Here is a 54,724-nt window from a genome sequence, read left to right as displayed (position 1 = left end):
CAAGGGCGACATCTCGTTTGCTGATGCGGTAGGACACGCGCAGAAGCGGTAGATGGCCGAGGGCGTACCGCTCCTCAAACGCCAAATGCCTGGCGGCAAACTGTCAACGCCGGGAGGAACCATCCTCGCCCTGGACACGTTTTGCAACGAGCATCGTCCAAAAATGGAGCTTCGAGTTGGCGGCTCGCTTGTTGAACATTGTCGGCGCCGCCACCAGCGCCGGCGCCTATTCGCCGGGGCAGGAACAAGGCCCCGCGGCCTTTCGCCGGCACAGGCTCGCAGAGGCACTCGCGAACCGAGGCAGAACCGTCATGGATCACGGCGATGTTGCCTCGTTCCGATGGCGGCCGGATCCCTCGCGGCCGCAGGCCATGAACCTGGAGGCCGTGCGCGACGCCTGTGACGTGGTCGCAAGCCATGTGGCGACGGCGATCGCCGCGCAGGAGGACGTGCTTGTCCTGGGCGGCGATTGTACCGTGGAGCTGGGAACGGTCGCCGGAGCCAACGCCGCCGGCGCGCGGATTGGACTCCTCTACATGGACTTCGACGCCGACCTCAACACACCTGATACGAGCGACGGCGCCCTGGACTGGACCGGTGTCGCTCACCTGCTCGATATTCCCGGATGCGAGCCTTCGCTCGCCAGGCTTGGCCCGACCCATCCGATGCTCGTGCCTCGGCAGCTCCTCTATTTCGGCGTCGAGAACATCACTGCGCCCGAAGCCATCACGATGAGGGATTATGCGATTGAGGCGATATCGCGCGAGGAAGCCCTGGGCGATATCGAGGCGGCTTTGGCGCGCGCGACCGAATGGGCGGCGCGCTTTGACTGCGTGCTTATTCATTTCGATGTCGATGTACTCTCCTTCATCGATTTTCCGATCGCTGAGAATGTGCGCCGTTGCGACGGTCTCAAACTGGAGCAGGCCGCCTTCGTGCTGAAGCGGTTGACCGCCCTGCCGCAATGGCGCGGCTTGACCATCACGGAAGTTAATCCGGCCCATGCGCCAGACGAGTCCGCCGCGTTCGCACGCCTGAACGATGCGCTTGCGGACGCTCTTGGCTAATTCGAGATGATCCCACATTCGCCGGCCAATTGGCTGGCTTGCTTCACCCAAGCGGCGAACCCCGAAGGTCCGCGACCGCGCTGTCCCCAGCCTTACGGTGGCCGGCGGCAAGAATAATGCTCGAATAGCCGTGTGCGGCACATTCCGGCACGGGCACGAGCCTGATCGTCAACTCCGCTTCGGGAAAATAGTCGCGCAGCATGTCTTCCATGTCGGTGCCGTCGAGAAACGGGCTCGGAAACGCCTTCGCGCCCACGAAGTAGCCTTGCGTCTGTCCGAGAGCGGCGATGAGAAGCGTTCCGCCGGGCCGCACCAGCCCGACGATCCGCCGCATATAGGTTTGCCAGTCGCCGAGATCGGCCGTCGCCGAATCGGCGCAGTAGGCGCTCAGCACGGTGGCGTAGCGGGCTTCTACATTTCCCAGCGGCCGGTCGTTGCGGATATCGACTTCCAGCAGCCGCGTTATCCCAGCGCGCGTGAGCTGCTCGCGATCAAGAATATCCGCGTGCGTGGGATCCGCGACACCCTCGCATTGGAGCGTGTAGCTGACGAAGGGCTGCCAGTCGTGCGCGCCTTCGTCCTTCCTGATCCAGCCGGCGATCTCGTCGAGATTGCAGCGCAGAAAGTCGCCGAGATGGATCTCGGAAGCGCGACTGGCCAGCGGGAAGACATGATGGAGCGTCGGACCAACGCCAAAAACCAGCGCCGGTTCATCCGCCGGCATCCGTCGCGCAGCTTCGGTGAAAAAGGCGATCGTATGGTGCTCGTCGGCATCGATGGCGCCGTAGTAGCCGGCGAGGTAGTCCGCAGGCGACCATTCCTTCTCGAACGACGCATACCCGCCATCTTCAGCCCTTTGCAGCAGAATGCGGGTCGACCAGCCAAGACCGTATTCGTAGGCTGCGGCACCGATATTGGCGCCCGCGAGGAAAACCAGCGCCTCTTCGCCGGAGACCAGGTCGCTGGCAAAGGCCAGTCCGAAGGCGCCGATATAATAGGGCGATTCCTTCGCCAGTTCGAAGGCGACATAGCCAGCCGCGCTCAGGAGCTGGCGAGTGCCGGCGCGCCTGGTCCGACCCAGATCATAGGCCAGCTTGGACAGCAGGCTGGTGCTGGTCCCCGTGGCCTCCAGTAGACGCCAGTTGGCCGTCAGGCTGGACGACAGCCCGTAGCCCCAAAGGACGTATGACACCCCAAGGAGGACAACGGCCGTCTGGAACCCTGTTCCGGAAAAGACCCCGGACGCCACCAGCAGCACACCCGACACCGTGGAGGCGGTATCGAGTGCATAGGTCGAAACCGCATTGGCAACCAGGGTAGCCGACCACCTCTTCAATTGCGTGACCGGGCGAATTGCCCCCAAACTGTCCCTGGCGAGCATGGAATGATCCCTCACTTGTGAACATCGGCATTTGCAAGCGTTGTTCGGCTAGCTTGTGACCTGCGTGCGCGCGGCCGCGCCGACCGCGTCTATCGATATTGGTATCCTGCATCCGCAGCGGCCGAGGGGCTTGGGCGCGAGAAGCGCATCGGCACGCTCCGGCGGTGGCCGAACCAAACCCGCATCGCGACGGCCGCGGCTATGGTGGCAAGTTGCATCACAACCGAAACCTCGTCGCCGGTCTGCGCACCGGCCAGCCATTCCCAGGCGACCGCCAGGAAGGTGCCGTGCACGGCGTTGAAGAGGCCGCACACGGCATTGAGATGCCAGCCCAGCCACCAGCGCGGATGCGGCTCCGCCCGCATCCAGGCGAAACGGAGCATCGCGCCGCCATAGACCAGCCCGATCCAGGAGAAGATGACTGTCAACAACGTGCCGGAAGCGATTCCGGAAATCAGCACGATCATGCCGAGTACGAGGATCGCAAACGCCAGCGCCTTGAAATGCCAGCCACGGAACCGGTCGACATCGTCTTTCCAGCGGATCGCCGTCCAGCCCAGCATGGCGACGGTGATCAGGCAAAGGTCGAGATAGACGAACTGGACGACAAAGGCGGGATCGAACGCATCGGGCCCGAGCAGCAGGAGCGGGCCGACCGAGAGGGCGACCAGCATAAGCATGCTGAAGAACGCCCTGCCCCAGGCACGGTGACGCTTGCTGCCTTTGACCGACAGCAATGTCACCCAGTAGAAAAGGATCGCTGCCGAGCCAATGGCCACATGGGCAAGCACGGGAATATTGTAGGACATGGCGCGGACCGCTTGCTTGGTTTACAAGCGTAAAGTACCACTTAGGTTTACATATGTAAATCCATGAAGAATCAAAGGCGATGAAGAAGCACATCAGCGAAGAGACCCGCATCGCCATCCTCGATGCGGCATGGGAATTGATCGCCGAAGGCGGCAAGGTGGACGCCAGCCAGTCGACGATCGCGGCAAAGGCCGGGGTCAGCCGTCAGACCGTCTATCTCGCTTTTGGCGGGCGTGCCGGCCTGCTCGTCGCCATGTTGCGCAACCGGGACCGGCATTCCGGGCAGGTCAAAAGCCTTCACGAAATCGCCAATGGCGACGGAGACAGATGGGAGGATTTTCTGTCATTCGTGGAGCACTGGCTCGACTATCTTCCCCTGATCTACCCGGTCGGCATTCAACTGGATGCCGCCGCGCTGAATGACGAAGAGGCTGCGGCGGCCTGGGACGACCGCATGAAAAGGACCCTTCTGCATGGAATGAAGCATATTCTGGCCAGGCTTCAGCGTGCCGGCCGCATTGCGCCCGGCTGGACGGTGGACATGGCTGCCGAAACGGTCTGGAGCTTGGTCCACCCCGCAAACTGGCGGCTTCTGGTTATCGAATGTGGCTGGAGCCCCGACGAATTTCGCCGCACCCGCATCGAGATCATCCGCCGCACGCTGCAGTCCGGAAGCTGAAGCGCTCATTGCGCCGAGTTGCAAGGAGTTGCGAGGCTCGCGCCCTCCTTCTGCCGTTCGCCGTCGGCTTTCCGCTTTGGGCAGTCCTCGTAATTGTGGTCGCGCCCGCCGCAATAGGAGCAGCATTTTGCCGGCGTTTCGGGCTGCAGCATCGAGGCCATTCCCAAGAATGCGCCAGGGGTCTTCTGGTTGCAGCAGTCGATTCATAGACAGCTTCATTCGCGGATGGGAAAGTGTTAGACAGCGTTCGCTTCATCTATTCCCGCTTCGTCTAATGGTAGGACAGCGCCCTTTGAAGGCGTGAATCGTGGTTCGAGCCCATGAGCGGGAACCAGCGGCGCGGCTGGTGCCATTACGGGACCGGCGCGACGATGCCGGTGTTCTCGGCCTGCTACCGCCATCGGCCAGATTCAACGTCAGGTTTCAAAAACGCAACCACTCATTTACTTCGGCGCGGTACCAGACGGCGGGGAATCGCCGGAGGTCGAATGTCGGAACGTGCATTGCGCTTTGAGTGTGTCATGGAGCCAAATGGCAGATGGGTGGTGTGGGACAAAAAGCTCGACCTGCCGGCCCAGTTTTCAGCGCTGGCGCTGATCGGTCTGTGTCGCCATGAGGCCATTTCGCTCTGCGACCTCTTGAATGAGACCGATACTGCCGATGTACGGCAAAACCGGGCTTCGTGATCGCCCCATCAAACGGCGCCAGCCCCGAACAGCCACCGCTCCGTAGCCGGCACAGCCGGGATTTGCCTTGACAAACAACAGTGCTATATTAGCTGACTAATTGATTCACAGTCGGCGAGCCGGCATGGCCAAGAAGAAATCGAAACTGGAACTGTCTGGTATTTCCGCCGTCTCTCCGGCGGAAGCCTACGAGGCGGCCTACTTCGCCCGAAAGTGCGGCCTGACCCGGGACGAAGCGCTGAAGATCATGCGCGAAGCCCAGCGCTCGGCGGAGACGACGGTGTCTTCCAGCGCCAAGCGACAGAATTAGCCCGATATCCAAGGCCCCTCTCAATACCCGCCCACGATCGGCAGGATCTCGCCGGTGATGTAGCTGGAGCATTGCGGCGAGGCCAAGAACACATAGGCCGGGGCGATTTCCTCCGGCTGGGCCGGGCGTTTCATCGGCGTCTTGGCGCCGAATTTCGAGACGTCCTCGGCCTCCTTTTCCGACGGGTTGAGCGGTGTCCATACCGGCCCCGGCGCTACCGCGTTGACGCGGATGCCCTTGGCGATGAGGTTGCCCGACAGCGCCCGCGTGAAAGCGTGGATGCCGCCCTTGGTCATCGAATAGTCGATCAGCGCCTTGGAACCGTCGATGCCGGTGACCGAACCGGTATTGATGATGGCCGAGCCCGGCCGCATGTGCGGCACCGCTTCCTGCGCCATGTGGAAATAGCCGTAGAGGTTGGTCTTCAGCGTCGTGTCGAAATGCTCTTCGGTGAGGTCGGCGAAATCGGCCGAATGCACCTGGAAAGCGGCATTGTTCACCAGCACGTCGAGCCGGCCCAGTTGCTTGACCGTCTGCTCCACCGCCCGGCGACAGAAGACGCGGCTGGCGACGTCGCCGCGCAGCGCGAGGCAGCGCCGGCCCTCGGCTTCGACCGCCTGTTTGGTCACTTCCGCGTCGCGGTCCTCGCTGAGATAGGCGATGGCGACATCTGCGCCCTCACGGGCGAACAGCACGGCGACGGCGCGTCCGATGCCGGAATCGCCACCGGTGATCAGCGCCACCTGGCCGTCGAGTTTCTTCGAGCCGAGCCAGAACGGCGCGTCATAGAGCGGCGGCGGCTCGATCCTCCATTCCTCGCCAGGTTTCGGATGATGCTGCCCGGGAAATGGCGGCTCGGGGTAAATTCGCGCCCCCGCCTGCATGGCGCCATCCGGTTTGGGTTTCACCTTGGCGCGGTCGTCAGCGTCGACTTTGCGTTGCACGCGGCGCTGCTTCTCGCTTGCCTTCGAGGTTTCGGTTTTCGCCTTGGTCGGCACGGTTGCCTCCTTTGCTTCGAGGGGACAACGCCCGTCGGGCAAAAAGGTTTTTCGTCGTTCTGCGAAAAATGGCCTGCCTCGTTCTGCCGGCTTCCGAGACCGGTCGGCATAATCGCCTCGGAGTACGTTCATCAGCATTGCACTTATATTAGCATAAGCGCATATTTGGTCAGCCGGTGAACTACCCAAGCCGGTTAGGCTCGGCGCCAGTCCCCCCCTCGATCCCCCCGACGCCGAGCCGCTGTGGATCAGAGGCCCAGGAGGCGAACCATGCCCATGTATCTCTCACGCTTCAGCTATACGCCCGAGACCTGGGCGCGGATGATCGAAAATCCCGAGGATCGACGCGAGGCGGCCCGTACCTACATAGAGTCGGCGGGCGGGAAGCTGCACGGGTTCTGGTACGCCTTCGGAGAGCACGATGGCTGGAATCTGTGGGAGGCGCCAGACAATGTTTCGATGGCATCTGTCGTGCTTGCCATTGGTGCGGGAGGGGCACTCAGTTCGTACGAGACCACCGTTCTCCTGAGCGTCGAAGAGACGATGCAGGCCCTTGGCAAGGCGAAGTCGATCCGGTACCGCCCGCCCGGAAAGTCCTGACGAACTCCTGGTAGACGGACGTTCGCCCACCCACCTATCTTAGGCCAAAGAAACTCAGTATCGCCAATACGATCACTACAGCACCGACCAACCAGATAATATTGTTCATGACGCGCTCCTCCTTAAGTCACGCCGTCAAAGACGGGGACTGCAAGAACAGAACATAAGCCGCAACTAAAAGTTCCATGATTGTGCTCGCGGTCGACAGGGAAGCGAAGAAAGCCGCCTGCCGGAACCGCCGGGAACTCTGCAAAGTCGCGCCTGGAGGCATCCGGCTGCAAATGTTACGCTCGCCGCTCAACCGGCAAGATCGCTTGCGCGCTCGCTCGCGCCACGATCGCCTCCAGCGGCTCCGGCCGGTGCAGCAAATACCCCTGGCCGAAGGCGACCCCCATCTCCTGGAGGATTTCCAGCGCATCCTGCCGTTCGACCTTTTCCGCCACCACGGAGCAGCCGAGGCTTTTAGCGATAGCTGATATGGCCGAGACGATTTCGCGATCGAAGCGGCTTTGCGCGATGTGTTCGATGAAGGAGCCGTCGATCTTGATCTGGTCGACGGGAAAGCGCCTGAGATATTCGAACGAGCTCATCCCAGCCCCGAAATCATCGAGGCTGACGCGGCAGTGCCGCGCGCGCGCCTTGCGCACGAACTCTTCGGCGGCGCCGAAATTGGTGACGGCGGCCGTCTCGGTGATCTCGAAGCCGATGCCGAAATGCGGCGCACCGGCCGCATCGATGGCGGCGTCGACAAAATCCCAAAGCTGCGGGTCGCTCAGCGTCTGCGCCGACAGGTTGAAGCCGAGCGTGAGCGCCCTGGACTTCAGTGCCGGACCATGCAGCGAGAGCGCCGTCCTGATGATCCAGCGATCAAGCCTTGAGGCGATGCCGAACCGCTCCGCCGCCGGGATGAACTCGCCCGGCGGAATCAATTCTCCGCTGCGCCCGACGAGCCTCGCCAGGACTTCGACATGGCGGCTCTCTTGCCAGGGCTTTCCGAGCCGGTGGATTTCCTGTCCGAACAGTTTCAGCCTGCCGTCTTCCATGGCATCGACGGTGTCGGCCGCCAGCCGCGCCGCGTTGAGGCCGCCGGAACCAGATGCGCCCTCGGTGGAAAACATCGCAAAGCGATCGCGCCCTGCAGCCTTGGCCGCGTAGCAGGCATCGTCGGCGCAGGCGAGCGCGTCGGCCACGGTGGTGTTGCGGTCTCCGACAAAGGCGATGCCGATGCTGGCGGCGAGCCTGCGCGACGTCGCCGTCGAGCCGAGGTCGGTGTTGCGGACCGCCGCGAGAACGGCGCCGGCGAGCCGCTCGGCTTGCTGAGCATCGCAATCGGGCACCAGCAGCGCGAACTCGTCGCCGCCGAGCCGCGCCGCATGCGCTGACGGCGGCAGGCAACCCAGAATACCCTCGGCGACGCTCTTCAGCGCGAGGTCGCCGGCGGCGTGACCGGCGAAATCGTTGAGCGCCTTGAAGTAGTCGAGATCGATGTAGAAGACCGCGAGCGGAAACTGCCGTGCCGTTGCGATGTCGTCGGCCAGCAGGCGGTCGAAGGCGACGCGGTTCAAAAGATCGGTCAGGGGGTCGTGGTGGGCCGCATGGGCCAGTTCCTGCTCGCGCCGCTTCGCCTCGGTGATGTCGCGCACTGTGCCCAGGATCTGGCCTGACGATTGCACGTCGGGGATGAAGCGCACCAGGGATTCGATATGCCGGATCTCACCATCGCGCCGGATGATGCGATATTGCACGGCGACGACGTCGCTTGTCTGCAGCGGCGCCATGTGGGCCCGCTCGGCGTCGTCCTTGTCGTCGGGATGCAGATAGCTGTACCAGAGGTCGCGCGGCACCTCGTCGGTATCCGAGACAAACCCGAAGATCTCCCTGGTACGGGCATCCCAGTAGCTTTTGCGCGCCGCCAGATCGTAATGCCAGATGCCGGTACCGCTCGCCGCCAGAGCCAGGCGAAAGCGCGCATTGACCTGCTCGAGCTCGTGCTCCGCTTGCTTCTGCTTGGTGATGTCGGTCTGCACACCCATCAGCCGAAGAGGTTTGCCGGTCTCGTCGCGCTCGACGATGCCGCCGCGATCGAGAACCCAGACCCAGTGGCCGTCCTTGTGCTTCAGCCTGAGCTCGGTCTCGATGGTATCGGTCTGGCCGGCGAGATGGCGTTCGCCGCTGGCCACCGCCTGCTCGCGATCGTCGGGATGCGTCAGCCGCAGCCAGAGATCGCTTGTCATGGCAAGCTCACCCTCGCCATAGCCGAGCATTTGCGACCACATTGGCGAGTAGAAACAGTCACCGCTCCGCAAATCCCAGTCCCAGACGCCGAGATGCGCGCGCTCGAGCGCCAGCGCCCAGAACGCTCCATTGCGGTCCTTCTTGTCGGCCATGCCCGGGTTTCGCCCTCCGATCGGAGCCACTGTGCAGCAAAATCAGAGAAGAAACCGTTACCGGCGCGCGCTCTCCCCCCTTGAGCGGGAGATGGCCGGCAGGCCAGAGGGGGTCGCCGCGCGTAGAGCGCCAGCCTCTTCAGGCCGGTTTTCCCTGATGCGGCCCCGCCGGGAGGCGCTGTAGTTCGCTGCCATAGGCAAGCGGTTCAAATTGCCAACAATCATGATTTGGATTTCCGCCAATAGCGACAAGCTCGCTCTGCGGTTAGAGTGGTCGTAGAGGACGGCGAGGACGACACAATGCTCAACGTGGCAGACTATGGCGGCAAGGAAGCCGATGTCGTCCGGGCGCTGGAGGAAGACATCATCTTCGGCAGGCTGGAACCCGGCGCCCGGCTGGTCGAGGACGTCCTGCTCGCCCGCTTCCCGGTGTCGCGCCACACCATCCGCCAGGCGCTCTACCAGCTCGAAAAACTCGGCATCGTCACCCGCGAGCGCAACAAGGGCGCGATGGTGCGGCGGCTGTCGCCGGACGAGGTGCGCCAGATCTACGAAGTGCGCGAGCTCCTGCAGCGCCAGGCGGCGCTGATGATCCCGTTGCCGGCAAGCGACGCATTGATCGCCGAGCTGATGGAGATCCACCGGGTCTACAGCGCCCATGTCGACGCGCACTATCTGCGCGGCATCCATGAGGCCAATGACCGCTTCCACCTGACCATGTTGTCGGCCTGCGGCAACGACTATCTGGTGTCGTCGATCGACCACTACATGCGCCTCAGCCTGCCGGTGCGGGCCAATTCGCTGGCCGACCGCGAAGAGCTCGAAGTCTCGCGCCAGCACCACTGGTTCATGATCGAGGCGATGAAGCGCAGGGATAATTGGGTACTGGCTCAGCTTTGTGTCGACCACCTGCAGCCGAGCAAGATGTTTTACCTGCAGGAGATCAAGAAGACGGGTGACGGGGATTAGCGATCTCCCCCCTTGAGGGGGTTGAGGAGCGGTCCGCGTAGCGGACGGAAAGCCAATTGCTTGGCTTTCCGAGCGACGAAAGCCGGCAGGCCAGAGGGGGTCGCCGCGCACAGGGCGCTAACCTCTTCTGTCACCGATGGGGCCTCGCGCCCGGACGTGGCGCCCCCTCCGTCGCCTTCGGCGACATCTCCCCCTCAAGGGGGAAGAGGGCGCGCCACGCTCAGTCCCGGTCACCCTCCCCGGGCTCCGCCGGCGCCAGCCACCGCGCATAGACTTCGCCGACGATGCCGCGGCGGAAGATGAGCACGCAGACCATGAAGATCAGGCCGGTGGCGATGGTCACCGGAAAGCCCGAAGTGGCAAGCGTGTTTTCCAGGCCGACGACGAGGCCAGCGCCGACGACCGGCCCGACCATGGTGCCAATGCCGCCGAGCAGGTTCATCAGGATCACCTCGCCCGACATCTGCCAGGTCACGTCGGTGAGCGTGGCGAACTGGAAGACGATTGCCTTGACCGCACCGGCAAGCCCCGCCAGCGCCGCCGACATGACGAAGGCCGCGAGCTTGTACCGGCCGACCGAATAGCCCAGCGAAATGGCGCGGTTCTCGTTCTCGCGGATCGAGCGCAGGATCATGCCGAAGGGCGAGTTGACGATCCGCCAGATGGCGAACACGCCGATCAGGAAGATGGCGAGTACGACATAGTACATGTTCATCGTGACATTGAGGTCGACGATGCCGAAGAGGCTGCCGCGCGGCACGCCCTGGATCCCGTCCTCGCCTTCGGTGAAGGGCGCCTGGACGCAGAAGAAATAAAACATCTGCGCCAGCGCCAGCGTGATCATGGCGAAGTATATGCCTTGCCGGCGGATGGCGAGGAAACCCATGACCAGGCCGAGCACCGCCGCGCCGCCCATGCCGAGCAGAATACCTGCCTCGGGCGGCCAGCCCCATGTCTTGACGGCGTAGGCGCAGAAATAGGCAGCACCGCCGAAGAAGGTTGCGTGGCCGAAGGAAAGCAGACCGGTGTAGCCGAGCAGCAGGTTGAAGGCGCAGGCGAACAGCGCAAAGCACAGCATCTTCATGACGAAGATCGGATAGATGAAGAACGGCGCGGCGATGAGCGCCACTATGCCCAGCGCCACCAACCCCCATTCCAGCCGCACGGAGGCAGCGTTGCGCCGTTCGCGAAGGGTCAGCTCGCTCATCTCAGGCATCCCTTCCGAACAGGCCGGCCGGGCGCAGCAGAAGCACGATCGCCATGATGACGAAGACGACGAGGTTCGACGCCTCGGGATAGAACACCTTGGTCAGGCCCTCGGCGAGGCCGAGCATGTAGCCTGTGACGATGGCCCCTAGGATCGAGCCCATGCCGCCGATCACGACGACGGCGAAGACGACGATGATGAGATCCGAGCCCATCAGCGGGCTGACCTGGTAGACCGGTGCTGCCAGAATGCCGGCCAGCCCCGCAAGTGCCGCGCCCAGCCCGTAGGTGAGCGTCAAGAGCAGCGGCACGTTGACGCCGAACGCCTGGACCAGTTCGGGATTCTCGGTCGCGGCGCGCAAATAGGAGCCAAGCCTGGTCTTCTCGATCAACAGCCACGTGCCGATGCAGACGATCAGCGAAGCCAGCACCACCCAGCCGCGATAATTGGGCAGGAACATGAAGCCGAGATTGGTGCCGCCGGCGAGCAGCGGCGGCACCGCATAGGGATTCCCCGACACACCGTAGTAGAAGCGGAACACGCCTTCGATGACCAGCGCCATGCCGAAGGTGAAGAGCAGGCCGTAGAGCGGATCGAGCCGATAGAGTCGCGACAGCGCCGCGCGCTCGACCACCATGCCGAAGAGGCCGACGGCGAGCGGTACCAGGACGAGCGCCGGCCAATAGCCGATGCCGAGATGGACGAGCAGCAGGTAGCCGATGAAGGCGCCAAGCATGTAGAGCGCCCCATGGGCGAAATTGATGATGCGCAGCAGGCCGAAGATGACGGCCAACCCGAGGCTCAGCATGGCGTAGAAGGAGCCGTTGATCAGCCCGACCAGCAACTGTCCGAGCAAGGCTTGGATGGGGATGCCGAAGATCATCGTCATGGCGCCATCATACTCCCAGCACCTCGTGCAGCAGCGTGGTGTGCGCGTCGAGTTCGCCGACCGGGAACCCCTCCAGCACCTTGCCGTGCTCCATCAAATAGAAGCGGTCGGCAATGCGGGCGGCGAAACGGAAATTCTGCTCGACGAGCAGGATCGTCATGCCGCGCCGCTTCAATGTCGCCAGCAATTCGCCGATGCGCTGCACGATGACCGGCGCGAGGCCCTCGGTCGGCTCGTCGAGAAGCAGCATCTGCACCCCCGTCCTGAGGATGCGGGCGATCGCCAGCATCTGCTGTTCGCCGCCGGACAGCCGCGTGCCCGGGCTGTTGCGACGCTCCTTCAGATTGGGGAAGAGGTCGAAGATCTCCTCCACGCTCATGCCACCTTTGGCCACGACCGGCGGCAGGATCAGGTTCTCGTCGACGCTCAGCGTCGCGAAGATGCCGCGCTCCTCGGGAACGAAGCCGATGCCTTGACGGGCGACGCGGTGCAGCGGCAGGCCGATCAGGTCGCTGCCGTTGAAGACGACGCTGCCGCTGCGCTTGCGGACCAGCCCCATGATGGCGCGCAAGGTGGTGGTCTTGCCGACGCCGTTGCGGCCAAGCAAGGTAACAGTCTCGCCGCGAAAGACATCGAGGTTGACGCCGTGCAGCGCATGGCCCTCGCCATACCAGGCGTGCAGATCGCGCACCGCAAGCAGCGGCTCACTCATGCTCCGTCCCCATATAGGCGACCCTGACGCGCTCGTCCTGGCTGACGGTGGCATAGTCGCCGGCGGCAAGCACCTGGCCGCGCTGCATGACGGTGATCCAGTCGCAGAGATCGGCGACGACGGTCAGATTGTGCTCGACCATCAGCACCGCCCGGTCGCGGGCCAGCCCGCGGATGATCCCGGAGATCGTGCCGACATCCTCGTGCCCCATGCCGGCCATCGGCTCGTCGAGCAAAAGCACTTTCGGGTCGAGCGCCAGCGTGGTGGCGATCTCCAACACGCGCTTCCTGCCATAGGAGAGATCGCCGGCAAGCCGGTGTGCCGCATCGTCGAGGCCGACGATGCCGAGAAGCTCCCGCGCCCGCGGCGTCAGTTCGTCGAGCGCCGCCAGCGAGCGCCAGAACTGGAAGCCCAGCCCGCCCGGCCGCTGCAGCGCGACACGCACATTGTCGAGCACGCTCAGATGCGGAAAGATCGCCGATATCTGGAACGAGCGCACCAGGCCCATCCGCGCCACCCTTGCCGGCGAGGTCCGGGTGATGTCGGTGCCCAGCAGTTCGATCCTGCCGCTGGTCGGCTGCAGGAATTTGGTCAAAAGGTTGAAGATCGTCGTCTTGCCGGCGCCGTTCGGTCCGATGAGTGCGTGGATCCTGCCGTGATGAACGTCGAGATCGACATTGCTGACCGCGACAAAACCGGCGAAATCGCGCCTGAGGCCGCGGGCGGAAAGCACCACCCGCGCCGAATTCTGGTCGCCGTCCGGCCGGACGGCCGCGGCGGCTGCCGTCGTCACTTGGTGACGAGCGGGCAGCCGCTATCCTCGGCCTTCATGAAGGCCTGGTCGCCCGGAATGGTCGCGAGATAGGTGTAGTAGTCCCAATCCTTCTTGCTCTCCTCGGGTTTCTTGACCTGATAGAGATACATGTCGTGCACCATCGAGCCGTCGGCCTGCACCTTGCCGTTGGCGGTGAAGACGTCGTTGACCGGCATCTCATGCAATTGCTTGGCGACCGCCTCGGTCTCGTCCGTGCCGGCCTTGTCGATGGCCTTGAGATACTGCGTCACCGCCGAATAGGTACCGGCCTGGATCATATTCGGCATGCGGTTGGTACGCTTGAAGAAGCGGTCGGCGAAATCGCGGCTCTTGTCGTCGCGGTCCCAGTAATAGCCTTCGGTCAGCACCACGCCCTGGGCTGCCTGCAGGCCAAGCCCATGCACCTCGGCCAGCGTGAACAGAAGAGCCGCGAGCCGCTGTCCGCCGGCGACAATGCCGAACTCGGCCGCCTGCTTGATCGAGTTGGAGGTGTCGAGACCGGCATTGGCGAGGCCGACGATCTTGGCGCCGGAGGATTGCGCCTGCAGCAGGAAGGACGAATAGTCGGTGGAGCCGAGCGGATAGCGCACCTCGCCAAGCACTTTGCCGCCGCGATCCTTGACCAGCTTGGCGGTCTGCTCCTCTAGCGAATAGCCGAAGGCGTAGTCGACGGTGATGAAGTACCAGGCGTCGCCGCCTTGCTGCACCAGCGCACCGCCAGTGCCGACCGCCTGGGAATGGGTGTCGTAGGCCCAGTGGAAACCATAGGGCGAGCACTGCTTGCCGGTAAGGTCGGTCGAAGCCGCGCCGGTGACGATGTCGATCTTCTTCTTTTCTTTGGAAAGTCCCTGCACGGCGAGCGCCACCGAGGATGTCGTCAGTTCCATGATCGAGTCGACCTGCTCGGTGTCGTACCACTGGCGCGCTATGTTGGACGCGATATCCGGCTTGTTCTGATGGTCGGCGCTGATGACCTCGATCGGCGCGCCCTGAACCTTGCCGCCAAAATCCTCGACGGCCATCTTGGCTGCCTCCACCGACCATTTGCCACCGAAATCGGCATAAACGCCCGACTGGTCGTTGAGGATGCCGATCTTGACCTTGCCGTCGGAAATTTCGCCTGCCGCCGCAGGCATCGCGGTCGCCGCAAGCAGCGCGACCGAGACGAGATAGGATGCTTTCACAAGTGGTTCCTCCCTTGCGGCCAACGCGGGAAGCGCGACAGCCTGACGATGGTTCAACTTAACCGTCCGATTTCTTGAGAATACGGGCAGCGTCCCGCTCGCCATTCCTCCATCTTGCGGGACCACGCCGCTGCGTGCGTGGGGTGCACGGGCAGCGACCCTAGCATCCGACCCAAGAGCCGAGAATGCTATTTTCGTAGCATGCCGCGCCTCGCCCCGGCCTGGCGGCCAGGTTTACTTCTTCCCCTGCGGGTAGATCGTCTCGCCGCGTTTCAGCATCTCGACGAAGGTCTCGATCTTCTTCCTGCGCCCGGCTTCCGTCTTCATATTGTGGGTGCGGAAGGCGAGCGCGAAGCGGTTCTGCGCGCTGAGCCTGGCCAGCATTTCCCTCGCCTTCGGTTCGGCGTCGATCGCCGCCTGGAGATCATCGGGGATCTGCATGTCCTTGCTTCTGTAGGCACGGTCCCAGCGGCCGTCGGCCTTGGCCGCCTCGACCTGTTTCAGCCCATGGCCGGTCATCCGCCCCTCCTCGATCAGCCGGGCGACATTGTCGATGTTGATCTGGCTCCAGATGCTTTTCCTGCCGCGCGGCGTGTAGCGCTGCAGATAGCTTTTCTCATCGAGCCCCTTGCGCACGGCATCGATCCAGCCAAAGCACAGCACCACGTCGATCGCCTGCTTCGGCGTGATCGACGCCAGCCCCGAATCCACCTTGTGGATCTTGATCCAGACTTCGGTTTCCGTATCGTGGTGCTTGGCGAGCCAGGCATGGAAACTCCCGGCATCCCTGAATTCGTGCACCTTGTCTGGATCGACCTTGACTGGCGCCATTAGAAGGCCTGCCGTCTTCTAGGTATCATCGGTTCCTTCCTCGCTGCCCCTCCCTCATCTGGTGAAGCAGCAACCGAGACCCGTTGCAAGGTGGGAGACGAAGAAGCTGCCGGCGGCTTCACCCCTCCGGAATCGTGAACACCACATCGGCGCGGCCGTAGCCGCCGTCGGCGACTTCCTCGATCAGCACCATCGTGTAGGGGCGCACGCCTTCGCCGAACATCTCGACGAACAGGGCTGTGGTCTTGTGGACGAGGTCCTCCTTCTGTCCGGTGGACAGCGCGCGCTCAGGCACTTTGAAGTTTGCAAACGGCATGATGTCAATTCCCTGTGGCTGTTGGAGAAAAAGTCAGATCGTGCCGCCATTGGCGCGCAGCACCTGGCCGTTGATCCAGCCGCTGTCCGGCCCGGCGAGGAAGGACACGACAGCGGCGATATCGGCGGGCTGGCCGAGTCGTCCCAGCGGGATCATCTTGGTGATCGTCTCGACCAGCGCCTCGGATTTGCCGCCGAGGAACAGCTCGGTCGCCACCGGCCCCGGCGCCACGACATTGACGGTGATGCCACGCGGCCCAAGCTCCTTGGCCAGTACATGCGTTATCGCCTCGACGCCGGCCTTGGTCGCGGCATAGACACCATAGGTCGGCTGGTAGAGCCCAACCACGCTGGACGAGAAGCTGACGATGCGGCCGCCGTCGCGCAGCCTTCTTGCGCCCTCGCGCATGCCGCGGAAGACACCGCCGAGGTTAACCGCGACCTGCTGCTCGAAATCTGCGTCTTCGGCCTTAGCGATCGGCGACAGCTTCATGATGCCGGCATTGTTGACCAGCACATCGAGACCGCCAAAGGCCTGCTCGGCTGCGTCGAACAAATCCGCCACGCCCTTGGGATCGCCGACATCGGCCTGCGCGGCGATCGCCGTGCCGCCCGCCGCCTCGATCTCGCGCACCACGCTTTTGGCTGCGTCAGCGCCCCTGGCGTAATTGACGACGACCGAAAAGCCATCGCGTGCCAGCCTTCTGGCGATTTCGGCGCCGATACCCTTCGAGGCGCCGGTCACCAGCGCCACCTTTCCATTCTGCTTGGCCATCTCAGCTCTCCAATTCTTGTGGAGCCAAGATAGGCGATAAATCCTGCGGGATAATCGCTCAGGACTTGCCAACACCATTCGGATATGGCGAACAATTGGCATGGACAGTCTCGACCGGATGCGTCTCCTTGCCCGCGTGATCGAGCGCGGCAGCTTCACCGCGGCCGCCGCCGACCTTGGCCTGTCGCGATCGACCGCCACCGAGGCGATCAAGGAGCTGGAGACGCGGCTGGGGGTCAGGCTGCTCGAACGCACCACGCGTCACGTCACCCCGACGCTCGACGGCCAGGCCTACTATCAGCGCTGCCTCGCCATCCTCGCTGATGTCGAGGATGCCGAGGCCGGCTTTCAGTCGTCGCAGCCGCAGGGCCTTTTGAGGATCGACGTGCACGGCTTCATGGCCCGCCATTTCATCCTGCCGCGGCTCTCCGAATTCCTCGATCGCTACCCCAGGATCGACCTGCATATCGGCGATGGCGACCGGCTCGTCGACCTGGTGCGCGAAGGCGTCGACTGCGTGCTGCGTTCCGGCGAACAGGCCGACAGCGGCATGATCGCGCGGCGGGTGGCGACGCTGCGCGAAGTCACCTGCGCCAGCCCGGCCTATCTGGAAAAGCACGGCATGCCGGCAACTCCCGACGATCTCGACGGCCATCTCATGATCGGCTTCCGCTCGTCGCGGACGGGCGAGGTCATGCCGCTCGAATTCACCGTTGGCAGCGAATTGCGCCATGTCACGCTGCCCAGCCGGGTGACGGTCAACGGCTCGGATACGATGGCTGAACTGGCACGCCTCGGCTTCGGCCTGGTGCAGGCGCCGCACTACCGTTTTGCCCAGGATTTCGCACGCGGCACACTGGTCGAGGTGCTGTCGGATTTTCCGCCGGCGCCGACGCCGCTGTCGGCGCTCTACCCGCAGAACCGCCAACTCGCGCCGCGCGTGCGGGTGTTCATCGACTGGGTGATCGGGATCTTTGGCGAGGACGGGAGATGACGGCGTTAGTGAATGCCGCCTTACGCAGGGCCGCGTTCCCTCGCGCGCCCCTCTGCCCTGCCGGGCATCTCCCCCACGTGGGGGAGATTGGATGTCGCGTCGGCCTTCGCCAATCTCCAAAAGTCGCAGAGAGAGCGCCACCGGCGAAGCTGCCAATCTCCCCCCTCGTGGGGGAGATGTCCGGCAGGACAGAGGGGGGCGCTGTCCCGCGGCGTTTCCTCGCTACTGCAAATGCGGCTTCTTCAAGAAACTGTTGCGGTCGGCGGATTTCACGCGCAGCCAGGTTTCACGCCCATCGCGCACCACCCGCAACGGGATCTCCGCGCCGGCCGGATTCTGCCACAGTTTGCGATAGAAATCGGCCAGACCGTCGACCTCACCGTCGCGCACATCCGAGATGATGTCGCCCTGGCGCAGGCCGGCTTGCGCCGCTGGCCCGCCTTCGGCGACGCTCATCACCACGACCTCGCCATTGCTCTCGGCGGAGAAGGCACCGAGCCAGGGACGCGGCGGCTTTGCGACCTGGCCGCGCGTCAGGAGATCGTCGAGAATGGGCGGCAGGAGGTTGATCGGCACGACCATGTTGATATCGGCGATCTCGCCATTGCGGCTCATCTGCAGCAGCAGCGAGCCGATGCCGAGCAGGCTGCCATCCTGTCCGATGAGGGCGGCACCGCCCCAGGACGGATGCGCCGGCGCAGTGAAGATCGCCTCGTCCAGCAGATATTCCCAATAGCCGGCGAATTCCTGCTTGGTGACGATATGCGCCTTGACAGAGCGGCCGACGCCGTCGGCGAGCACGACGGGATCGCCGACGCCGGCCTTGGCCGCGTCGCCGAGAGCCACCGCCGGCAGGCCGAGCGGGGCCAGCGCCTGCACCAGGCCGAAGCCGGTTTCCTGGTCGTAGGCGAGCGCATGCGCCGGCACCACACGACCGTCATGGCTGGTCAGCCAGACCTCTTCCGCCTCGGTGATCAGATAGCCGATGGTGAGCACCAGCCCGTCGTCGCGGATGACCACGCCGCTGCCTTCCCGGCTGGTGCCCAGCGCATTGGCGGTGAAGGCATCGTCCGGAATTGAGGCCCGAACTGTCACGATGGAGCGCAAGATGGTCTCGATAGGCATGCTTTTGTCCCGGCAATAGTCGTGAGGGCCGGCAGGGCCCGGTATCCTCTATAGGTATGGCGCAGGTCGCGAGGCGCAAGAGCCCGGAAACAGAGCAATCGCTTCAGGGTTGCGCTGCCCCTCATCTGCCCGCCGTCCATCTCCCTGTGAACGGCTTCAACAATAGTTCAACGCAAGTTGAACTTTCTGCTTTCCGCGCTATCTGTAGTTGGATGTAGACCAACCCTGCCCCATCCAACCTCCCATCGCGGCAAGCTGCCCTCCCAAGACCCTCTCGCCAAAAAACACAAGGCCCCCCGAGATGACCGAATACACACCGCCGAAAGTATGGACCTGGAACAAAGCGAATGGCGGTGCCTTCGCCAGCATCAACCGGCCGATCGCCGGCCCGACACATGACAAGGAACTGCCGGTCGGCAAGCATCCGTTGCAGCTCTATTCCCTGGCGACGCCCAACGGCGTCAAGGTGACGATCATGCTGGAAGAGCTTCTGGCGCTCGGCCACGGCGGCGCCGAATACGACGCCTGGCTGATCCGCATCAATGACGGCGACCAGTTCGGCAGCGGCTTCGTCGACGTCAATCCCAACTCCAAGATCCCGGCGCTCATGGACCGCAGCGGCAAGCAGCCGATCCGCGTCTTCGAATCCGGCTCGATCCTGGTCTATCTCGCCGAGAAATTCGGCGAATTCCTGCCGACCGAGCAGCCGGCGCGCGCCGAAACCTTGTCATGGCTGTTTTGGCAGATGGGCTCGGCCCCCTATCTCGGCGGCGGCTTCGGCCATTTCTATGCCTATGCCCCGGAAAAGATTGAATATGCCATCGACCGCTTCGCCATGGAGACCAAACGCCAGCTTGATGTGCTCGACCGGCGCCTGGCCGAGACCGAATATCTGGCCGGTGCCGACTACACCATTGCCGACATGGCGGTATGGCCCTGGTATGGTGGCCTGGCGCTCGGCCGCATGTACAACGACTCCGGCGAGTTCCTGTCGGTGCAGGAATACAAAAACGTTCAGCGCTGGGCCAAAGCCATCGACGCGCGGCCGGCCGTGCAGCGCGGCCGCATGGTCAACCGCGCCTTCGGCGAGCCCGCCATGCAACTGCACGAGCGCCACGACGCCAGCGATTTCGAGACCAGGACGCAGGACAAGCTCGCGGCGGAGTGAGCTAGCGGATGACGCGCCGATCTCCCGCTCGAGGGGGGAGATCGGCAGTTTGGTCAAGCCCTCTCGACAGCCGACATCCACAGCCGGTCGATATCGGCGAGATACGTTTCGTCGATCTCGTCGAGATGCTTCCAATACATGCCGTCCTCGTAGAAATAGCCGAGATCCTGTTCGATCTCTTCGGCCTTGTTGGCCTTGTCGAGCTCGATGCCGGCCAGGATCTCCGCCTTCATTTCGGCAATTCTCGAATGAGAAAGGCCGCTCAATTCATCAACTGTCAGCCTCGGGAAGATCAAACGGCTGCGCGGCAGATTGGACAGGTTGATGCACAGGCAGTCCCGCCTGAGCGCCTGGACGAGCAGGCGCGCGGATTTCGCCTCGAGATTGCGCAGCGTGGGGTCGTCACGCAGCGGATCGGCGCGGCCGATGCCGTAAAAATGCGTGTTGCCGGGCTGGTCGTAAATCATGTCGCAGCCGAGGAACGCCAGCACGTCGGGCTGCTGGCTGTGGATCGTCCAGTAGGCCGCCGTCATCGCCATGGTGCCGCCGGCGTAGACGAAGCCGCCAAAGGCGTTCTGCGCCGGCACGTAATGCGCGGCGCTGAAAATCTGCGCCTGCCGCAGGACGTCGCCCCTGGGCAGCCGGTCCGGGGGAAAGTCGCCGGCATGGACGAGGAAATCCCAGTCGGGACGCACGCGCCAGGCGTTGTTGATGGCGACGATCTTGCTGAAGGCCTGCTTTGGCCAGGTCTCGCAGCGCACCACATCGGGCGCGCTGCCAAGCAAAAGGATCACGCGTGGCGATCCGGAAGCGTCGAGAGCCATGGCATTCCTCATTCGACGACATTTCGACCGGCACGCATCTCGATGGTGCCTTGCCGCTTGTTGTCGGACGGCTTTCTACATCTCCAGGCTCGCATCGGCCAGTGCCCATCTGAGCCACGAGCCGGCGCGGCCGGTTTGCCGTCCTGTCAACGCGGCCAGGATCCCAGAAACGGTCACAAAAACCGCAGACAAGATTTCACATCGACTCAAGTCAGGGATCAATCACCTAGCCCATAAGTATCAGAGCGGTATATATTGCTTAGCTAAAGTAACGGAACGTCCAATAAACGTTCCAAGAACCGAACAAGTCCGCGCCCAACTGCCTGAACCAGGTCTAGACCATCAGGTCTATTGGTTAACGGGTTTGTGGACATTTCAATGGCTCTCATTGGTTGGGGTACTAAGGGTCGCGACAGAACCATGCGGTCCGATCGCCGGCCGGACCCGCCAGGGCCGCAGCACCGCCCCCAGCATCAGCGCACCGACGACCAGCCGCAGCGTCGTGGTGCCTTGCGTGCCGACCAAAGGAAACAGGCCCTTGGCGAAGGTCACGCCGATCTGGATCGATACCATGGCGCCGAGCAGCGCCATGATGGGCAAAGGTGCGGCTTCGGGTCGGTTGGTAACCGGCGTCGACGTCACTGTGGCTGCCCCTCCCCTGCGGCCGAGGCCATGCGCGACGGCAGAGGGCGGGGATAGGACCAATGAGCCTGCCTGTCGTGAGGCAGCGAGAGGCGGTTGGGTAGGACAGGCAAAGGCCGGCCATCTGACGGCGGCTGCAGCTCAGGCGGCAGCCTTGGAGATGCCGGCTGGACTGAGGGGAGCGCGAAGAACCGCGACCCAACGGCTCTTAAGCCCGCCCAGCATGGTAGACAGGCCCCCTCTTCGTCCGCTTTGCAACCATCTCTCCGCCGCGTAACGGCGGCGAGGAGCCGAATCTTGCCAGCTCAGGCCGACATGGCCAGCGGGACCGCGCTCTTGTTGGGGATCTGGATATCGATCTCCAGCGTCGACATCGTTTGACCGCGATCCATCGAGACTTTCAGATAATCCTGGTCGATCTGCACGTGCTTGGCGATAACCGCCATGATCTCCTCGCGCAGGATGGAAACCAGATCGGGCTGGCTGCGGTTGCGGCGCTCATAGGCGAGCAGCACCTGCAGCCGCTCGCGCGCCACTGGCGCGCTGCCGCGCCGCCTGAAGAGTTCGAGCAGGTTCATGCCGCCCTCCTTCCCAACAGCCGGTCGAGGAAGCCTTTGCGCTCGAACGGCACGACGACCGGCAAGTCCTCGCCTTCGAGCCTTTTGGCCGCGTCTATATAGGCGCGGGCGGCGGAATTCAGGGGTTCGCTGAGCGTCACCGGCGAACCGAGGTTGGAGGCCCTGAGCACGTCCTGGCTCTCGGGAATGATGCCCAAGAGAGGGGTCGACAGGATTTCCAGCACGTCGTCGATGTTGAGCATTTCGCCGCGCGCGGCGCGCCCCGCGTCGTAGCGGGTGACCAGCACGTGCTTGGCGATCTGTTCGCCCTGCTCGGCCTTCATGGTGCGGGCGTCGAGCAGGCCGATGATGCGATCCGAATCGCGCACCGAGCTGACTTCCGGGTTGGTGACGATGACCGCCTCGTCGGCGAAGCGCATGGCTAACTGCGCGCCGCGCTCGATGCCGGCGGGGCTGTCGCAGAAGACATAGTCGAACACCGAGCGCAGCCGCTCGATCACCTCGCCGACACCCTCCTCGGTCAGCGCATCCTTGTCGCGCGTCTGCGAGGCCGGCAGCAGGAACAGCGTCTCGACCCGCTTGTCGCGGATCAGCGCCTGCGAGAGTTTTGCCGAGCCCTGGATCACGTTGACCAGGTCGAACACCACGCGCCGCTCGGCGCCCATGATCAGGTCGAGATTCCTCAACCCCACATCGAAGTCGACAAGCGCCACCTTCTTGCCGGTCTTGGCGACCGCGGCACCCAGTGCCGCCGTCGAGGTCGTCTTGCCGACGCCCCCCTTGCCCGACGTGACCACCACTACCTTACCCATGAAAAATGCCTCCTTTGTTGTTGTCTTGTCAGCCGAGCGCCGCGATGCGCAGTGTGTCATTGTCGAGAAACGCCTGGACCGCCTTGCCGCGCACGGACGGTTCCATCTCCTCGGCGGTGCAGTACCAGCCATCCACCGACAGCAATTCGGCTTCGTTCCTGCGGCAGAAGATGCGCGCCGCGCCATTGCCGAGCACGCCGGCCGAAGCGCGCCCGCGCAGCGTGCCGTAGACGTGGATGGAGCCGGAGGCGACGATCTCGGAACCGGAGGCGACGGAACCCAGCACGATGACGTCGCCATGCGCGTGGAAGACCGACTGGCCCGAGCGGATCGGCGTCTTGACCATCAGCGTGTCGCCACCGAGCCGCGTCTCCTTGGCCTCGTCCGCCTTCTCCTCTTCCGGCTTGCCCGCGCCCTTGGCGCCGGCCAGCAGGCCATCCGATGTCGCCTCCTTGGCGCCGATCAGCGCCGGCGGGAGGTGGGCGCCAAGTGCCGCTCCGCCGTCGAGTTCGATGGCGTAGATGCGGATGCCGCGATGGCCGAGCTCGACGACCAGCGTTTCGATCTGGCTGACCTCGGGCTTCAGCATGTTGAGATCGAGCACCACCGGCCGGCCGGTGAAATAGCCCGGCGAGTTGCCGATCCAGCGATCGAGGCTCTCCAGCCACTCCGAAAGCGGCGCCTCCGGCGTCAGCGTGAATGCGACGAAAGAGCGGGCGCGAAAGCGAATGGATTTGGCCTCGAGGGGGGCGGCAAAGGTCACTGGCGGCGAATCCTTACTGAGAGGTTAAACGCTAGGCCAGGCATGGTTAACGAAAGGTTAATGGACGGTGTTTTGTGGCCTCGCGAAATGGCGCGTTGCGACAGGAGCAAGCCGGCGCTCGGCGCAAGAAGCGGTCGTTGCCGCGCAGATAGTCTGATGTCGACTTTGGGCCGGTAGCGGAACGACCGGTTTCACTAAAGATCTCTCGCAACCTGACGCTGTCCAAGCCGTGGCCAGCGTCAGCGGACATTTCGGTGAAGAACAAAGAATTGGTCAGGTTGGCCGGGCGTTGATCCGCAGAGCGTCAATGACAGCGCGAAGGCCGGCCGAGAGATATTTGCGCGTGGGGTAGTAGAGGTAAAGCCAGTCCTCACTAACGATCCAGTCAGTAAGGCATGCGACCAACCGCCCGCTTTCTACGTAAGGGCGTGCCCGATCTTCCCAGACATAGGCGAGGGCAATGCCGGCGAGCGCCGCTTCGATCATGAGTTCGTGGTCATGAAGAGCAAGCGGGCCCCGGACGTCGACATCGATGTCCTTGCCGCCTTTGGAAAAGGACCACGGGTAGCTCACGCCGCTCGGATAAAGGTTGCGGATGCAGACATGCGCGGCGAGGTCAGCCGGGGATTCCGGAGCCGGGTGTCGCCTGAAATAGTCCGGCGAGCCGACCACGGTGAGGCGAAGGCGCGGGTTGATCTTCACCGCGGTCATGCCGTCACGCAGGCTCTCCCCTAGCCGGATGCCGGCGTCGAATCCTTCCTCGACGATGTCGACCAGCCTGTCCGTCGCAACAATTTCCAGTTCGAGGTTCGGGTTGGCATCGATGAGCGGCCCGATCACCGGCCCAAGCACGAAGGGCGCGATCGAATTGGGCGCGTTGATGCGCACCTTGCCGAAAGGCGTGTCACGGAACTGGTTGAGTGCGTCGAGAGCAGAGCCGATATCGCCGAAGGCCGGCGACAGCTGGGACAAGAGCATTGCGCCCGCATCGGTCAGCGAGACGCTCCGCGTCGTGCGGTTCAGCAGACGGATGCCGACGCGAGACTCCAGGTTCGACACGGCATGGCTGATCGCCGAGGCCGTGACCCCGCGTTCTTCGCTTGCACGGCGAAAGCTGCGGTGCCGTGCGACCGCGTCGAAAGCGGCAAGTTCAGACAGGTCGGTGGCGCGCATTGATGATTCTCATTCAGGATTGATGCGAAGAGTATCTCGCTAATCGCCGCGAACGAAAAGACGCAATGTCCTCCTGTCAGCCGAGAGTTCCGGCAGGAGAACGCCATGTCACTCACCATTGAACGCGCCTTTGCAGCCATCGCAGCCGGTACCGAGCATGCCACGACGATAGGCGTTGCCGCCAATCTTGCCGTGCTCGACGCGGCCGCGCATCTGAAGGCATTTGCCCGGATGGATGGCGCCGTCCTCGGCAGCATCGACGTGGCGATCGGCAAGGCCCGCACCTCGGCGCTCTTCCAGATGAGCAGCGCGGCGGTCTGGGACTACTGCAAGCCAGGCGCTGCTGCTCCCAATCTCCAGGCCAGCAACGGCGGACTTATGCCCTTTCCCGGCGGACTTCCGATCTTCGACCGCGACGGCAACCTCATCGGCGCGCTCGGCGTCTCGGGCGGCGCACCGTCCCAGGACCTCGAGATCGCGCAAGCCGGGCTCGCCGCACTCGGCGACTGAACGTCTGATTCCCTTTCACCCAGGCCACGGAGATCACTCATGACCAAGACAATCCTGATAACGGGCGCCGGCTCTGGCTTCGCCGAAGCGGCAGCAATCGGCATGGCGCAGCTCGGCCACACCATCATCGCCACCGCGCAGATATCGCCGCAGGTCGCGGCTCTGCGCACCAAGGCTGCGGAACTCGGCCTCGACAACCTGCGCGTCGAAAAGCTCGACCTCGCGGACCCGTACGACATGGCCTTCATCGAGACGTTCGACATCGACGTGCTCTGGAACAACGCCGGTTACGGCGAGAGCGGACCGGTCAGCGAGATTCCGCTCGACCTCGTGCGCAGGAACTATGAGATCAATGTCTTCAAGCCGCTTGAACTGACCCAGGCCTTCATCCGGAAATGGATCGCCCAGGGCAAGAAGGCCAAGGTTGTTTTCACGTCCTCGATGGGCGGGCTGTTCACCCCGGCCGGCTGGGGCACCTACGTCTCGACCAAGCACGCCCTGGAATCGATCTCGGAGGCCATCGCCCAGGAAGTCGCGCCGTTCGGCATCAAGGTCCAGACCGTCAACCCCGGCGCGTACTACACCGGCTTCAACGAGACGATGGCCGATACCGCGTTCCGCTGGCTCGACGCAGACAGGAACTTCACCAAGCCCGCCGAGCTACGCGCAACCTTCGATGCGCTGCTGGCCTCGCCCATGGGCCATCTCGATCCGCAAGAAATGATCGACCGGATGATCGCGATCGTGCCGGCGGATACCGGCAAGGTCCGAAACGTCTGCCCGAAAGCGGTCGAGGACATGCTGAAGCAAGCGCAGGCCGACGCCTGGTCGGCCGAAATCTGAGGCCGGTGGGAACTCGCTGACGTCGTCCACGCATCAAGCCAAGAGGAGAATTGCCATGTCCACAAACACCTTCCCCCAGCGCGTCATTCGCGGTGGTTTGATCTTCGTAGCCGTCAGTTGCGCGGCCATTGCGCTGGCTCCCGCAGCAAACGCGCAGACACCCGAGCAGAACAAGGCGGCCGTGCAAGAAAAGTTCGACGCCTGGAGTGCCGGGACCGGCAACCCCTTCGAGCTTCTGGCTGAAGACGCGCGATGGACAATCGAAGGAAACTCGGCCGCGTCGAAAGCCTATCCGAGCAAGGAAGCCTTTCTCGCCAATGTCATCCGTCCGTTCAACGCGCGCATGACGGTTGGCCTGAAGCCGACCGTCCGCAGCATCACGGCTGAGGATGACCGCGTCGTCATCCTGTTTGACGCACAGGGAACCGCGCGCGACGGGAAACCCTACGTGAACACCTACGCGTGGTTCTTCACCATGCGGTCCGGATCGGTCGTCGAAGCCAGTGCCTTCTTCGATTCAATCGCCTTCAACGATCTTTGGTCCCGCGTCGAACCCGGCCAGTAAAACCGAACTCTTCTGCGTTTCGAAGCAAGCCTCCAGGCCGGCGCGAACCAGCCTGGCCGTCCGTTCACGAAAGGACATGCAATGCCCAAGGCAATCATGATCATCGGCGCCGGTCCCGGCATCGGCCAGGCCGTCGCGCGCAGGTTCGGCCGTGGGGGCTGGACCATTGTTCTATCCGCACGAAGCCGCAAGCGGCTGACGACACTGGTGGCCGAGTTGCAGCGGGCAGGCATCAAGGCCCACGCGATCGAGGCTGACGCGACCGACGCCGCGGCCCTGCGCGCAGCGATCACTGAGGCCGACAGGCTTACCGGCGGCCTGACCGCGATCCACTTCAACGCCGCTGTTGTGCGCCAACAGGACCTGTTCAGCATGACGGACGACGAGGTCGCGCAGGATCTGGCGATCAACGTCGCGGGAGGCCTCAACACCATTCGCGCGGCGGTAGCACAGTTCGGAACGCGCGCAGGCACCATCCTCGTGACTGGAGGCGGCCTTGGCATCACGCCACACGAAGGCTGGGCGAGCCTCGGCGTCGGCAAGGCGGCCCTGCGCAATATCGTGCAGGGACTGGCCGCGCCTTTGGCGAAGCGGGATATCCGGATCGCGATCGCGACTGTCGCCACACTGGTCAGCCCCGACACTGAGGAATCGCGTGATGTCGCCGACGTCTTCTGGACACTTGCGACCGAACCGGATGCCTCCTGGGAGGCTGTCTATCCCGCCGCCTGACATATTCCTTGGCCGGCTTGATCCCATTCTGCCCAATCTCTCAGTCCAGGGCCGGGCGTCTACGGAAATCACGCGATCCAGGTGCCGGCCCAGATGTCGGCCGCGACATCCCGGACTATCAATTCATGGAGCTTCGCAATGACTGAGCAACTCACCCTGATCGCCCGCCTCACCGCGAAACCCGAACACGCAGAGGCGCTCGGCAAGGGTCTGCACGACCTCATCTCCCCGACGTTGAAAGAGGAAGGTTCGATTAGCTACGTGCTTCACCGAGATAATGATGATCCCAATGTGTGGATCCTTTACGAGACCTGGCGTTCGCGCGCCGACCTCGACGTCCACTTCGCCCAGCCCTACACCAAAGCGATGCTGTCTCGCTTCCCCGAGTTGCTGGCGAAAGACATGGAGCTCACCTTCGCCACGGCTGTTGGTTGAAGTCTGCGAACTGACCGCGGCCAACATCTAGCGCGGCGCGAACTTCTGGAGGCATCCTTTGCAGGCTGGCACCGGCGATTTTTTGCCGGTTGCCGGCCTGTTCCGCTTTGTCCGCCCCTAGTTCGCTCCGGGAAGGGATCTGCGCATTGATAAACCGGGCTCATCAGTGATCGGAAAATAGATGAGCTAATCAAAGATCAGGCCGCGCGCCATTCTCCTCCTCGCAGACGCAATAAACCTTTCGAGGAGACCTCAAATGGCCAACTTCCAAATACCCGCCCGCAACACCCGGTCGACCTTCGCTGATATGCGCGGTCACCACGTGGCACTGCGTGTCAGCGATTTCGCCAGGGCGAAGGCCTGGTACACAGAGAAGCTCGACTTCCGCGTCGTCCATCAATGGCCCTACGCCGACGAGGAGCTTGCCTATCTCGCCCCGCCCAACGACGACAACTTCATGATCGAATTGTTGGCCGGCGGCGATCCGCTGCCGATCGCGGCGCCGTCATACACCGACCTGGGCGACAGCCTCCGCTATGCCGGCTACCACCACTTCTGCATTAACGTTGCCGACATGGACAAAACCGTCGCGGAACTGAAGGCGCGCGGAGTGACCATTGTCACCGAGCCGTTCAAACTCGATGCCATCAGCCGCAAGCTGGCCTTCTTCGCCGATCCGTTCGGCAACCTGATCGAACTGGCCGAGATAGTCGACTGAGCCGCCGAAACCGAAAGGCGTCCCCGTTGCGGACGCCTTTACAACTCACAGCCATGACGGAGACAAACATGCCCAAGACCTGGTTCATTACCGGGTGCTCGACCGGCTTCGGCCGAGCCATTGCCCAGCACCTTCTGGCGAACGGCCACAACGTCGCCGTGACCGCTCGCAATCCGGCGCAGGTCGAGGACCTCGTTGCCCGGCACCCCGATGCCGCCATTGCCATCAGGCTCGATGTGACGGATGCAACGCAGATCGACGAAGCACTCGAAATAGCGACCCGGCGCTTCGGCGCGATCGACGTTCTCGTCAACAATGCGGGCGTTGGATACTTCGGTTCATTCGAGGACAGCGATCTCGCGGCCGTGCACGCGATGTTCGATCTCAACGTCTGGGGACTGGTCAACATGACGCGCGCCGTGCTCCCGGCAATGCGGCAGGCCAGGGCCGGCACCATCGTCAACATCTCGTCGATCGGCGGCCTGCGCGCCTTCCCCTCCCTGAGCTTCTATGCTGCGACCAAGCATGCGGTCGAGGCGATCTCAGAATCGCTGTCGGCCGAGGTCTCGCCGTTGGGGATCAAGGTTCTGATCGTCGAGCCCAGCGCGTTCCGCACCGACTGGGCCGGCCGTTCAGCGGCGGAAGCGGCCAACCCGACCTCCGACTACGACCAGAGCGCCGGCGCAGTGCAGCGCATGATCCGCAGCTGGAGCGGCAATCAGGCAGGTGACCCTGCACGCGCCGCAGCAGCGATCGTACGCGCCGTCGAGGCGGAGCGTCCGCCGCTGCGGCTGCTGCTCGGGCGCGGCGCGCTGGCTGGCGCACGCGAAAAGCTCGAGACGCTCAAGGTCGATTTCGACGCATGGGCCGAGACCACCGAAGGCGCGGATTTCCCCGGCACCGAACCGACCTGACGCGATCGCGCAATGCGGCTGCCGCGAGGCGGCCGCATCGTCGCGCCACGCCGTTGCGAACGCGACGCAGTCATCCGTCCAATGAATGGTGCACCTGCGAGATCGTCCAGTCGACACTGCGGTGATCGATCGTCAGGTGAACCGGCGACTCCGCCATCTCCGTCATGATGCCGGCCGCCGAACGGTGGCCGTCCTCGGTGGTTTCCCAGAACACAATGTCGACGATCATGCCGTCGTCGCGCTCGCAGATGCGCCGCCCCATGAAACCGGGCTGACGGCGAATCCACGGGTCGATATCGGCATTTGCGGTGATGAAGTCGGCGATGGACAGTCCCGCCTTGAGCCTGAGCGTGGTGATCTCGATGGCATGGGTCATGAGATGCGTCTCCTGAGATCAGCCTTGTGTGGTCGGCCGGACGATCAATTCGTTGATGTCGACATCTGCCGGCTGGCTGATGGCGAAGGCGATTGCCTCCGCTATCGCCTGGGGCGAGATCGACGTGTTTTCGAGCATGTCCTTGAAGAACGCGCGCGTGCCCGGTTCGGCGATGCCGTCAAACAGTTCGGTGCGTGTTAGGCCGGGGCTGATCAACGTTGCCCGGACGTGCCGGCTTTCCTGCCGCAGCCCTTCGGTGACGGCACGCACGGCGAACTTCGTGGCCGCGTAAACTCCAGCCGTCGGGTCGACGCGATATGAAGAGACCGATCCGATGTTGATGATATGGCCCGACTTGCGTTCCGTCATCGTCGGCAAGACCGCAGCCACACCGTTTAGGACGCCGCGCAGATTGACGTCGATCATCCGGTTCCATTCGTCGAAGCGCACGTCGGACATCGGCGCGAGGGGCATGATGCCGGCGTTGTTCACCAGCACGTCGACCCCACCAAAAGCCGCCTCGGCCTGCGCGACGAAGGCCCTCATGTCGGCAAGGCTGGTGACGTCCAACGGAATTGCGATCGCCTTGCCGCCGGAGAGGGCGATGTGCTCGGCGATGGACTGGATGCGATCGAGGCGGCGGGCGCCGAGCGCAATACGATGGCCGAGCTGCGCCAGATGGCGTGCCGTTGCCTCTCCTATGCCGCTCGATGCGCCGGTGATGAGGATGGTCTTGGTGGTCATGCGTCCATTCCGGATGTTTGCGTTGATGGTCCGGAGTACCTTGATCGACGGCTGGATCGTTAGCTCTGTCCTGCAAGAGTCTTGCACGATCCTGCAACGCCTGCCGAGCTCTGATGACCAGGCTTGCAGGATTGTGTATCGGACTTCTGGAACGTGAGCCGCCAGATGCCGCATCGCCCGCCGTCCGAACTCTACGCTGACATGGCCGATATCCTGGAGCGCCACTTGCCTCAGGATGGTGACTTGGCTTCGGCCGTCGCCGGCCTCTACCTCAGCCGCCGCTCGGCGCCGACCGAACCGGTATACCTGTCGCAATGGCCATGCTTTGCGTTCGTCATTCGAGGCAGGAAGAATGTGACGTTGGGCGACGTCACGCACTCCTACGGTGTTGGCGACTATCTGGTCGTCTCGTTCGATCTTCCGGTCGTCTCCCGCGTTGTCCAGGCTGCGGCCGGCGAGCCGCACCTTGGCTTTGGCATGGCCATCAATCCCGATTGCGTGAGGGAACTGCTCGCTCGGATGCAGCCGCTGCCGACGTCGAAGTCCACTTTTGGCCTGACCGTCAACGAGGCTTCGCACGAGTTGCTTGACGCATCCCTCCGCTACCTTCGCTTGCTCGATAGTCCGGCCGACATTTCCGTCTTGGCGCCGGTGATCGAGCGCGAAATTCACTTTCGCCTTCTCACCGGCCCTATGGGCGGCCGGCTGCTTCAGATCGCCATGGCGGGCACGCCCGACAATCGTATCGCCCGCGCCATCGAATGGCTGCGTGGCAACTTCGCTCAACCGCTGCGCATCGAGGAGTTGGCGAGGCGGGTTGGAATGAGCGTGTCGTCGCTCCACCACCTCTTCAAGAGCGCTACCGCCATGACTCCGATGCAGTATCAGAAACGGCTGCGCCTGACCGAGGCGCGCCGCCTGATGCTGGCAGAACGCCTTGATGTCGGAACCGCCGGCTACGCCGTTGGCTACCAGAGCCCGTCGCAATTCAGCCGCGAGTACCGACGCCTTTTCGGCAAGCCACCAATCCGCGACATTCCAAATTAGACCATTCGGAGTGGTGTTCTGCCCTGTATTCCTGGATTGCTTGGCGAGGGGTGACGTGGCACCCAACGCCTCGCTGTATTACGTCCGCTTTCAGCAAACGCTGGGAGCGGATTGTACGGCTGAAACGAGGCGCGAAGCAGTCATGCGCGCTTCACCTGTGAGGGTCCGCTGAGGGTGATAAGCAGATTTTGCGGACCGCGAAATGGCGCGCCCTCCGAGAGGTGCGGCAGGGGTTCGAAAGTCCGTCGTCCTGCAAATGCCGGGCACAACTTCGTACCACCACGCTCCACTTGTCCCGCATTGGACCGCCATGTCGGCGGGGCTGCCATCTGGTCATGCCGTTTGCTGTGAGATATCCGGCTGCAACCGTCACATGAGTTAAACCGTGAAGACATCGAGCCTGACAGGCGCCGTTTCCCCGACGATCCCGGTGCTCATATGCGCGCTCGCGATCTTCCTGCTGTCCGCGATGGATGTGGCGATGAAGGTCCTGGTCATCGCCGTGGGCGTCTACAACACTGTGCTGTGGCGCAGCATGCTGGCGACCTTAGTCGCGGGCGCGGGTTGGTCAGCGGGGCCGCGCTCGCAGCCAACCATTCAGGTTCTGGGGCTGCATGCATTGCGCGCCGTGATCGTCGGCATCGTCATACTGTGTTTCTTTTGGGGTCTTGCCAAGCTGCCGCTGGCGGAGGCCATCGGGCTCAGCTTCATCGCGCCCTTGTTCGCCCTCTTTCTCGCCGCGCTGCTGCTGGGCGAGCGCATCCGGCGGCAGGCGATCTGGGCGTCGATGGCTGGCATCGCCGGCGTGGTGATCATAATGGCCGGCCAGTTTGGACGGGCAAGCTATTCGCAGGATGCCGTGCTGGGTACGGCAGCCGTGCTCGTATCGACCGTGTTCTACGCCTACAATCTGGTGCTCGCCCGGCAACAGGCGTTGTTAGCCAAGCCAATCGAGATCATGTTCTTCCAGAACCTCGCCATTGCAATCATCCTCGGCCTCGCCGCGCCATGGCTCGCCGTCGCGCTGCCGATCGATCTCTGGCTTCCCCTGGCCGGGGTGACGGCGCTGTCGCTTATCGGCCAATTCATGATGAGTTGGGCCTATGCCCGCGCCGAAGCGCAATATCTGATCCCGACGGAATATTCGGCCTTCATCTGGGCGGTAGCACTTGGCTGGCTCATCTTCGATGAGGCGGTTACCTGGACCACGCTGGCAGGGGCATGCCTGATCATCGCCGGTTGCTTGATCGCCATGCGTGCAAATCCGAAACTGGCCGAGCCGATCGAGGCGACAATCTGAGGAACTCGCTGCACCCGGGCTGTCTTCATGCCGCTGATATCCCCGGTACCAGGCTAATGGACTGACCGATGCCTGTTTGAATTCACCCTGATTGGCAACGGTTACGCCTCGGCGATCATAGCGATCGAGATCTTGAGCCTGGGGATGCGGACAGGGAGCTTGGCGCCTTGCCGTGCCGGCGGATCGGTCGGAAACCACTTCACCCATTCTTCGTTCATGCCTGCAAAATCATCCTCGTCGGCGAGGATGACGGTGGCGCTGACAGCCTTGTCGAGTGTCGTTCCGGCGGCCTTCAGAATGGCCGCGATATTGCGCAGGGCCTGCGCTGTCTGCTCCTGTATCGTCTCGCCCACAATCATGCCCGTCGCCGCGTCGTAGGCGGCCGTCCCGGAGACAAACACCAGTCCCGCACATTTTACCGCGTGACTGTAAACGGGTGGAGCTTTGGGGAGATCATCGCCAGATACAATGGTCCGTGGCATGTCGATGCTCCTGCCTCTGATGATTGCGTCTTGCACCTGATGTCGACAACAATCAAGTCGACCGGAGAGCGAACAGCCTTGGCCGAATTGGCGACAGAGAGGGCGGGGAACCCAAGCGTTCAGGGCTCCCCCACCACCTCCGCATACCCCCTCACCGCCCCGTCCTGCCCGCGTATCCGCCAAATCTCCCCGTCCCGCGCCTCGACATGACACGGCCCAATCGGCACCTTCCCCCCGCCGTCTGGCAGGTCCAGCACATAGACGGGGTTGCAGATGCCCGACAGGCGCTGGCGCAGCGCGGCGACCAGCGCCTGGCCTTCCGCAATGGTGGTGCGCCGGTGCGCCATGCCGCGCGCGAGGTCGCCATGGTGGAGGTAATAGGGTTTGACGCCGAGGCGATACATCAGCTCGCGGCAGAGCTCCTCCAGCACCTCGACCGTGTCGTTGACGCCTTTCAGGAGAACGCTCTGGTTGAGCAGCACGAAGCCGGCCTGCCTCATTGTGCGGCAAGCCTGCTCAGTGGCCGGCGTGATCTCGCGCGCGTGGTTGAAATGGGTGACGACGCTGACCATCAGCCGGCCCTGCAAGGCCTGGACCAGCCCTGCCGTGATGCGCGAGGGCAGCGCCACCGGCACGCGCGTGTGGATGCGCAACAGGCGCACATGCGCGATGGCCTCGATGCGGGCGCGGATTTCGGCCAGCGCCTTGTCCGGCAGGGAGAGCGGGTCGCCGCCGGTCAGGATCACCTCGCGGATTTCGGGATGCGCCGTGATATAGGCGAAGGCCGGTTCCAGCGCCTCGCGCGTATAGCCGCGACCGATCGAGGTCAGCGATTCCTTGCGAAAGCAGAACCGGCAATAGACCGCGCATTGATAGGTCGGGAACAACAGCACCCGGTCGGCATGGCGATGCGTCAAGCGTGGCACCGGGCTGAATTCATGGTCGGCGATCGGATCGTCGAGCTCGCCCTCCTCTTCCACCAACTCCTGCGGCGACGGGATGACCTGCGCCCGGATCGGATCGGCGGGGTCGTTCCAGTCGATCAGGTCGAGATAGGCTTTTGGGATGCGCACCTTGTGGTTCGCGGCCGCTTCTTGCACCGCCTCGCGCTCGGCCGGCGACAGCGGCAGGTGGTCGAGGTCGCGCACATGCCGCACGCCCTGGCGGACATCGTCCTGCCAGGCGGCGTCGGCGCGCAGCTCGGCCGGTGCGCCGGCCGCATCGTCGATGTCGAGTTGTGAGGTCATCGAAGGCTCCTTGAGTTCGGGCTGGATACAGCATCGGAGCCGAGGGTTGAACCCTTGCTCGATGTACGGACGAGAAGGCTCGTGTGCGGTTCCTTGAAGCAACTTGCGGCACATATCTGCAAGGCCGCATTCTACGGCTGATCTCACGGCATGGATCCCAGGGTCTCCGCTTCGCTCCGTCCATACATGACGAAGACATGGAGGCCTGTGGCTAGTCGCGAATGCTGGAGAATGGCCGAAGCGTCCACCCCTTCGTCATCCTGGGGCGGAGCAGGAGCGAAGCGACGTCGCGGAGACCCCGGGTCCATGCGTGACTTCCGAGCGCTGCAACGGTGCAGCTTAGGGCCCCTCTCCGAACCGCTTCGCGGTCCCCGGCGCCTCCTCCAGCCTAACACCACCTACGAACCCATAGCCGTTAAAGCGCAATGGTATTAGTCTGCCCTCAGGGGAACGGGGGACTTGGCGCAACAATGAATTTCAACTCGGGCCATGGCTACCTGCTCATCGGCGGCCTCATCCTGATTGGCGGCGGGCTGCTGATCCTGTCGCTGATCGTCAACCTCTGGGTGGCGCACAGCGTGCGCGACGATGTGCGCCATCGCGAAAAGCTGCTGGAATATCATCGCAACATCTTTTCGCAGCTCGGCGTCATCCTGATCGGCATCGGCGTTTCCCTGTTCATCTTCTTTTTCCAGCAGAATTATCAGGACCAGCGCAAGCGCGACACGGAGCTGCAGCAGGTTATGGCGAAACTCGCGGCACGCATTGCCCGTGGCAGCGCCGTCGCCGGATCGCTTGGCGAATTCGACGAATTGCTGGATCAGGGCGGCCCCTATGTCAGCCCGGAAATTGGCGGCAACAACGCCGCGGTCAGCGCCCAGGGCGGCGCCGCGCTCGCCAAACAGGTCTCCCAGATCCTTCTGGTCGAGCGTGATGTCGATGTTCAGGACTTCGATATCCTCAATCTGTCACGCGATTTCGAATCGTCTTTCGTCGTCAACGAACTCAACCCGACATTGTGGTTCAACCTCGTGCGCGACGAGGCCGACATCAAATACGCGACCACGCAGATCGCCCTCGACTACAAGGACCTGCAGGATGCCATCGGCGGCGAGCCGGTCGAGACTGCGGTCGCCGATCCTGAAAAGGCGCGCCGGATCAAGCAGGAGGTGCTCGACATCTTCTATGACGCCGACCTGCTGCGCCAGCGCAGCAGGCGGTTTCTGGCCCGCGCCTGCTGGCTTTTCAGCAACGGGCGCGGCTTCGTCAAGCTGGCGCCTGTCGAGGCGATCGAAGCCGATACCCGGTCGCACCAGAAATGGATCGACCGGGCAAAGCCCGTCCTGACACAAATGACGTCGGGCAGCGGCGACTGCTTCAAATTGCTGCAGTTCGGCCCGGCGTCCTGAGTTTAATGCATGTCGCGCAAAAGTGTGCAGCGGTTTTGCGATAACGACATGCATAAAAACAAAACCTAAAGCGCGTCGCATGAGGCCCGTCAAACACGACGCGCTTTAGACGACAACGATTGATCCGCCGGGCTGAGAGGGTGTACCAACACGGGTGCAAGCCGGTTCAGGTGGATTTGGGACTCGATTTTGCTGCGCCTGGCCTAATCGCCGCTGGTGCAGAACGGGATAGCCATTCCGATCACAGGCCCTATAACAGGCCGACAGGATTCTGGTGATCAAGGGGAGACGATGCGTTACATACGTCCGCTTTCAATCGAAGATGCCGTTGGCCAGTTGGCCGGCTCGTCTGGCACAGCCGCCATTCTAGCCGGAGGCAGCGACCTCCTGGTGAGGATGAAGGGCGGCTTCGTCGAACCCGACCTCATCGTCGACATCAAGGCAATCGAGTCTTTAAGCGAAATCAGGGAAACGGCGGAGGGCTTCAGCATCGGCGCTGCGGTCCCCTGTGCCGTCGTGGGAGAGAATGCTTCCCTGAAAAAGGCATGGCCGGGGGTCGTCGAGGCGGCCAAGCTGATCGGCTCGAAGCAGGTGCAGGGACGCTGCACCATCGTTGGCAATCTTTGCAACGCCTCGCCGGCGGCCGACAGCGTGCCGGCACTGGTTGCCGCAGGCGCCAGGGCTGTGGTTGTCGGGCCGGGAGGCAGGCGCACGATTGCCGTGGAGGCTGTGCCGACCGGGCCGGGCAAGACCTCGCTCGCCAAGAGCGAGATCATCGAGGCCATCCTGCTCGACAAGCGCGCGCCACGCTCCGGCGATGCCTATCTGCGGTTCATTCCGCGCACGGAGATGGATATCGCCGTGGTCAGCGCCGGCGTGAACCTGACGATCGATGAGGCGGGTGTGGTGAAATCGGCCCGCGTGGCTGTGGGCGCAGCGGCGCCGACGGTGCTGCTGGTCGAGGAGGCCGCCGAGGCCCTCATCGGCAGGAAGCTGGACGAAGCCGCACTTGAGCGGCTCGCCAAGGTCTGCGCGGGCGCCTGCCGACCCATCGATGACAAGCGCGGCACCGTCGAATTCAGAAGGAAAGTTGCGGGTGTGCTGGCCAGAAGGGCCGCCATGACCGCCTATACACGTGCAGGAGGCAAATGATGGCCGGTGTAGCAGTCTCAACGACAATCAACGGCGACAATGTCGAGTACCTTTGCCAGCCTGACGAGACGCTGCTCGACGTGCTGCGCGATCGCCTCGGGCTGACCGGCGCCAAGGAAGGCTGCGGCACCGGCGACTGCGGCGCCTGCAGCATCATCCTCGACGACCGGCTGGTGTGCTCGTGCCTCGTGCTTGGCGCGGAGGCCGAGGGCCGCCGCGTCGAGACCGTCGAGGGCATGGCGCATGGCGACACGCTGCATCCGCTGCAGCAGAAGTTCCTCGAGCACGCGGCGCTGCAATGCGGCATCTGCACGCCGGGCTTCCTGATCGCGGCGAAGGACCTTCTGGCCAAGAACCCCGACCCGAGCGAGGAGGAAATCCGCTTCGGCCTCGCTGGGAACCTCTGCCGCTGCACCGGCTATGACAAGATCGTGCGCGCCGTCCAGGACGCGGCAAACGTGATGAAGGGAGCCTGACGATGAATTTCGATCCACGTTTTGCGGGGCGCAGTTTCACCTCTGTCGGCACCCGCCCCATCCGTCCCGACGGCGTCGACAAGGTGACGGGCCGCGCCCGCTACGGCGCCGACTTCAACATGGCCGGCCAGCTGGTCGGGCGTGTTCTCAGAAGCCCGCACGCGCATGCGAAGATCAGGAAGATCGACACCTCGAAGGCGGAGCAGCTCCCCGGCGTGAAGGCGGTGATCACCGCCGCCGACCTGCCCGACCTCACCGACGGCGATGCCGGCATGTACGACATCCTCGACAACTGCATGGCGCGCACCAAGGCGCTCTATGACGGCCATGCCGTGGCCGCGGTCGCAGCCGTCGATGCCCGCACCGCCAGGCAGGCGCTGAAGCTGATCGAAGTCGACTACGAGCTGCTGCCGCATGTGACCGATGTCGACGAGGCGATGAAGCACTCCGCGCCTCTCGTCAACGACGCCATCTTCACCGAGGGCCTCGAGCAAAAGCCGGTAAAACCGTCCAATGTCGCCAAGCGCAGCCAGTTTGGCCATGGCGATGTCCATCAGGGTTTCGGGCAGGCCGATTTCGTCGTCGAACGCTCCTTCAAGACCGAGCAGACGCACCAGGGCTATATCGAGCCGCATGCCTGCGTGGCGAGCGTCAGCTCCGATGGCACCGCCGACCTCTGGGTCTGCACGCAGGGGCATTTCGTCTACCGCCAGCATTGCGCCCAACTGCTCGGGCTGGAAGCCTCGAAGCTGCGCGTCACCTCCTCCGAGATCGGCGGCGGTTTCGGCGGCAAGACCCATGTCTGGGCCGAGCCGGTGGCGCTCGCTTTGTCGCGCAAGGCGGGCCGGCCGGTGAAGCTGGTGATGACCCGCGATGAGGTGTTCCGCGCCTCGGGCCCGACCAGCGCCACCTCGATCGACGTCAAGATCGGCGCCCGCAAGGACGGCACGATCACCGCGGCCGAGGCGACGCTGCGCTACACCAGCGGCCCCTATGCCGGCATGTGGGCCGAGCTTGGCGCCATGACGGCGTTCGCCTGCTACAAGCTCGATAACGTCAAGACCGTGGGCTATGAGGTGCTGGTCAACCGGCCGAAGACGGCCGCCTACCGCGCGCCGTCGGCGCCGATGGCGGCGTTTGCGGTGGAAAGCGCCGTCGACGAGCTCGCCAAGCAGATCGGCATCGACCCGGTCGAGTTCCGCATCAAGAACGCCGCGCAGGAAGGCACCCGCTCCTCCTACGGCCCGGTCTACGGGCCGATCGGCATCGGCCCGACGCTGGAAGCGGCGAAGAACCATCCGCACATGAAGGCGCCGCTAAAGGAAAACCAGGGGCGCGGCATGGCTTGCGGCTTCTGGTTCAATTTCGGCGGCCAGACCTGCACCGACCTCAACATCGGCATGGACGGCTCGGTCTCGCTTGCCGTCGGCACGGTCGATGTCGGCGGCTCGCGCGCGTCGCTGTCGCTGGTGGCGGCGGAGGAGCTCGGCATCGACTATTCCCACGTCAAGGCGATCGTCGCCGACACATCCTCGCTCGGCTACAACGACATGACGGACGGCAGCCGCGGCACCTTCTCCTCCTCGATGGCGACCATCTCGGCCGCCCGCAACGCGATCAGGGTCCTCAGGGAACGCGCGGCGCAGATGTGGGACGTGCCGGTGGACGATGTGCACTGGGAACAGGGCCATGCTATCGCCAGGGGCGAGAAATACGGCAACCTCTCGCCGCTATCCTTGAAGGAGATTGCCGCGCAATCCGGCAAGACCGGCGGGCCGATCGCCGGCCACAGCGAGCTGGTCGCCGACGGCGCCGGCGTGTCCTTCGCCACCCATATCTGCGACATCGAGGTCGACCCCGAGACCGGCGCCACCCGCGTGATCCGCTACACGGTGGTGCAGGATGCCGGCAAGGCGGTGCACCCGACCTATGTCGAGGGCCAGTACCAGGGCGGTGCCGCGCAAGGCATCGGCTGGGCGCTCAACGAGGAGTATATCTATGGCAAGGACGGGCGGCTGCAAAACCCCGGCTTCCTCGACTACCGCATCCCGGTCTGCTCGGACCTGCCGATGATCGACACGCAGATCCTCGAGATCCCCAATCCCAACCATCCTTACGGGGTGCGCGGCGTCGGCGAGACCTCGATCGTGCCGCCGCTGGCGGCGATCGCCAATGCGGTGTCGAACGCCGCGGGCGTGCGCATGACGCATATCCCGATGTCGCCGCCGCGCATCCTGGCGGCGATCGAGGCTGAACGGGAAGGCTGATGGTCGAAGTGACGCTCTGGGGATCGCTTGGCGCGCTCGCCGGAGGCCAGAGCAAGGTCGAGATCGAGGCCAAGGACATAAGGGAGCTGTTCAGGAAACTGGCTGAGCAGTATCCCGGCCTCGAACCCTTGATCGAGAAGGGAATCGCGGTGGCGATCGACGGGACGATCTATCGCGATACGTGGTCGAAGGAATTGCCGGAAGGAGCGGAGATTTTCCTGCTGCCGCGGTTGGCGGGGGGGTGATGTTGGGGGCGAGGACGCGCGGTGTGTAGAATGGCAGCTTTGCGCCTCATCTCCGTCGCTCAAGTACGTGCATGCGGTACCCGGAAGCAGACACTCGTTCAGCCTAGAAGCGAAAGTTCGTTTCGTGCCTTCCGACAGCGTCAGCATCGCCGCGACTTAACTGATTGCAGGCCCCTTTTTGCGCCCTGCTCAGTCGTCGTCCTGCCACCTGCGCAGACCCGTCTGGTCATGGTAGGCCATGCGATCCGTTGTGGTGATGAACTCCATCGTCGTGCCCCACGGCATGCGGCAATAGCAGACCTTGTTTCCAAGACCTTTCTCGGTTGCATAGGGGATAGCGCGCGGCGCGGTGAGAGGGGTGCCTCCAGCCTTTTCGAAGCGCTCGACCGATGCGTCGATATCGTCGGTGTAGAGAGCGAAGTGCGTGATGCCAAAGTCGCTCGCCCGGATCGGCTGGGCTTGCTCGGGGCCGTGCATTTCGAAGAGCTCGATATCGGGTCCGGTTCCGATCTTGACCATAGCCTGCGCACGCACGACCGTTCCGGGGAAAGCGCCGACGGCCCGCTCGAATTCGGGTCCCTGCCGCGGCGGATCCTCCGGTCCGAAGGACTGGTAGATCACCTGGCCGCCGAAAGCTTCCACCAGGAACGATTTTGCCGCTTCGATGTCGGGCACCGTGATGCCGATATGATTGACGCCGCGAATGACGGGTGTGGTCATGACAGTTTCCTTTCTTGTTTAGTCGATCCGCCCCGCCCACGACGGCGCGGGCGCAGAGTTTCAATTGGCCTTGAGGAAATCGATCAGAGCGGCCGCGACTTCATCCGGCCGCTCGTCCGCGACATAGTGGCTGCACCGCGCGATCGAGCCGCCCGTTACATTGGTGGCGAACTCCTTGAGCATCGGCACCATCTGCGCGCCGAAGCGCTGGTCCCCACCCAGGCCAAGCACCGGCATGTCGAGCGGCTGCTTCTTGTACTCGAGCGCGGCCGCATGATCGGCGGCGAGGGTGCGATACCATTCCATGCCGCCGCGTGTGCGGCCAGGAAGCGCCATCGCTTTCGCGTAGATCTCGATGTTCGCCGGATTGAAGGTGCTGTGATCGTAGAACCGCTCTGCCATGAAGGTCGAAACATAGTCATATTCACGGCCATGGATCAGGCGCTCGGGCAGATCCCGGTTCATATGGAAGCTGAAGTGCCAGAGCCTGGCGGTTGTCGCCTCCCATCCAGTCCAGCCGGGAAGCGGAACATCAAGGACGGCCAGGTGGGTAACAGCCTCCCGATAGATGGCGGCCTGCGGCAACGCGACCATTCCGCCAATGTCATGGCCGCACACGGCGTAGCGTTCATGCCCAAGGGCAACCATGACCTCGTGCGCGTCGCGCGCCATCGTCGCCTTGTCATAGCCGTCGAGCGGGCAGTCGGAGAAGCCCGCGCCGCGCAGATCGATGGCCACCACGCCGAAATGCTCGGCCAGCAGCGGCATCACATGGTGCCATTCCCACCATGTTTCCGGCCAGCCGTGAAGCAGAAGGATCGGCGGGCCTGAGCCTCCCCTGACGGCGTTGATCTTGATGCCATTCACCGGCACCAGTTGCTGGGTAAACCCCTTCAAAGTTGCGATCATGATCGCATTCCAGTCAGATGTTGACGTTCAAACAGAGCTCGCTGCCAGCGCTCAGGGCTGGTCGAAATCGGTGGCGATCGTGATGTCGCGCCAGGCGTCGATATCGCTGCGGAAGGCAGCCAGCTTTCGCTCGGCGATCGCATGCGCGATCGGGCCGAGCGGCAGATGAAGCGGGGCATCATCGGCGTTGACCGCCTGCAGGATCACCGCGATCGCCTTGTCAGGATCGCCCGCCTGATTGCCGTCACTCGTTTCGCGATAGTGCTTGCGTGAGGTCGCGGCGTATTCCGGCATCTCGTTGGCCGCCATCGTGATCGAACGGCCAAGGAAATCGGTGCGGAACGGCCCAGGCTCGACGATCAGCACGCGGATGCCGAACGGCTTCAGCTCGCCGGCGAGCGCCTCGGAAATCCCTTCCACGGCGAATTTGGCGGCGTTGTAATAACCTCCGCCGCCGCCGCCCGCGATGCCGGCGCCGGACGACATGTTGACGATCGTTCCGCCCGAACGTCGCAGGACGGGCAGGGCGGCTCTGGTGGTTTCGATCAGACCAAAGACATTCACCTCGAACATCGGACGATATTCTTCGGGCGTGCCTTCCTCGATCGCGCCGAACAGTCCGTAGCCAGCATTGTTCACGAGCACGTCAAACCCACCGAATGTCTCGACCGCCTTTGCGACCGCTTCCTTGGCTGCCGCCGCATCCGTCACGTCGAGCGGCAAGGTGATCATGCGGCCGCCGAAAGGCTCGGCCATTTCTTCGGTCGTTTTGACATCGCGGGCCGTCGCGATGACCTGATCGCCGCGCTGTGCTGCGGCGAGCGCGAGCCGCCGGCCAAAGCCGCTTGAGCAGCCTGTGATGAGCCAAGTTTTCATTACATCTTCTCCGAGTTGTTTTCAGACGACGCCAAACTGTCGCCGCCACGAACCGTCATATCGGCCATGATCGACCAGTCCTTGTCGCCGAGGCCCGCCAATACGGCGTTGTTGAGCCCCTCGCGGACAGCTTCAAGCATCGGGAGCGTGCGTCCGATTTTGTTGCTGGCCTCAGTCGCCAGGCGCATGTCCTTGAGCGCGAGCTTGGCTTTGAAACCCGGCTCGAATGATCGCTCCGTGATCTGCGCGCTGTAGCTCTGATAGGCGCGGCCCGAGAACAGGGTGCCCAGGATGAGTTCAAAGAATTCCGCACGGTCGAGGCCGACGCTCTCGGTCAGCACCACACCCTCAGCCATCGCCTCGATAGCCATGGCGATCATCATGTTGCAGGCGAGTTTTGCCGCATTCGCTCGAGCGGGGTTCTCCCCCAACTTCCAGACCTTTTTGCTGAGGCGGGCGAGCAGCGGCTCGATCGCGGCAAGTGCGTCGGCCTTCCCGGCCGCCAGAATGTTAAGCTGGCCACTCGCCGCTACGCTCGGTCGACCGAGGACCGGTGCGGACACATAGCCAAGGCCTGCCTCTTCGTGCAGCAACTCCAGTTCTCGCGCGAAAGCGACCGAGATCGTCGATGTGACAACATGGGTCAGCCCTGATTGCGCGCTTGCGAGCAGGCCGGCATCGAGGATCACCTCCCGAATGGCAGAATCGTCGGACAGCATCGTAAAGACTGCGTCAGCCTGAAAAGCGTCCGCCGGGAGCTCGACAAGCGTCACACCGGGGACGCCATCCTGGGCGACCTTACTCCGATTCCAAGCTCGCACGTCATGGCCTGCCTTCACCAGGTTCAGGGCCATTGCTGAGCCCATACTGCCGAGACCGATAAATCCGATCTGCATGTTCTATCTCCCGTTGTTCAGATGCGAGTTGGGCGCAGGGTCGGACCCGGGCCGCGGGGCGATCGTCAGACCGAGACCCGCGCCGATGAGTTGGCCGGTCGCGATGCCGAAGCCACAGGGGTGGCTTCGGCGCATGGGTCACGAAACTTCCGCAGCCCTGAGCCTGGACATCAGGGCATCGGCTTTATTTGCTCGCCGCTTCGGCGATGACATCGGCGACTTCGCGCGGATGCGAGATGTAAACCGCATGGCTGGCACCGGGCACCTCGGTGACCTTCGCACTTGCCCGCTTGTACATAGACCGCTCCGCCTCGGCGCCGACAGCCATGTCCAGCCCGGCCACGATGCCGTAGCTCGGCTTGGTCTTCCAGGCCGCGTGCTGCGTCTTGGTTCCGAGGATCTTCGCCGAAACCGGCACCTGCGAGTTAGTCATGAAATCCGTCTCGGCCTTGGACAGGTCAGCGGCGAATCCCGCCCGGAACTTCGCGGGATCGAACAGCAGGAAGCCGTCAGAAGTCGGCTTGAACGCGTCCGCGGTCGGACTCGGCCACTTCTCAAACACATCGCCTACGCCCTCGCCAACATCCGGGACGATGGCCGCGACATAGACAAGTGCCGAAACCTTCGGGTCGACGCCGGCTTCGGTGATGATCTGACCACCATAGCTGTGGCCGACGAGGACGACCAGCCCATTTTGCTGCTCGATAGCGCGGTGAACCGCCTGAACGTCATCCGCCAGCGAAGTGTTCGGTTCCTGAACGACCGTGACTTTCAAGCCCTTGGCGACCAGGCGCTCATAAACGCCCCTCCAGCCGCTGCCATCGACCAACGCGCCATGGACCAAAATCACATTTTGGGTCGGCTGCGCGAAAGCGGAGGGCGCGCCGAACACCACTGCAAGAGCCGCAGCACCGAGATAGAGAGACTTGAGAGACATTTGCCGATCCTTCCGAATGACATGAGGTGATACACGAGAGACAGTCCGATGGACCGATGGCAGGAATCTAGGTGCTTAGATTTGTTCTTTAACTGACATAAATGCATTCTCGGTGTTCAGTTTTGTGTGGGTGTGGCGATGGAATGGAGTGACGTCAGAATCTTTCTAGCTGTTGCGCGATCCGGCACGCTCGGCGGCGCCGCGCGTTCTATTCAGGCAAGCCATCCGACCGTCGGCAGGCGCTTGCGCGCATTAGAGCAGGCGATCGGTCACACGCTCTTCCAGCGGACCGCGGACGGTCTTGTCCTGACCGAAGAGGGCCACGGGATCATCGCGCTGGCGGAGCAGATGGAAGAAGGCGCGCTGGCCATGGAGCGCCGGCTTGCGGGGCAAGAGCAGGATCTCAAAGGCAATCTGCGCATTTCATCCGCGGACTGGTTCGGGGCCTATGTCCTGCCTCCCATCCTGGCGGACTTCTCGAAAGCCTACCCCAATGTCGACGTCGAGATTCTGACCGGCACGCGCCTGTTCAACCTCGCCCAGCGGGAGGCCGACGTCGCTTTCCGTATCGTTCCGTTCAACACTGCCGATGTCGTTCAGCGGCGGCTCTTCAGGCTTGAATACGGCGTCTACATCGCCGAGGAGTCGCCTGATCCCAAATATGGCGACGGGACCGGTTTCCGGTTGATTACCCACGATACGTCGACCGGGCAGTTCCCCGATATCGCCTGGCTCATCGAGAGTTTCCCCAATGCGAGACCGGTCCTGCGATCGAACAACCGCAACGTCCAGGGGCGCATGTGCAGGCAAGGGGTCGGGATCGCCGTCCTGCCGCGTATAGTCGGCAATCAGATCTCGGGTATCCGCAGACTGGAACTGCCGACGCCGCCGCCGGCGCGAGACATCTGGATGGGATATCACCGGGACCTACGGCGTCTCCAGCGTCTTCGCGCGTTCATCTCGACGGTATCGGACCATCTCGTGAACGCGACCGCATGATGTGCGGCCCCGGACCGGTGGTTGGCGCATGACAGCGATTGCGACGTCAGGCCACCTCGCGGCAAAGCTCATCGATCACCTGCCAGTGTAAGCCCTGCTCCTTCAGCCCCAGGCTCGCTCATCCTTAGTCAGCACGCCGCAATGTCCGCTCGGACGTTCATGGCCGCAGAACCAGTCGGTCGGCTTCCGGCCCCAAGGCAGACCGCTGTCTTCGGCCAAGTCGGAGCGCCACCAGCAATAATTCGTCCTCCCCCTACTCCCCCAGCGTCGGCTCGGCATTCACCTCCAGCGCCGCTTCCGCCTCATCCTCCTCGCCGAGAACCTCGCCGTGCACCCCCAACGCTCGCCCGATCCAGATCGGGTCGACCAGATGGTCGCGCTTGGGGTTGTTGGGGTGAATGAGGATGCTCAGCCCGCCGTGCTTATCCAACTCAATCACAACTCTTCACCGCCTTCAGCGCTTCGGCACGAGACGGCTTCTCCGCAATCCTTCGAACAGCAGCATAAAACCTTGGATAGTCCCCGCCACACAGGTCGAACAAGCGGAGAAATGCCGGAACCTGTTCGCCGTAGACAGAAGTCGCGGCGAGCTTCGCGTTGTTGATCGGCTGTTCGAACCAGGCGTCATAGCCCCGGTATCCGGCCCAGCGCCTGTCGCGCATGTGCCGGTAGCGCATCCGCATCCTGTCGATCGTCGCTGCCTTGGCGGCCGCCATCTGCTGCGGGGTACGGGGACTTCCATAGACCTGGGCCAACTCGTCGCGCGTTTTCGCCACCAGCTTGAGAAAATCGGCGCTGCGCTTGCGAGCGGCTTCGTAGCGGCGCAATCCGGCCCGATCGCTGGCGGCGCGGAGCCATTTTCTTGTACCGGTGGCTTCGACGGCAACCGCGAAAGCCTCGTTGAATGCGGAATCGCCATCCACATAGAGGCGCTGGTGCGCCAGTTCATGGAAGACAAGGCTTGCGAGATAAATGTCGTCCTGACGAAGCATGGTGCTGAGCAGCGGGTCGCTGGACCAGCCCAGCGTGGAATAGGCGGTGATGCCTGTGACATAGACGTCTAGCCCCTGTCTCTGAAGCTCGACAGCGCTTTCCGTCGCGGATTTCCGGGAGAAGTAACCCCGGTAGGGAACGCAGCCGAAAATCGGAAAGCACCATATTCGTGGCGCGAGCGAGAATTGCGGCGCGGCAAAAACGGCCCATGTCACAGCGTCCCGGTGGATGTCGACATAGCTGCGGTAGCTGCTGTTGTCGGGCAGTGCCAGTTCATCCGTCGCAAACCGTCTTATGGCGCTCGCCGACGTCAGCTTGCTGCGCAATGCCTCAGGTGTCGAAGGATCGCGGATCAGTTTTCCAACATTCTTGCGCGCCGCCATGATCTCCACATGGCCCTCCAGCGACTGCGCGTAATAGGAGATGCTTGTGCAGCCGCTCACTCCGAACGCCATGGTCACCGCGGCAAGTATTCGAAGAACGCGCCTCACCGTTTGCCCACCGCCTGCTCATCTCCCCATGGAGTTCTTGCTCTCACAGGCGCACCGATTTTCGTCAAGCAGACGGTTGTCTTCGGTTAATCGGGCCGCCGCCAGCCTCAAGCCGCCGCGTGTCCGCTCATTCGCCCGCCCAGAGCAGCCGCATATGGCGCTCCCCCACTCCGTCTCGGCTTCGCCGAGCCACCTCTCCCCCACATTCGTGGGGGATGAGGAAACCCAGGCTTTCCAAGGTTGCGACCTTGACGATTATCGTTTCCTCTCCCTCATGTCATGGGGAGAGGTGGCCGCGCAGCGGCCGGAGTGGGGGGCTGGCGCTGCCCTATGCGATTGCCCCGCGTCTTGCAGGACTGGGACAACCGTCTCATTACCACCCTAGTCACCCATGCGCGCCAGCGTGCCGAGATGATTGCCGTCGAGAAATTCCACCGTCATGGCCGACGCCTTGCCGTCGGGGCCGAGCACAAAGCTTACGCCAGACGGCGCGTCCGGCGTCTCGGCGTCCGGATAGGTGACGAACATGTCGCGGTCGAAATGTTCCAGTGAATAGGACCGGGCGCCGCCCGGCCCGACCTTGAGCACAAGGCCGTCGCCCTCACCAGACACAACCGCATCGCCGATGAAGTCGTTGAAATAACGGCCTTTATAGGCGCCGGCCGGCCTGGCCGGACTTGCCGGAGACGGGGGCGCGGCATAGGTGGCCTTGGCGGCGGCGACCGCCGGGCCGAACAGGCTCGCATAGGCATCGTCCCATGCCTTGACCCAGTCCTTCTCGATTTTTCCGTCGAAGGCCATGTCGGCAAAACTCTCGGACAGCCCTTCCGGAACGCCTGTCGAAAAGGCGTTGGCGACAATGACGATACCAAGCTTCTGCTCGGGAAACAGCGTCACCAGCGTGCGGGCACCGACGCTGAAGGCGCCGGCATGGCCCCAGCTCAGCCCGTGCCGGCCGAATTCGACATTCCAGCCGAGGCCGTAGAAGGACTCGCTGCCTGAGACGGGGTTTTTGCCCCGCGTCATCAGGGGAACATGCGTCTCAGCCAGCGCATCGGCGGCAATCAGCGGCTTGTCGTCATAAATGCCGTTGCCGAGCACCAGGCGCACCCATTGTGAGAGATCGCGCGCGGTGGAGCTGACGCCGCCCGCGGGCGCCTGCGCATCCGGATCGCGCTTTATCTTCGCCGCCCAGACGCCATCGACCCTGACATGCAATGCGGCGCGGTTGGCATGCTTGAGGAAATCCGAATAACGCGAACTGGTCGAGGCCATTCCAAGCGGGCGGTAGAGCTTCTCCTCGGCCACCTCTTCCCAGGGCTTGCCTGTCGGCTTCGCGGCCGCGACGGCACCCTCGGTCAATCCGAAATTGCTGTAGGAATAGCCGGCGCGAAAGCTCGACAATGGTGGCACGAAACGCAGCCGATGCAGGATCTCGGCACGGTCATAGCCGATGCCCTCGAGGTCGTCGCCGGCGGTGCCGGGCAGTCCGCTGCGATGCGAGAACAGGTCGCGGACCGTCAGCTCGCTGGTCGGATAGGGCTCGGACAGTCGGAAAGCCGGATCGAGGTCGGCGATTTTGGCATCCCAGGAAACGATCTTCTCGCCGACCAGCGCCGCCACGATCGTTGATGAGACCGGCTTGGAAAGCGAGGCGATCTGGAACACCGTATCGGCGTCGACGGTCTCCGGCTTGCCGGCCTCGCGATGCCCGAACCCTTTGAGAAAGACCACCTTGTCGTCATGGACGACGCCGATGGCGAGCCCCGGCACCCCGCCATCCGCGACGACGCCTTCAGCGAGCGCCTCTAGTTTTGACAAAGCCGCCGCCAACCGGTCGGGCGCAATGTCGTCGGCCGACGCCGCATGCGGCCACAGCATCATGGCAGCGATGAAAGCCCAAATCCGCCAATGGCGCAGAGTCCGGTTCAGTCGCATGGTCGAGCCCCCCTCGGATCGCCTGCATGCACGCGGCCATTTCAGAGCCTGACGCAGGGGAACCTAGCCTGACAACCGGCCCGCAATTCGTCAATGCATGCTGTGGCCAAAGGCGGTTTGCACAGATGTCAAAGCGTGCGTTTGAATGCGGTGACCAGTATATCCCCGCGGCCAAGATCGATGTTGAGGATATCCGAGGCCCACAAATCATATTGCGGGCAGCGTCCGAAGCTGAGCGCCTGATAGAGGGCGACGGCATCCTTCATGAAGTCCGCGGTGTGCAGGCCGACAGTCTCGTGACCCTCCCGGCGCGCGCGATCGATACAGTATTCGATCAAGCTGCGGCCGAAGCCGCGCCCGCGTGCTGACGGATGCACTGCGAGCGTGCGGATGCCTGCCCAGCCTGCCGGCAGTCCGAGCCCTTCGTCGCCGGCCTTCGGGTAGTAGACGACGCTGCCGACGACCTTGCCGGCGCTTTCAAGCACCATGATGTCGCCGTGGCCCTTGTGCTGTTCGAGATCGGCCGAGAGGGCGATGTATTCGAACAGCGCCCGGTCCGTGATCGTGCCCCGATAGGTCTCGAACGCCCTGGCGATCATGACCGAAAGGTCCGAAAGTTCCTTGCCTGTCGCCGGCCTGATGATGGTGGTGTTCTTGTCAAGCATGGTCATGTCAAGCATGTCAGAGTTCCTCGTCTCGTCTTCAGTCCTGGGTGAGCCCCCGGCCTGATCAGCTCGAAGCAGGCGTTGATGGGCAGCAGCGTCAACCCCATCAGGATGAGCGGCAGGGTGCCGATCAGCGAGCCACAGGCCAAGAAGCGTTTGCTCTTCTTGAAACCAGTGACATGATTTCAGCGGCGCACTGAATGAAATTGATCACATTCAAGCCGATCTGGATCGGGATGACGTTGGTTGAATCGTCATCCCGCAACGCTGGCACTTGCTCCGTCAGCGCCCGCGTGATCGCCCAGCGCGTCCATCCTGCTTCATGATGATCTCGCGATGCGGATAGGGGATGCTTATGCCGTTTTGCTTGAACGTGTCCCACAGCGCCAGCAACACCCTGCCGCGCACATTGGTCAGACCTTGCTGAGGGTCGTGGATCCAGAAGCGCAGGACGAAATTCAGCGAGGACTCGCCGAAGTCCGTGAGCCAGCAGACCGGCCGCCGGTCCGCTTCGACCCGGCCGACGCTCATGGCGGCTTCTATCGCCAGTTCACTGACCTGGTGCGGGTCGGCGTCGTAAGAGACGCCGAAATTCACGTCGAGCCGCACGAGGTTGTCGCTGAACGACCAGTTGATGACCCTTTGGGTGATGAAGTCTTCGTTCGGGATCAGGTATTCGCGGCCGTCGCGCGTCACCACCGAGACAAACCGCGCCCGCAATTCGCGCACCCAGCCGAAGGTGCCCTCGAGCGAAATGGTGTCGCCCGGCTTGATCGACTTGTCGACAAGGATGATCACGCCGGAGACGAAATTGGAAACGACCTTTTGCAGCCCGAAAGCCAGGCCGACGCCGACGGCGCCGGAGAATATCGTCAGAGCCGTAAGGTCGAGACCGACGGCAGATAGAGCGATGGCACCCGCCACCAGCACCAGGCCGACCTTTGCGACCTTGCCGACGAGGACGCGGATCGAGGGTGTCAGCTCTTCGGAGATCCGGACGCGCTCATCGATATACTTGCCGACGACCACCGCAAGCCAAACCGTGGCGATCAGCAACAGCGCCGCTTTCAGCACCATGAGAGCCGAAAGGCGAACCGCGCCCACAGGTATCGCGAGGCTGTCCAGGAAAACGGCGGTGTCGTCATCGATGCCCAGGATGACAAGGGCCGCATAGATCCAGGTCAGCCAGCCGAGAACACGCGCGACAAAGCGGTTGCGGATGATGCGCGACAGCACCGACGCGAACAGCCACGCCAGCGATAGCGAGAGCGCGATATAGATGAAATGGCTCCGGCTTGGCCAGGTGACGGCGCGCATCAGCACGAGCGCGGCGAGCAGAAAGATCGTGAACAGGATCCAGTCGGTGCGCCGCAGCAGCGCAACGACGACCCGCAACAGCCCGGGATGCCCCTTGATCTGGCGTGCCCGGTTTTCCAGGAGCGGTTCGATGCGCCGCGCCGCGAGCTTCGCCGCGAGGAAGAGCGCGACGATGATTGCGACCTGATAGAGAAACCACGGCGTGGCGGCATAGTCGAACCATCCGCTGGCCCAGGCCAGCGATCTATCGATGGCGTCGCGAAAATCCATTGCCACACGACCGTTATGGATTGGCGAACATCAACTCGCCATCCACAATGTCGCCGGCCTCGTGAATGGTCAAGCCGACGATCAGCACGCCTTCCGGCGCCGGTGCCTCAACTCCGCAACCCGGGTGCTTCCTGCCCGGTGCGCTCGACATATTCCGTGTAGCCGCCGCCATAGGTGTGAATGCCCTCGGGCGTCAACTCCAGCACCCGGTTCGACAGCGCCGCGAGAAAATGCCGGTCGTGCGAGACGAACAGCATGGTGCCTTCGTATTGCGACAGCGCCGTGATCAGCATCTCTTTGGTGGCAATGTCGAGGTGGTTGGTCGGCTCGTCCAGCACCAGGAGATTGGGCGGATCGAACAGCATCAGCGCCATCACCAGCCGCGCCTTCTCGCCGCCCGACAGCACCCGGCATTTCTTCTCGATCTCGTCGCCGGAAAAGCCGAAGCAGCCGGCAAGCGCCCGAAGCGGCGCCTGGCCTGCCTGTGGAAAGGAATTTTCCAACGTCTGGAACACGGTGCGCTCGCCCTCCAGCACTTCCATGGCGTGCTGGGCGAAATAGCCCATCTTGACGCTCGGGCCCCGCGCCACCGTGCCATTGTCGGGTGCGGCAGCACCTGCCACCAGCTTCAACAGCGTCGACTTGCCGGCGCCATTGACGCCCATGATGCACCAGCGCTCGCGCCGCCGCACCTGGAAGTCCAGCCCCTCATAGATGGTGCGGCTGCCATAGCCCTTGTGGACGTTCTTCAGCGTGACAACATCCTCGCCGCAACGCGGCGCCGGCTGGAACTCGAAATTCACGATCTGGCGGCGCTTGGGTGGCTCGACGCGGTCGATCTTGTCGAGCTTCTTCACCCGGCTCTGCACCTGGGCGGCATGCGAGGCGCGCGCCTTGAAGCGCTCGATAAAAGCGATCTCCTTGGCCAGCATCGCCTGCTGGCGCTCGAACTGCGCCTGCAACTGCTTGTCGGCGATCGCCCGCTGCTGCTGGTAGAACTCGTAATTGCCCGAATAGGCGGTGAGCGAGCCGGCGTCGATCTCGACCACCTTGTTGACGATGCGGTTCATGAACTCGCGGTCATGCGAGGTCATCAGCAGCGCACCGTCATAACCTTTCAGGAACTGCTCCAGCCAGATCAGGCTTTCCAGATCGAGATGGTTGCTCGGCTCGTCGAGCAGCATCACGTCGGGCCGCATCAGCAGGATGCGGGCAAGTGCTACGCGCATCTTCCAGCCGCCGGACAATTTGCCGACATCGCCGTCCATCATTTCCTGGGAAAAGCCAAGACCGTCGAGCACCTCCCGCGCCCGGCCGTCCAGCGTGTAGCCGTCGAGCTCCTCGAAGCGATGCTGCGCCTCGCCATAGCGGGCAATGATGTCGTCCATCTGGTCGGCCTGGTCAGGGTCGCCCATGGCGTGTTCGAGCTCGCGCATCTCGGCCGCTACCGCGCTCACCGGCCCGGCGCCGTTCATCACTTCGGCCACCGCGCTCAGGCCCGCCATGTCGCCGACATCCTGGCTGAAATAGCCGATGGTGACGCCGCGATCGACGGAGACTTGCCCCTCGTCGGGCTGCTCCTCGCCGTTGATCATGCGGAAAAGCGTCGTCTTGCCGGCGCCGTTGGGACCGACAAGCCCGACCTTCTCGCCCTTCTGCAAGGCGGCCGAGGCCTCGATGAAGACGATCTGCCGGCCGTTCTGTTTGCTGATATTCTCGAGACGTATCATGCTTCCACGCGAGGCTTCAGGGGATTTCCCCGCGCCTTACGCGATCGGCCGCGCCAGAGGAAGCCCGCAAATCATGAATACCTGCGCCAAATCGCCCAAAGCCTTGAGGGTCGGTGGACATCGATTGCCTGGCCGAGAATTGGTCACTACCTTGCGGCGATTGCCAGCTCGCAAAGACGGCCATGTCAAATATCGTCTATCCATCCCGGCTGAGGTTAAGAGGCGTCAGCGCAAGGAATCTCGGCCCAAAGTCGAGAAAGGGTCATTCTATTCCGGAAAGCCAGATCCGCGAGGGTTATACCGAGCAGGAAATCCGCTCCGGCATGAAAGTTCTGGATAGCGAGAAAATACTGGAACAGTGGCAGCCGATAAATCCCGCGAGTTTTGCTCTGGCACTGACCCTGGCGATCGGGTGGGACGAGGATATTGGAAGCGATTACTTCGAGGTGTACGTCATCGCCAACCAGATCAGGGATCAGATAAATCTCAACCGGCGCTCGGTCATCTTCGTAGAAGAGTTTGACTGGCCCAGCCTTAAACAAAGCCTCCTCAACATTCTCGATAAATGCGAAGGAAAAAAGTGGAAAGAAAGCGTCCGCGCACTACGAAAACGCTTCGAATGGGAATACGACGGAAACGCTGAGTACGAATCTTGGGTTAAATAATCCCGCTTTTGATCGCAGAGGCTCCGGCGAAGCGAGATCAGCCGCCGTCAGCGTTGCCCGCACCGCCAAAGCTGCCAGCAAATTCGGTGATCAGCTTTTCATATTCCTCCATGGCCGGCAGCGCCTCATAGCTGTGCACGGCTGGCGTGCTGGCCCAGGAGAGTTTTTCGCTTGTCCACGTCTCGACGAACGGCGTGAACCAGCTCGGGTCATCGAGCATGGTCGGGCGCAGATTGACGAACCAGTCGAGCCCCTCCGACCGCGTGAACATCCAGCTCATGCAATAGGGGCAGAAGAAGTGGTGCGAGGCGCCGTGCAGCCCGCCGATTACCGGCTCGCCCTGCGTGACCGCGAACGCCTCCGAGGGAATGGCGGCGCTCAGCGAATAGGCGCTGGCCGACATAAGCTGGCAGCCCGTGCAATGGCAGGCCATGGTCAGCAGCGGCGGCGCGGAAATTTTCAGGCGAACGCGTCCGCAGCGGCATCCGCCTTCGGCAGGCAAGGTCAAGCTTTGCAAGGGTCGTCTCCAACTCTTCACGCGTTGTCGCGCGCTTCAGCCGCCGGTCAACGCGTTCGTCGTCACCACGTTCACGCCGGCCTTGGCAAATTCGGCATTGTGCCGGGCGATGATCTCTCCAGCGGTCTCGCTGGCCGAGTCCATCGTGCTGTGGGCATCGGAAACCACGGTGACGCCCAGTCCCGCAGCCATCGCGCCCATCACTGTGGCCGCCACGCAATGGTCGGTCTGCGCACCGATGAGAACCACCTCGCCGACGCCCTGCCCGGCCACCCATTCGCCAAGCGCTGCATTGCTGAAGGCGTCACCGACGCTCTTGGCGAAGGTCGGCTCGTCCCCGGCCTGGCCGAGCGCTGGCCACACCGGCCAGCCCGGCTCACCGGGCGCCAGCGGATCGCCCTCCGGCCCGTCATGCCTGACAAAGGCGATTTTCCGCCCGCCACGCCGCGCCCATTCGATCAACGCGCCGGCCCGCGCGGCAATGCCTGACGCATCATGGATCGGTGGCTCCGCGACACCGTCAAACATCCCGGTCTGCAGATCAATTACGATGAGCGGCGCGGTGGCCGACGGGCTGGTCTCTAACATGGTTTTTTATAGCACGGGAGCCAGGCCGATCAAGGATCGGGCAGCACTTGCGTGGCTA

61 protein-coding genes and 1 tRNA gene (1 of these 62 running past the window's edge) are annotated in these 54,724 nt (G+C 63.3%); 26 read left to right on the top strand and 36 right to left on the bottom strand.

All coding sequences use genetic code 11. The features are described from left to right. Both OHD62_RS23615 and OHD62_RS23610 read left to right on the top strand, forming a co-directional pair. Nucleotides 1–52 carry the end of an Lrp/AsnC family transcriptional regulator gene (locus OHD62_RS23615; protein ID WP_263787671.1) on the top strand. The gene continues 434 nt to the left of window position 1, outside the view, so only the last 52 of its 486 coding nucleotides appear in the window; its start codon lies off the left edge, out of view; its stop codon occupies nt 50–52. Between the two features lie 124 nt (nt 53–176). Further along, nucleotides 177–1,067: an arginase family protein gene (locus tag OHD62_RS23610; protein WP_318528730.1), complete on the top strand. Its 891-nt coding sequence runs from the start codon at nt 177–179 to the stop codon at nt 1,065–1,067. A gap of 43 nt (nt 1,068–1,110) precedes the next feature. Here OHD62_RS23610 and gntF read toward each other — a convergent pair whose 3' ends face one another. Both gntF and OHD62_RS23600 read right to left on the bottom strand, forming a co-directional pair. Beyond that, a complete protein-coding gene (gene gntF, locus OHD62_RS23605; RefSeq protein ID WP_263787669.1) occupies nt 1,111–2,448 on the bottom strand; it encodes a guanitoxin biosynthesis pre-guanitoxin forming N-methyltransferase GntF in 1,338 nt (445 codons plus the stop codon). Between the two features lie 89 nt (nt 2,449–2,537). Beyond that, nucleotides 2,538–3,257 carry a hypothetical protein gene (locus OHD62_RS23600; protein WP_263787667.1) on the bottom strand — a complete coding sequence of 240 codons (720 nt, stop codon included), beginning with the start codon at nt 3,255–3,257 and terminating at the stop codon, nt 2,538–2,540. 80 nt (nt 3,258–3,337) lie between these two features. On the opposite strand from OHD62_RS23600, the gene OHD62_RS23595 reads away from it, so the two are divergent. The 4 genes from OHD62_RS23595 (at nt 3,338) to OHD62_RS23580 (ending at nt 4,933) form a co-directional block, all read left to right on the top strand. Next, nucleotides 3,338–3,937: a TetR/AcrR family transcriptional regulator gene (locus tag OHD62_RS23595; protein WP_263787665.1), complete on the top strand. Its 600-nt coding sequence runs from the start codon at nt 3,338–3,340 to the stop codon at nt 3,935–3,937. A gap of 260 nt (nt 3,938–4,197) precedes the next feature. Beyond that, nucleotides 4,198–4,271, top strand: a tRNA-Gln gene (locus tag OHD62_RS23590). 154 nt (nt 4,272–4,425) lie between these two features. After that, nucleotides 4,426–4,623, top strand: a complete 198-nt coding sequence (locus OHD62_RS23585; protein WP_263787663.1) for a hypothetical protein — start codon at nt 4,426–4,428, stop codon at nt 4,621–4,623. 124 nt (nt 4,624–4,747) lie between these two features. Further along, nucleotides 4,748–4,933 carry a hypothetical protein gene (locus OHD62_RS23580; RefSeq protein WP_263787661.1) on the top strand — a complete coding sequence of 62 codons (186 nt, stop codon included), beginning with the start codon at nt 4,748–4,750 and terminating at the stop codon, nt 4,931–4,933. Between the two features lie 20 nt (nt 4,934–4,953). Here the strand turns inward: OHD62_RS23580 and OHD62_RS23575 are convergent, their stop codons facing one another. After that, on the bottom strand, nt 4,954–5,931 hold the full coding sequence (locus OHD62_RS23575) for an SDR family oxidoreductase (RefSeq protein WP_263787659.1): 978 nt from the start codon (nt 5,929–5,931) through the stop codon (nt 4,954–4,956). 270 nt (nt 5,932–6,201) lie between these two features. On the opposite strand from OHD62_RS23575, the gene OHD62_RS23570 reads away from it, so the two are divergent. Then, nucleotides 6,202–6,531, top strand: coding sequence for a GYD domain-containing protein (locus tag OHD62_RS23570; RefSeq protein WP_263787657.1), 330 nt, complete (start codon nt 6,202–6,204; stop codon nt 6,529–6,531). Between the two features lie 284 nt (nt 6,532–6,815). Here OHD62_RS23570 and OHD62_RS23565 read toward each other — a convergent pair whose 3' ends face one another. Next, nucleotides 6,816–8,918 (bottom strand): EAL domain-containing protein, encoded by a 2,103-nt coding sequence (locus tag OHD62_RS23565; protein ID WP_263787656.1) that lies wholly within the window; start codon nt 8,916–8,918, stop codon nt 6,816–6,818. A gap of 300 nt (nt 8,919–9,218) precedes the next feature. Between OHD62_RS23565 and OHD62_RS23560 the strand changes: the two genes are divergently transcribed. Then, on the top strand, nt 9,219–9,887 hold the full coding sequence (locus tag OHD62_RS23560; protein ID WP_263787653.1) for a GntR family transcriptional regulator: 669 nt from the start codon (nt 9,219–9,221) through the stop codon (nt 9,885–9,887). 220 nt (nt 9,888–10,107) lie between these two features. Here the strand turns inward: OHD62_RS23560 and OHD62_RS23555 are convergent, their stop codons facing one another. From OHD62_RS23555 to OHD62_RS23520, 8 genes are all read right to left on the bottom strand, one after another. Continuing rightward, nucleotides 10,108–11,094 (bottom strand): branched-chain amino acid ABC transporter permease, encoded by a 987-nt coding sequence (locus tag OHD62_RS23555; RefSeq protein ID WP_263787651.1) that lies wholly within the window; start codon nt 11,092–11,094, stop codon nt 10,108–10,110. 1 nt (nt 11,095) lies between these two features. Next, complete coding sequence (locus tag OHD62_RS23550; protein WP_263787650.1) at nt 11,096–11,983, bottom strand: branched-chain amino acid ABC transporter permease; 888 nt, start codon at nt 11,981–11,983, stop codon at nt 11,096–11,098. 7 nt (nt 11,984–11,990) lie between these two features. Beyond that, on the bottom strand, nt 11,991–12,695 hold the full coding sequence (locus OHD62_RS23545) for an ABC transporter ATP-binding protein (RefSeq protein ID WP_263787647.1): 705 nt from the start codon (nt 12,693–12,695) through the stop codon (nt 11,991–11,993). Continuing rightward, nucleotides 12,688–13,488, bottom strand: coding sequence for an ABC transporter ATP-binding protein (locus OHD62_RS23540; protein WP_263787645.1), 801 nt, complete (start codon nt 13,486–13,488; stop codon nt 12,688–12,690). Before OHD62_RS23540 ends, OHD62_RS23545 begins: the two co-directional genes overlap by 8 nt. After that, nucleotides 13,485–14,693: an ABC transporter substrate-binding protein gene (locus OHD62_RS23535; protein WP_263787641.1), complete on the bottom strand. Its 1,209-nt coding sequence runs from the start codon at nt 14,691–14,693 to the stop codon at nt 13,485–13,487. The genes OHD62_RS23540 and OHD62_RS23535 overlap by 4 nt, the downstream gene beginning before the upstream one ends. Nucleotides 14,694–14,927: 234 nt before the next feature. Continuing rightward, complete coding sequence (locus OHD62_RS23530; protein ID WP_263787639.1) at nt 14,928–15,524, bottom strand: YdeI/OmpD-associated family protein; 597 nt, start codon at nt 15,522–15,524, stop codon at nt 14,928–14,930. A 118-nt stretch (nt 15,525–15,642) separates the two neighbouring features. Beyond that, nucleotides 15,643–15,840 (bottom strand): tautomerase family protein, encoded by a 198-nt coding sequence (locus OHD62_RS23525; protein WP_263787637.1) that lies wholly within the window; start codon nt 15,838–15,840, stop codon nt 15,643–15,645. Between the two features lie 33 nt (nt 15,841–15,873). Then, a complete protein-coding gene (locus tag OHD62_RS23520) occupies nt 15,874–16,614 on the bottom strand; it encodes an SDR family oxidoreductase (protein WP_263787635.1) in 741 nt (246 codons plus the stop codon). A gap of 100 nt (nt 16,615–16,714) precedes the next feature. Between OHD62_RS23520 and OHD62_RS23515 the strand changes: the two genes are divergently transcribed. Further along, nucleotides 16,715–17,608, top strand: a complete 894-nt coding sequence (locus tag OHD62_RS23515; protein WP_263787634.1) for a LysR family transcriptional regulator — start codon at nt 16,715–16,717, stop codon at nt 17,606–17,608. 222 nt (nt 17,609–17,830) lie between these two features. Here the strand turns inward: OHD62_RS23515 and OHD62_RS23510 are convergent, their stop codons facing one another. After that, a complete protein-coding gene (locus OHD62_RS23510; RefSeq protein WP_263787632.1) occupies nt 17,831–18,733 on the bottom strand; it encodes a S1C family serine protease in 903 nt (300 codons plus the stop codon). A 301-nt stretch (nt 18,734–19,034) separates the two neighbouring features. On the opposite strand from OHD62_RS23510, the gene yghU reads away from it, so the two are divergent. Next, nucleotides 19,035–19,901, top strand: a complete 867-nt coding sequence (gene yghU / locus OHD62_RS23505) for a glutathione-dependent disulfide-bond oxidoreductase (RefSeq protein WP_263787630.1) — start codon at nt 19,035–19,037, stop codon at nt 19,899–19,901. 53 nt (nt 19,902–19,954) lie between these two features. Here yghU and OHD62_RS23500 read toward each other — a convergent pair whose 3' ends face one another. From OHD62_RS23500 to OHD62_RS23475, 6 genes are all read right to left on the bottom strand, one after another. Continuing rightward, nucleotides 19,955–20,725 carry a hypothetical protein gene (locus OHD62_RS23500; protein WP_263787629.1) on the bottom strand — a complete coding sequence of 257 codons (771 nt, stop codon included), beginning with the start codon at nt 20,723–20,725 and terminating at the stop codon, nt 19,955–19,957. 375 nt (nt 20,726–21,100) lie between these two features. Continuing rightward, complete coding sequence (locus OHD62_RS23495; protein WP_412177414.1) at nt 21,101–21,367, bottom strand: hypothetical protein; 267 nt, start codon at nt 21,365–21,367, stop codon at nt 21,101–21,103. 305 nt (nt 21,368–21,672) lie between these two features. Next, nucleotides 21,673–21,945 carry a cell division topological specificity factor MinE gene (minE, locus tag OHD62_RS23490; RefSeq protein ID WP_263787627.1) on the bottom strand — a complete coding sequence of 91 codons (273 nt, stop codon included), beginning with the start codon at nt 21,943–21,945 and terminating at the stop codon, nt 21,673–21,675. Beyond that, the gene (gene minD, locus OHD62_RS23485; RefSeq protein ID WP_008876959.1) at nt 21,942–22,757 is read right to left on the bottom strand and encodes a septum site-determining protein MinD; all 816 of its coding nucleotides are present in this window, start codon (nt 22,755–22,757) and stop codon (nt 21,942–21,944) included. The genes minE and minD overlap by 4 nt, the downstream gene beginning before the upstream one ends. 28 nt (nt 22,758–22,785) lie before the next feature. Next, on the bottom strand, nt 22,786–23,520 hold the full coding sequence (minC, locus tag OHD62_RS23480; RefSeq protein WP_263787624.1) for a septum site-determining protein MinC: 735 nt from the start codon (nt 23,518–23,520) through the stop codon (nt 22,786–22,788). Nucleotides 23,521–23,793: 273 nt separating this feature from the next. Next, nucleotides 23,794–24,693: a LysR family transcriptional regulator gene (locus tag OHD62_RS23475; protein ID WP_263787622.1), complete on the bottom strand. Its 900-nt coding sequence runs from the start codon at nt 24,691–24,693 to the stop codon at nt 23,794–23,796. A 105-nt stretch (nt 24,694–24,798) separates the two neighbouring features. Here OHD62_RS23475 and OHD62_RS23470 point away from each other — a divergent pair, with 105 nt between their 5' ends. From OHD62_RS23470 to OHD62_RS23440, 7 genes are all read left to right on the top strand, one after another. Then, nucleotides 24,799–25,203, top strand: coding sequence for a GlcG/HbpS family heme-binding protein (locus OHD62_RS23470; protein WP_263787620.1), 405 nt, complete (start codon nt 24,799–24,801; stop codon nt 25,201–25,203). Between the two features lie 39 nt (nt 25,204–25,242). After that, entirely contained in the window at nt 25,243–26,046 is an 804-nt protein-coding gene (locus OHD62_RS23465) for an SDR family oxidoreductase (protein ID WP_263787618.1), read from the top strand. Between the two features lie 55 nt (nt 26,047–26,101). Further along, the gene (locus OHD62_RS23460; protein ID WP_263787616.1) at nt 26,102–26,611 is read left to right on the top strand and encodes a nuclear transport factor 2 family protein; all 510 of its coding nucleotides are present in this window, start codon (nt 26,102–26,104) and stop codon (nt 26,609–26,611) included. Nucleotides 26,612–26,692: 81 nt separating this feature from the next. Next, nucleotides 26,693–27,343: an SDR family oxidoreductase gene (locus tag OHD62_RS23455; protein WP_184870940.1), complete on the top strand. Its 651-nt coding sequence runs from the start codon at nt 26,693–26,695 to the stop codon at nt 27,341–27,343. 138 nt (nt 27,344–27,481) lie between these two features. After that, nucleotides 27,482–27,778: a putative quinol monooxygenase gene (locus OHD62_RS23450; RefSeq protein ID WP_263787612.1), complete on the top strand. Its 297-nt coding sequence runs from the start codon at nt 27,482–27,484 to the stop codon at nt 27,776–27,778. A gap of 256 nt (nt 27,779–28,034) precedes the next feature. Continuing rightward, the gene (locus OHD62_RS23445; protein ID WP_263787610.1) at nt 28,035–28,496 is read left to right on the top strand and encodes a VOC family protein; all 462 of its coding nucleotides are present in this window, start codon (nt 28,035–28,037) and stop codon (nt 28,494–28,496) included. Nucleotides 28,497–28,564: 68 nt separating this feature from the next. Further along, the gene (locus tag OHD62_RS23440; RefSeq protein WP_263787608.1) at nt 28,565–29,410 is read left to right on the top strand and encodes an oxidoreductase; all 846 of its coding nucleotides are present in this window, start codon (nt 28,565–28,567) and stop codon (nt 29,408–29,410) included. A gap of 70 nt (nt 29,411–29,480) precedes the next feature. Here OHD62_RS23440 and OHD62_RS23435 read toward each other — a convergent pair whose 3' ends face one another. Together OHD62_RS23435 and OHD62_RS23430 are read right to left on the bottom strand one after the other, a co-directional pair. Next, nucleotides 29,481–29,786 (bottom strand): hypothetical protein, encoded by a 306-nt coding sequence (locus tag OHD62_RS23435; protein WP_263787606.1) that lies wholly within the window; start codon nt 29,784–29,786, stop codon nt 29,481–29,483. An 18-nt stretch (nt 29,787–29,804) separates the two neighbouring features. Continuing rightward, the gene (locus tag OHD62_RS23430) at nt 29,805–30,530 is read right to left on the bottom strand and encodes an SDR family oxidoreductase (protein ID WP_263787604.1); all 726 of its coding nucleotides are present in this window, start codon (nt 30,528–30,530) and stop codon (nt 29,805–29,807) included. Between the two features lie 201 nt (nt 30,531–30,731). On the opposite strand from OHD62_RS23430, the gene OHD62_RS23425 reads away from it, so the two are divergent. After that, complete coding sequence (locus OHD62_RS23425) at nt 30,732–31,577, top strand: AraC family transcriptional regulator (protein ID WP_263787602.1); 846 nt, start codon at nt 30,732–30,734, stop codon at nt 31,575–31,577. Between the two features lie 385 nt (nt 31,578–31,962). After that, a complete protein-coding gene (locus tag OHD62_RS23420) occupies nt 31,963–32,877 on the top strand; it encodes a DMT family transporter (RefSeq protein ID WP_263787600.1) in 915 nt (304 codons plus the stop codon). A 101-nt stretch (nt 32,878–32,978) separates the two neighbouring features. Here OHD62_RS23420 and OHD62_RS23415 read toward each other — a convergent pair whose 3' ends face one another. Beyond that, entirely contained in the window at nt 32,979–33,359 is a 381-nt protein-coding gene (locus tag OHD62_RS23415; RefSeq protein WP_263787598.1) for a RidA family protein, read from the bottom strand. Between the two features lie 119 nt (nt 33,360–33,478). Then, nucleotides 33,479–34,606, bottom strand: coding sequence for a KamA family radical SAM protein (locus OHD62_RS23410; RefSeq protein WP_263787595.1), 1,128 nt, complete (start codon nt 34,604–34,606; stop codon nt 33,479–33,481). A gap of 470 nt (nt 34,607–35,076) precedes the next feature. On the opposite strand from OHD62_RS23410, the gene OHD62_RS23405 reads away from it, so the two are divergent. The 5 genes from OHD62_RS23405 to OHD62_RS23385 all read left to right on the top strand — a co-directional run bounded on the left by OHD62_RS23405 (nt 35,077) and on the right by OHD62_RS23385 (nt 40,155). Then, nucleotides 35,077–36,015, top strand: coding sequence for a hypothetical protein (locus OHD62_RS23405; RefSeq protein WP_263787593.1), 939 nt, complete (start codon nt 35,077–35,079; stop codon nt 36,013–36,015). Nucleotides 36,016–36,306: 291 nt separating this feature from the next. Continuing rightward, nucleotides 36,307–37,167 carry an FAD binding domain-containing protein gene (locus OHD62_RS23400; RefSeq protein ID WP_263787591.1) on the top strand — a complete coding sequence of 287 codons (861 nt, stop codon included), beginning with the start codon at nt 36,307–36,309 and terminating at the stop codon, nt 37,165–37,167. Continuing rightward, on the top strand, nt 37,167–37,643 hold the full coding sequence (locus OHD62_RS23395) for a (2Fe-2S)-binding protein (RefSeq protein WP_263787589.1): 477 nt from the start codon (nt 37,167–37,169) through the stop codon (nt 37,641–37,643). The genes OHD62_RS23400 and OHD62_RS23395 overlap by 1 nt, the downstream gene beginning before the upstream one ends. Before the next feature lie 2 nt (nt 37,644–37,645). Further along, complete coding sequence (locus tag OHD62_RS23390) at nt 37,646–39,910, top strand: xanthine dehydrogenase family protein molybdopterin-binding subunit (protein ID WP_263787587.1); 2,265 nt, start codon at nt 37,646–37,648, stop codon at nt 39,908–39,910. Further along, nucleotides 39,910–40,155, top strand: coding sequence for a MoaD/ThiS family protein (locus OHD62_RS23385; RefSeq protein WP_263787586.1), 246 nt, complete (start codon nt 39,910–39,912; stop codon nt 40,153–40,155). The genes OHD62_RS23390 and OHD62_RS23385 overlap by 1 nt, the downstream gene beginning before the upstream one ends. Nucleotides 40,156–40,344: 189 nt before the next feature. Here the strand turns inward: OHD62_RS23385 and OHD62_RS23380 are convergent, their stop codons facing one another. The 5 genes from OHD62_RS23380 to OHD62_RS23360 form a co-directional block, all read right to left on the bottom strand. Next, a complete protein-coding gene (locus OHD62_RS23380; protein WP_263787584.1) occupies nt 40,345–40,875 on the bottom strand; it encodes a VOC family protein in 531 nt (176 codons plus the stop codon). A gap of 60 nt (nt 40,876–40,935) precedes the next feature. Further along, nucleotides 40,936–41,784, bottom strand: a complete 849-nt coding sequence (locus OHD62_RS23375; protein ID WP_263787582.1) for an alpha/beta fold hydrolase — start codon at nt 41,782–41,784, stop codon at nt 40,936–40,938. 51 nt (nt 41,785–41,835) lie between these two features. After that, nucleotides 41,836–42,660: an oxidoreductase gene (locus tag OHD62_RS23370; RefSeq protein WP_263787580.1), complete on the bottom strand. Its 825-nt coding sequence runs from the start codon at nt 42,658–42,660 to the stop codon at nt 41,836–41,838. After that, on the bottom strand, nt 42,660–43,556 hold the full coding sequence (locus OHD62_RS23365) for an NAD(P)-dependent oxidoreductase (protein WP_263787578.1): 897 nt from the start codon (nt 43,554–43,556) through the stop codon (nt 42,660–42,662). Before OHD62_RS23365 ends, OHD62_RS23370 begins: the two co-directional genes overlap by 1 nt. A 184-nt stretch (nt 43,557–43,740) precedes the next feature. Then, nucleotides 43,741–44,451, bottom strand: coding sequence for an alpha/beta hydrolase (locus OHD62_RS23360; protein ID WP_263787577.1), 711 nt, complete (start codon nt 44,449–44,451; stop codon nt 43,741–43,743). A 180-nt stretch (nt 44,452–44,631) separates the two neighbouring features. On the opposite strand from OHD62_RS23360, the gene OHD62_RS23355 reads away from it, so the two are divergent. Continuing rightward, nucleotides 44,632–45,492: a LysR family transcriptional regulator gene (locus tag OHD62_RS23355; RefSeq protein ID WP_263787575.1), complete on the top strand. Its 861-nt coding sequence runs from the start codon at nt 44,632–44,634 to the stop codon at nt 45,490–45,492. Between the two features lie 253 nt (nt 45,493–45,745). On the opposite strand, the gene OHD62_RS23350 is transcribed toward OHD62_RS23355, so the two are convergent. From OHD62_RS23350 to OHD62_RS23325, 6 genes are all read right to left on the bottom strand, one after another. After that, nucleotides 45,746–45,931: a hypothetical protein gene (locus OHD62_RS23350; RefSeq protein WP_263787562.1), complete on the bottom strand. Its 186-nt coding sequence runs from the start codon at nt 45,929–45,931 to the stop codon at nt 45,746–45,748. Then, nucleotides 45,924–46,940 carry an aminopeptidase gene (locus tag OHD62_RS23345; RefSeq protein WP_263788536.1) on the bottom strand — a complete coding sequence of 339 codons (1,017 nt, stop codon included), beginning with the start codon at nt 46,938–46,940 and terminating at the stop codon, nt 45,924–45,926. The genes OHD62_RS23350 and OHD62_RS23345 overlap by 8 nt, the downstream gene beginning before the upstream one ends. Nucleotides 46,941–47,357: 417 nt before the next feature. Further along, entirely contained in the window at nt 47,358–48,914 is a 1,557-nt protein-coding gene (locus OHD62_RS23340) for a serine hydrolase (RefSeq protein WP_263787561.1), read from the bottom strand. 128 nt (nt 48,915–49,042) lie between these two features. Further along, nucleotides 49,043–49,594, bottom strand: coding sequence for a GNAT family N-acetyltransferase (locus OHD62_RS23335; protein WP_263787558.1), 552 nt, complete (start codon nt 49,592–49,594; stop codon nt 49,043–49,045). Between the two features lie 267 nt (nt 49,595–49,861). After that, complete coding sequence (locus OHD62_RS23330) at nt 49,862–51,166, bottom strand: mechanosensitive ion channel family protein (RefSeq protein WP_263787556.1); 1,305 nt, start codon at nt 51,164–51,166, stop codon at nt 49,862–49,864. A gap of 107 nt (nt 51,167–51,273) precedes the next feature. Then, nucleotides 51,274–52,896, bottom strand: coding sequence for an ABC-F family ATP-binding cassette domain-containing protein (locus tag OHD62_RS23325; protein ID WP_263787555.1), 1,623 nt, complete (start codon nt 52,894–52,896; stop codon nt 51,274–51,276). A 182-nt stretch (nt 52,897–53,078) separates the two neighbouring features. On the opposite strand from OHD62_RS23325, the gene OHD62_RS23320 reads away from it, so the two are divergent. After that, the gene (locus tag OHD62_RS23320) at nt 53,079–53,561 is read left to right on the top strand and encodes an immunity 8 family protein (protein ID WP_263787553.1); all 483 of its coding nucleotides are present in this window, start codon (nt 53,079–53,081) and stop codon (nt 53,559–53,561) included. A gap of 37 nt (nt 53,562–53,598) precedes the next feature. Here the strand turns inward: OHD62_RS23320 and OHD62_RS23315 are convergent, their stop codons facing one another. Further along, nucleotides 53,599–54,078 carry a GFA family protein gene (locus OHD62_RS23315; protein WP_263787551.1) on the bottom strand — a complete coding sequence of 160 codons (480 nt, stop codon included), beginning with the start codon at nt 54,076–54,078 and terminating at the stop codon, nt 53,599–53,601. A gap of 36 nt (nt 54,079–54,114) precedes the next feature. After that, complete coding sequence (locus OHD62_RS23310; RefSeq protein WP_263787549.1) at nt 54,115–54,666, bottom strand: isochorismatase family protein; 552 nt, start codon at nt 54,664–54,666, stop codon at nt 54,115–54,117. Nucleotides 54,667–54,724: the final 58 nt, after the last annotated feature.

The sequence above is a fragment of the Mesorhizobium sp. YC-39 genome, assembly GCF_025753795.1.
In the GTDB taxonomy this organism is placed as follows: Bacteria; Pseudomonadota; Alphaproteobacteria; order Rhizobiales; family Rhizobiaceae; genus Mesorhizobium.
This window is presented reverse-complemented; position numbering and strand designations above follow the sequence as displayed.

Coding starts and splice junctions, on each gene's coding strand:
- OHD62_RS23470 (WP_263787620.1), top strand. CDS start 24,799: ATGTCACTCACCATTGAACGCGCCTTTGCAGCCATCGCAGCCGGTACC.
- OHD62_RS23330 (WP_263787556.1), bottom strand. CDS start 51,166: ATGGATTTTCGCGACGCCATCGATAGATCGCTGGCCTGGGCCAGCGGA.
- OHD62_RS23325 (WP_263787555.1), bottom strand. CDS start 52,896: ATGATACGTCTCGAGAATATCAGCAAACAGAACGGCCGGCAGATCGTC.
- OHD62_RS23340 (WP_263787561.1), bottom strand. CDS start 48,914: ATGCGACTGAACCGGACTCTGCGCCATTGGCGGATTTGGGCTTTCATC.
- OHD62_RS23530 (WP_263787639.1), bottom strand. CDS start 15,524: ATGGCGCCAGTCAAGGTCGATCCAGACAAGGTGCACGAATTCAGGGAT.
- OHD62_RS23460 (WP_263787616.1), top strand. CDS start 26,102: ATGTCCACAAACACCTTCCCCCAGCGCGTCATTCGCGGTGGTTTGATC.
- OHD62_RS23450 (WP_263787612.1), top strand. CDS start 27,482: ATGACTGAGCAACTCACCCTGATCGCCCGCCTCACCGCGAAACCCGAA.
- OHD62_RS23430 (WP_263787604.1), bottom strand. CDS start 30,530: ATGACCACCAAGACCATCCTCATCACCGGCGCATCGAGCGGCATAGGA.
- OHD62_RS23375 (WP_263787582.1), bottom strand. CDS start 41,784: ATGATCGCAACTTTGAAGGGGTTTACCCAGCAACTGGTGCCGGTGAAT.
- OHD62_RS23390 (WP_263787587.1), top strand. CDS start 37,646: ATGAATTTCGATCCACGTTTTGCGGGGCGCAGTTTCACCTCTGTCGGC.
- OHD62_RS23435 (WP_263787606.1), bottom strand. CDS start 29,786: ATGACCCATGCCATCGAGATCACCACGCTCAGGCTCAAGGCGGGACTG.
- OHD62_RS23415 (WP_263787598.1), bottom strand. CDS start 33,359: ATGCCACGGACCATTGTATCTGGCGATGATCTCCCCAAAGCTCCACCC.
- OHD62_RS23310 (WP_263787549.1), bottom strand. CDS start 54,666: ATGTTAGAGACCAGCCCGTCGGCCACCGCGCCGCTCATCGTAATTGAT.
- minD (WP_008876959.1), bottom strand. CDS start 22,757: ATGGGTAAGGTAGTGGTGGTCACGTCGGGCAAGGGGGGCGTCGGCAAG.
- OHD62_RS23475 (WP_263787622.1), bottom strand. CDS start 24,693: ATGCGCGCCACCGACCTGTCTGAACTTGCCGCTTTCGACGCGGTCGCA.
- OHD62_RS23335 (WP_263787558.1), bottom strand. CDS start 49,594: ATGCTTGACATGACCATGCTTGACAAGAACACCACCATCATCAGGCCG.
- OHD62_RS23560 (WP_263787653.1), top strand. CDS start 9,219: ATGCTCAACGTGGCAGACTATGGCGGCAAGGAAGCCGATGTCGTCCGG.
- OHD62_RS23585 (WP_263787663.1), top strand. CDS start 4,426: ATGTCGGAACGTGCATTGCGCTTTGAGTGTGTCATGGAGCCAAATGGC.
- OHD62_RS23595 (WP_263787665.1), top strand. CDS start 3,338: ATGAAGAAGCACATCAGCGAAGAGACCCGCATCGCCATCCTCGATGCG.
- minE (WP_263787627.1), bottom strand. CDS start 21,945: ATGAACCTGCTCGAACTCTTCAGGCGGCGCGGCAGCGCGCCAGTGGCG.
- OHD62_RS23565 (WP_263787656.1), bottom strand. CDS start 8,918: ATGGCCGACAAGAAGGACCGCAATGGAGCGTTCTGGGCGCTGGCGCTC.
- OHD62_RS23510 (WP_263787632.1), bottom strand. CDS start 18,733: ATGCCTATCGAGACCATCTTGCGCTCCATCGTGACAGTTCGGGCCTCA.
- OHD62_RS23405 (WP_263787593.1), top strand. CDS start 35,077: ATGAATTTCAACTCGGGCCATGGCTACCTGCTCATCGGCGGCCTCATC.
- OHD62_RS23425 (WP_263787602.1), top strand. CDS start 30,732: ATGGCCGATATCCTGGAGCGCCACTTGCCTCAGGATGGTGACTTGGCT.
- OHD62_RS23515 (WP_263787634.1), top strand. CDS start 16,715: ATGGACAGTCTCGACCGGATGCGTCTCCTTGCCCGCGTGATCGAGCGC.
- OHD62_RS23410 (WP_263787595.1), bottom strand. CDS start 34,606: ATGACCTCACAACTCGACATCGACGATGCGGCCGGCGCACCGGCCGAG.
- OHD62_RS23525 (WP_263787637.1), bottom strand. CDS start 15,840: ATGCCGTTTGCAAACTTCAAAGTGCCTGAGCGCGCGCTGTCCACCGGA.
- OHD62_RS23385 (WP_263787586.1), top strand. CDS start 39,910: ATGGTCGAAGTGACGCTCTGGGGATCGCTTGGCGCGCTCGCCGGAGGC.
- OHD62_RS23345 (WP_263788536.1), bottom strand. CDS start 46,940: ATGGCGTTCGGAGTGAGCGGCTGCACAAGCATCTCCTATTACGCGCAG.
- OHD62_RS23455 (WP_184870940.1), top strand. CDS start 26,693: ATGCCCAAGGCAATCATGATCATCGGCGCCGGTCCCGGCATCGGCCAG.
- OHD62_RS23370 (WP_263787580.1), bottom strand. CDS start 42,660: ATGAAAACTTGGCTCATCACAGGCTGCTCAAGCGGCTTTGGCCGGCGG.
- OHD62_RS23500 (WP_263787629.1), bottom strand. CDS start 20,725: ATGGCTCTCGACGCTTCCGGATCGCCACGCGTGATCCTTTTGCTTGGC.
- OHD62_RS23600 (WP_263787667.1), bottom strand. CDS start 3,257: ATGTCCTACAATATTCCCGTGCTTGCCCATGTGGCCATTGGCTCGGCA.
- OHD62_RS23520 (WP_263787635.1), bottom strand. CDS start 16,614: ATGGCCAAGCAGAATGGAAAGGTGGCGCTGGTGACCGGCGCCTCGAAG.
- OHD62_RS23570 (WP_263787657.1), top strand. CDS start 6,202: ATGCCCATGTATCTCTCACGCTTCAGCTATACGCCCGAGACCTGGGCG.
- yghU (WP_263787630.1), top strand. CDS start 19,035: ATGACCGAATACACACCGCCGAAAGTATGGACCTGGAACAAAGCGAAT.
- OHD62_RS23365 (WP_263787578.1), bottom strand. CDS start 43,556: ATGCAGATCGGATTTATCGGTCTCGGCAGTATGGGCTCAGCAATGGCC.
- OHD62_RS23440 (WP_263787608.1), top strand. CDS start 28,565: ATGCCCAAGACCTGGTTCATTACCGGGTGCTCGACCGGCTTCGGCCGA.
- OHD62_RS23545 (WP_263787647.1), bottom strand. CDS start 12,695: ATGAGTGAGCCGCTGCTTGCGGTGCGCGATCTGCACGCCTGGTATGGC.
- OHD62_RS23465 (WP_263787618.1), top strand. CDS start 25,243: ATGACCAAGACAATCCTGATAACGGGCGCCGGCTCTGGCTTCGCCGAA.
- OHD62_RS23550 (WP_263787650.1), bottom strand. CDS start 11,983: ATGACGATGATCTTCGGCATCCCCATCCAAGCCTTGCTCGGACAGTTG.
- OHD62_RS23355 (WP_263787575.1), top strand. CDS start 44,632: ATGGAATGGAGTGACGTCAGAATCTTTCTAGCTGTTGCGCGATCCGGC.
- gntF (WP_263787669.1), bottom strand. CDS start 2,448: ATGCTCGCCAGGGACAGTTTGGGGGCAATTCGCCCGGTCACGCAATTG.
- OHD62_RS23555 (WP_263787651.1), bottom strand. CDS start 11,094: ATGAGCGAGCTGACCCTTCGCGAACGGCGCAACGCTGCCTCCGTGCGG.
- OHD62_RS23320 (WP_263787553.1), top strand. CDS start 53,079: ATGTCAAATATCGTCTATCCATCCCGGCTGAGGTTAAGAGGCGTCAGC.
- OHD62_RS23445 (WP_263787610.1), top strand. CDS start 28,035: ATGGCCAACTTCCAAATACCCGCCCGCAACACCCGGTCGACCTTCGCT.
- OHD62_RS23580 (WP_263787661.1), top strand. CDS start 4,748: ATGGCCAAGAAGAAATCGAAACTGGAACTGTCTGGTATTTCCGCCGTC.
- OHD62_RS23380 (WP_263787584.1), bottom strand. CDS start 40,875: ATGACCACACCCGTCATTCGCGGCGTCAATCATATCGGCATCACGGTG.
- OHD62_RS23395 (WP_263787589.1), top strand. CDS start 37,167: ATGGCCGGTGTAGCAGTCTCAACGACAATCAACGGCGACAATGTCGAG.
- OHD62_RS23400 (WP_263787591.1), top strand. CDS start 36,307: ATGCGTTACATACGTCCGCTTTCAATCGAAGATGCCGTTGGCCAGTTG.